Raw genomic sequence first — 57,265 nt, 5'->3', positions numbered from 1 at the left:
TCGCCGCGAAGTCGACCGGCACGGTCTGCTTGTAGTCGCGGTTGCCGACCACGACCGCGATCGAGTCCGTGTTGTCGGTGAGGCCCTGGGGCGCCGCATGGGCCCATGCCGGGATCAGCGCCGCCCAGACGAGCAGGATGGATCGGAACAGGCGGCTCGCCGTCATGTCGCGTCTTCCCCAAGGCCCGAGGCGGCTCTGCGGCGGCCCCGGGCGAAGTCATCCACCGATCATTTGTCGTGATCAAGCGTCATCGAGGCGACGACGCGCCGCGCGGTCACCGGAAGTAGAGGCCGCGGCCGCAGCGGCGGGCGCGGCGGCGCTCGTAATAGCCGGTGACGCGGTTGAACACGCGGACGGTCTGGTAGAGGCAGTATCGACCTGAGTTGCGGCCGTTGTAATAGATCGAGCCGTTGTCGAGATCGATGCCGATGAACTGGGCGTCGGCGCGGCCCGTCTCGGCCGAGGCGGGAGACGCAAGACCGATGGCGCAGGCTGCGAGTCCGGCGGCGAGGACGAGGGTTTTCATGGCGTTCGGCTCCTGATCGGCGTCGCCCGGCGGGGAGCCGCCGGGTCCATGAAAGCCCCATGGAGACGCCAGAGCCGGTTTCGCGCGCTTCTGGACGAAAGGGCCGCCCGGCTTGGGGCGGCGAGGCAAGGAGAAGAGGCCGAGATGGCGAAGGACGTCACCCACTTCATCGACGGCGCGCTGACGCCCGGCTCTGGCCAGCGCTCCGCGCCGGTGTTCGATCCCGCGACCGGCGAGCAGACCGGCACGGTGCGGCTCGCCGACGTCGCGACGGTCGACGCCGCGGTCGCGGCGGCCAAAAGGGTCGCGGTCGAATGGGGCGACACGCCGCCGTTGCGCCGCGCCCGCATCCTCAACAGGTTCCTCGGCATCGCCGAAGCCCGCGCGGACGAACTCGCGGCGCTCATCACCTCCGAGCACGGCAAGGTGCTCTCCGACGCCAAGGGCGAGATCCAGCGCGGCCTCGAGGTGGTGGAGTTCGCGACCGGAATCCCCGAGCTTCTCAAGGGGGAGTTCACCGAGAACGTCGGCAGCCGCGTCGACAGCCACTCGCTGCGCCAGCCGCTCGGGGTCGTGGCCGGCATCACGCCGTTCAACTTCCCCGCCATGGTGCCGATGTGGATGTTCCCGGTGGCGCTCGCCTGCGGCAACTGCTTCATCCTGAAGCCGTCGGAGCGCGACCCCTCCCCCGCCCTCCTCGTCGCCGCGTGGCTGAAGGAGGCGGGCCTGCCGGACGGCGTGTTCAACGTCGTCAACGGCGACAAGGAGGCGGTCGACGCGCTCCTGCATCACCCCGACGTCGACGCCGTGAGCTTCGTCGGCTCCACCCCGATCGCGCGCTACGTCTATGAGACCGCGACAAAGACCGGCAAACGCGCCCAGGCGCTCGGCGGCGCCAAGAACCACATGATCATCATGCCGGACGCCGACATGGACCAGGCGGTCGACGCGCTGATGGGCGCGGCCTACGGCTCGGCCGGCGAGCGCTGCATGGCGATCTCGGTCGCGGTGCCGGTCGGCGAGAAGACCGCCGACGTGCTGATCGAGAAGCTCGCGCCCAAGGTTCGCGCGCTCAAGATCGGACCGGGCGCCGACCCGGAAGCCGAGATGGGTCCGCTCGTCACCGAGCAGCACCGCGGCAAGGTGAACGACTATGTGTGCTCTGGCGTCGACGACGGCGCGGATCTCGTGGTCGACGGCCGCGGGATCTCGCTGCAGGGCTATGAGGGCGGCTTCTTCGTCGGCGGCACCCTTTTCGACCACGTGACGCCGGACATGAGGATCTACAAGGAGGAGATCTTCGGCCCCGTCCTGTCGGTCGTGCGCGCGCCGGACTACGCCGAGGCCGCGCGGCTCGTGAACGAGCACGAGTTCGGCAACGGGACCGCGATCTTCACCCGCGACGGCGACGCGGCGCGCGAATTCGCGCACCAGATCAAGGTCGGGATGGTGGGCGTCAACGTTCCGATTCCGGTGCCGATGGCGTTCCATTCCTTCGGCGGCTGGAAGGCCTCGCTCTTCGGCGACCACCACATGCACGGCCCCGAGGGCGTGCGCTTCTACACGCGGCTGAAGACCATCACGACCCGCTGGCCGACCGGAATCCGGGCCGGCGCGGAGTTCGTGATGCCGACGCTCGGCTGACCGCCCAAACGAAGCGCGGCCGCCTCCCCAAGGAAAGCGGCCGCGCCTGATCTTTCTAAGCCAACTTACTTCTGCATCGACTTCGGGACGTTGACGTAGTCCTTCGGCTTGTCGCGGGAGTCGCGGGCGTAGATGTCGTCGGAGCGGACGATGTCGTCCTCGCCCACGTAAGATCCGATCTGCACCTCGATCAGCTCCAGCGTCTGCTTCGGGTTCTCGAGGCGGTGCCACTGGGTCGCGGAGATGTAGACGGACTCGTTTTCCCGCAGGAACTGCTCGGTCTGGTCGACCGTCACGCGCGCGGTGCCGCGCACCACCACCCAGTGCTCCGACCGGTGGTAGTGCATCTGGAGCGACAGCTTGCCGCCCGGCTTCACGGTGAGGCGCTTCACCTGGAAGCGGTCGCCGATCGCGAGGCGCTCGAACGAGCCCCAGGGCCGGTGCTGCTTCAAATGGACATGGGCCTCGGGCCGGCCCGCGGATTTGAGCGCCGAGACGAGCGCCGCCACCCCTTGCGCCTGCGCGCGGTCGGCCACCAGCACCGCGTCGCCGGTCGACACCACCATGACGTTGTCGAGGCCGAGCGTCGCGACCAACCGGTCGGGCGCGTGGACGAGCGTGTTGGTGGTGCGCTCCATCAGCGCGTCGCCGGTCGCGACGTTGCCGTCGGCGTCCGCCTCGCCGATGTCGGCGAGCGCCGACCACGAGCCGATGTCCGACCAGCCGACGTCGATCGCCACCACGGCCGCCGCGTCGGTGCGCTCCATCACCGCATAGTCGATCGAGATCGACGGGCAGGTCGAAAGCGCCCTCGGCGCCGAGCGCGGTCGCGCCGCCGCCGGACTTCGCCGAGGCGAGCGCGGCGTCGACCGCCGAGGCGATCTCGGGCTCGAGCCGCCGCACCTCGTCGAGCAGCGTCGAGGCCTTCATGATGAAGAAGCCGCCGTTCCACAGATAGTCGCCCGAAGCCAGGAAGCCCTCGGCGATCTCACGCTGCGGCTTCTCATGGAACGAGACGACGTTCCGCACCGCCCCGCCGGGCGTGATCGGCTCTCCGACGCGGATGTAGCCGTAGCCGACGTTCGGCGCGTCGGGCTTGACGCCGAGCAGCACGATCCGGCCTTCCGCCGCGGCCTCGGCGGCGGTCCGGACCGCCGCCACGAACTCCTCGACGCGGGTCACCACATGGTCCGACGGCATCACCGCCATGATGGCTTCCGGATCGGTCGCCGCGAGCGCCGCCGCGGCGGCCGCCACCGCCGGCGCGGTGTTGCGCGCGACCGGCTCCAGCAGCACCGCCTCGGGCGTCACGCCGGCCTTTTCGAGACCCTCGGCGATCTGGAAGCGGTAGGCCTCGTTCGACACCACCACCGGGCGTCCGAACCCGTCCGCCGCGGAGAGCCGCGTCAGCGTCCGCTCGAACAGCGTTCCCCCGCCCTCGCCGAAACAGCTCGATGAACTGCTTCGGAGCCTCGCCTCGCGACAGCGGCCACAGCCGCGTGCCCGAGCCGCCCGCACAAAATCACCGGATAGACCGTCATCTGAACTCCCCAAGCGCGGACCGGCGTCCAAGCCCCCAGAGCCGCCGTCGCGAGCACGCCGCTTTTTTAGACTGCTGGCGGGGCGAAACGCCAGCGTGCGCTCGAAACAGGGTTTCCGGCCGAAAGGCCGCGCCGCCCCCTCGCCCTCACGGGCCCGCGCGCTTGACGAACTCGGCGTCGATCCGCCCGGCGAGCGCCTCGTAGTTCTCGTCATAGTGATGGCCGCCCGGCAGCTCGAAACGGGCCTGCGGGGCGATGGCGTCGCGCAGGCGACGTCGTTGTCCTTCTCGTCGAGCTCGTCCTTGCCGTAGACGCACATCACCTTGTCCATCGGCAACTGCGCGGCGGGCTTGAGCACGTCATGGTCGCCGGAGCCGACGCCGAGCCAGCCGGAGACCGACACCTCGAAGTCGGCCGTCTTGGAAAGCCCGAGCAGCGCCATCAGCTTGACCTGGTCGCGCACCTGCCGGGAGAGCCGCGGCCAGGCGAACGTCGGCGCCGAACGAATAGCCGCCGAGCAGCACCTTCTTGATCTTCCAGTCGGTCCCGTAGCGCTGGACGATCGCCTCGAGATCGTCGCCCATTTCGCGCGGGGATTTCTCGTTCCAGAAGTAGCGGAGCGTGTCGACGCCGACGACGCCGTAGCCTTCCTTGTTGAGGAAGTCGGCCACGCGCTTGTCGAGGTCGCGCCAGCCGCCGTCGCCGGCGTAGATCACCGCGAGCCCCTTGGGGTTCGGGTTCGTCGGCGGATAGATCACCAGCGGCAGGTTCTTGACCGCGTCGGGCGATCCGCCCCCGATGTCGAAGGCCGCGTCGCGCGCTTCCGCGGCCATGTCGGCGGAGGCGTCCTCCTCGACGAAGTCGCCGGTCGGCAGGTCCTTGACGAAGTCCTTCACAAAGTCCGGGGCCGGCCCTCGGGTCAGCACCCGCCACTCGCCCTGGATGGGCTCGGGCGTATCGTGGCCGAGCACGAGGTCGGGGCCCTCGCGGGTCTCGGTCTTTGGGCCGTCGCAGAGCGGCTTGGCGAGCGGCACGCGGCCGGTGAAGCCGAGGGACACCGCGCCCGAGAACATGTTGGCGGGCGCCTGGGCGAGCATCGCGTAGACGATGTCGGCGCCCTTGCCGACGCCGACGAGCACCGGGAGCCGGTAGCTCTTCAGCCCCATCTCCTTGCCGGCGAGTCGTCCGTATTCCTCGATGTCGCCGGAGAGGAAGATGCAGTCCTCGGTGTTCTTGGCGACGCCCTGGAGATAGCGCGGCAGGTCGACGCCGATGACGAGGGCGCCGCCCTTGGCGTATTCGTCGGCCTCCGCGGCCCGCGCCGGCGTCCAGCCGTCGAGATCGGAGACGAGCGCGACGATCGCGGTCGGCTCCCCGGCCGGCGCGACGATGGGCGCGCCCTTCATGGTGTCGTTGTCGACGGTTCCGCGCCGCAGCTCCTGGGCGGCCGCGGGGGCCGCGAAGAGCGCGGCGGACAGCAGGCAGGCGCTCGCGCCCGCGATCAAAGACTTCATCACGCGACGGACTCCTCCGCGCTCGGGGGCGGCAGCGCCGATCCCGTCGGGGCTGACAGCGCGCGCTTCGGCGCCTCGCCGATCAGCGCCGTGATGTCGAGCAGGATCTGGGGCAGCACCCAACCGCCCGGACAGGCGAGATAGCGCGGCTCCCAGGTCGGATTGAACTTGGACTTGTAGGTCCGAAGCCCCTCGAAATTGTAGAAGTTGTCGCCGTAGCGGAACACGAAGGCCCCGACCCGGTTCCAGGTCGGACCGAGCGGATGCTCGGTGAGGCCCGAGAGCGGCGCCATGCCGAGGTTGAACCAGCGGTAGCCCTCGGCCTTGGCGCGCAGCATCAGGCGCACGAACAGCGCGTCCATGACGCCCTTGGGCGCGTCGGGCGCGTAGCGCATGAGGTCGACGGTCGCCTCCTCGCGGTCGGCCCCGCTCCAGACGTTGGCGAAGCCCACGACCCGGCCCTGGTAGCGCACCACCGCCATGTCGAAATGGCGCAGATACTCCTCGTTCCAGAAGCCGAGCGAGAAGCCCTTCTCGCCCGCCTTGCGCGACCCCATCCAGGCGTCGGAGACGCGCTTCAGCTCCGGATAGAGCGCGACGGCGTCGGCCGCGGAGACGACCGAGATGTCGAGCCCGTCCTTCTGGGCCTTGCGGTCGACGTAGCGCCACTCGTAGCCGGCCTTGCCCTCCAGCGTGAAGGTGCGCAGGTCGACGCGCGCCTCCTCGCCGAGCTTGAGCAGCGATAGGCCGAGATCGAGATACATCGGCAGACGACCGACGCTCGCCTGGTAGAACACCGGCCAGCCGCCATGCTTGTCGGCGAGCTCGCGAAACGACCAGAGCAGCTCGGAGGCGCGCTGCGGCGGGCCCACGGGATCGCCCATCGCTACCCAGCTGCGGCCCTGCACCTGGTACATGATGAAGGCGTCGCCGGCCTCGCAGAACAGGAAGCGCTTGTCGCCGAGAAAGGCGAGGTTCGAGTCTGCGCGCGGCGAGGTCGCGACGATCGAGGCGAGCCGGGAAGCCGATTCCGGCGGCGTCGCGGCCGGCCGCGCGTGCCGGTGGAGCAGCGCGTGGAGCCCGATCGCGAGCGCCGCGACGCCCGCCGCGAGGCTTGCGCGCAGGAAGCGCGGCGCGTCGCCGCGATAGGCGAAGTCCCACCAGAGCTCGTTGGAATAGTCGACGTTGCGATAGGCGAAGAAGCCGAGCCAGACCGAGCCCGCGAGCACGATGACGACCGCCGCGAGCCAGGCGGGCGCAAGGTCCTGGTCCCAGAGCGAAGCGCGCCGGTAGAAGGCGCGGCGGTTGACCGTGAGCAGCGCCAGCACGACGCCGAGCACGATCGCCTCCTCGAAGTCGCCGCCCTTGGTGATCGAGAAGACGAGGCCGGCGAGCAGCAGGATCTGGGCGACCCGATAGGCGCCGTCGAGGCGCCGCAGCAGGCCGCGCGCCACCACCAGCAGCACCACGCCGACGACGCTTGCGAGCAGATGGCTCGCCTCGACGAAGGGCAGCGGCACGACGTGGCGCAGCACCCGCAGGCGGTCGGTCTCGGCCGGCAGCGCGCCGGAGATCAGCAGCACGATGCCGCCGAGGAACACCGCGGCGCCCAGCACGATCGGCGCGACCGGCCGCATCACGGCGGCGAGCAGCGAACCGGCGCGCGCGAAATAGCCCTTGCGGCGCGCGAGCTCCGAGCCGCCGAGCAGGCCGAGCGCGAGCGTGAAGGGGATGAGATAGTAGACGACGCGCCAGAGCAGCAGGCTCGCCAGCACCTTGTCGGGCGGCAGGCCCGGCAGCGCCAGCAGCACCGTCGCCTCGATGACGCCGGCGCCGCCCGGCGCATGGCTCAGCATGCCGAGCGTCATGGCGACGACGAAGAGCGCCGCGAAGGTCGGGAAGGCGATGACGGCGTCCGGCGGCAGCAGGATCCAGAGCGCGAAGGCGGCGCCCAGCAGGTCGACGAGACCGATCAGGATCTGCGCGCCGGTCGACTTCACGCCGGGCAGCGCCAACGTGTAGCCCTCGACCGTGACGGACCGCTCCTTGCGCGAGATCCAGAACACATAGGCGGCGATCGCCGCGAGGATCGCGATCCCGAGCGCCATGTTGACGGCCGGCGAGAGCCCGTCGAGCTTCGAGACGTCCGGCGCTTCGGTGACGAGGCCGAGCGCGAGCGTGAAGAAGATGCCGAGCCAGAGCGTCAGCGCCGAGATCGCCGTGATGGCCGCGACCTCGGCCGCTCCGAGCCCGCCCCGGCGTAGATCCGGTAGCGCACGGCGCCCGCCACCACGAGCTGGAAGCCGATCGTGTAGGAGAGCGCGTAGCCGGTGAAGGAGGCGAGCGCCGCGACCGGATAGCCGACCTCGCGCCGCTTGATGTGGATGATGCCGAACCAGTCGTAGCCGGTGAGCGCCACATAGCTCGCCGCCGTCGCCAGAAGCGCGATCGCGAGCGTGCGCCAGGGCGTCGCCGAGATCGCGGTCTTGACGTCCTCGAGCTTCACCTCCTCGACGAGGTTGTGGAGCACGACGAGGACGATCGCGAACAGCAGCAGCGAGCCGATGGCCCCGACGGCGCGCCACGGCACCGTGGCGGCCCAGGCCCTCAGCTTGGGAAAGCCGAGCGGCGGCGCGGTTTCGCCCGCGGAGCCTTCGCGCGGCTCCGTTTCGCTCGGTTGCGCCGCCGGATCAGCGGCGGGTTTCGACGTTTCGGACATGCCGGTCGTGACGAGACACTGCGTGGAAGAACCCGCGCCCTGCGAGTTCGAGAGGATGAGAACGGCTGCGCGCGGGCGGGACCAAGCCCCGCGAACCGGGCGGACTTAGGGCGGTTCTTAACCCGATGCCATTACATCGGGCAAAGGCCCCTGCCCTTGGCAGCGGCGAAACGCCGCCGATGACGGGCCGAACAGGGACGCGAACCGCCGATGCTCTCCGCCGCGATCGCGCTGATGCCGCCGATGGTCCGGGCCAGAATGACCGAAACCGAGCTGCGCCGCATCGGCCGCTTCCTGCTCGCCGGCGGCTTCGGGGCGCTGGTCAACTGGGGCTCGCGCTTTCCTCTGGCCGAGTTCATGCCCTTCGGCGCCTCGGTCATCGTCGCCTACGCCATCGCCATGGCGGTCGGCTTCTTCCTCTACCGCGCCTTCGTGTTCGAGGCGAAAGACGGCTCCGCCCGCGGCCAGCTCTGGCGCTACGTCGTGGTCAACCTCGTCGGCGCCGCCGAGGTCTGGCTCATCGCCGTCGGCCTCGCGCGCTGGCTCGCGCCCGCGGTCGGCTGGACGCTCTACGTCGAGCCGATCTCGCATGCGGTCGCGATCGCGATCGGGGCCGCGACCAGCTATCTCGGCCACCGGCTGCTGACGTTCAAAGGCGCGTAATTCGCGCCGGGGACACGCTCTTATCGGTTGATCATGACGAGGGGCGTCGCTACCGTGCGGCGCATTCAGTGCTCGTTCGCGTTTGTCTCGTGTCTTCAATCACTTGATAGGTGCGCCATGGCGACGATCATCATCGACAGCAGCTTCAAGTTCTCGCTCGACGCGCTCGACCTCAACGAGCTGACGAAGGGCGAGAGCTATCTCGCGGATTCGAGCGTCTTCCGCGTGGCCTATGGCGGCGGCGCGGGCGACGAATTCCGCGGCTCCGGCTTCGAATACGGCCGCGACGGCTTCCCGATCGACGGCACGATCACCTCCTACACCAAGATCGACAACGGCTATCAGCTCCAGATCACCGGCCTGTCGCTCGACGCCAAGCTCGTGGGCGACGCGGCCAAGACGGTCTCCCAGGCCGACGACCGGCAAGTCTTCATCACCGCGCTTCGCGGCGACGACCGCTTCACGGGCGGCGCGCTCAGCGACCACATCGAGAGCTTCGCCGGCAACGACTCGGTCGCGGGCGGCGGCGGCAAGGACACGCTCGAGGGCGGGCTCGGCAACGACACGCTTTCCGGCGGGATCGGCGCGGACCTGCTGGTCGGCGGCAAGGGCGCGGACGTGTTCGTCTTCGACGCGGCGCTCGGAAAATCCAACATCGACCGCATCTCCGACTTCGGAAACGGCAAGGACTCGATCGCGCTCGACGGAGATATCTTCGACGAGCTCGGCGGGATCGGCGCCCTCGACAAGTCGCAGTTCCATGTCGGCTCGAAGGCCGCCGACGCGAACGACCGCATCATCTACGACAAGGACGCCGGCCTGCTGCTCTACGATCCGGACGGCAAGGGCGGCGAGAAGGCGCAGGTCTTCGCCCGTCTCGACGACGACCTGAAGCTCACCTTCAAGGACTTCGACGTCATCTGAGGCCGGGCGGCCTCAGGCCGCAGCCGCCCCCAAAGGCCGGAGCTGGCCTCAGGCCGGGAACGCCAGCACGATCCGCGTGCCGCGCGTCGAGGCGTCGCGTTCGACGCGCGACTGGATCGAGGCCGCCATGGCGCCGACGATCTTCTGGCCAAGCCCTGTGCCGACGGGCTTGGCGGCTTCCGACATGCCGACGCCGTCGTCCTCGACCGAGAGCGCCAGCAGCGCCCCGTCGCGGGCGAGCCGCACCCGGACCTCGCCCTCGGCGCCGGACGGGTAGGCGTATTTGAACGCGTTGGTGACGAGCTCGGTCACGATCACGCCGAGCGAGACCGCGCGATCCGTCGCCATCTTCACGGGCTCGACCTTGACCGCGATGCGGTGCGGTCGGTCGGGCGTCCGGAGCGAGCTCTCGAGCTCCTCGGCGAGGCCGGAGAGATACTCGTCCATGTCGACCGCGCGCACGTCCGCCGAGGTGTAGAGCCGGCGGTGGATCTGGGGCGATCGCGAGGATGCGCGCCTCGGTCTCGCGCATCATGTCGCGCGCCGGGCCGTCGGGCAGCGTCGAGGACTGCAGATGCATGAAGGCTGAGACGAGCTGCAGCGAGTTGCCGACGCGGTGGTTCACCTCGCGCAGCAGCGTCTCGGCGCGGTCTCGCGCCTCCACGACCGCGCGCTCGGCCGCCTCCTTGAGGCGGCGCATCTCGACCTGCTCGAGCGCATGCGCGACCGAGGCCCGCAGCAGCAGCATGGAACTCGCCGGCCACGTCCTTGATGACGTAGTCGGAGGCGCCGGCTTTGAGCGCCGCGATCGCGACGCGCCCGTCCTCGGTGCCGGTCACGTAGATCACGGGCGGGGCCTCGGGCAGCGAGCGGATCGCCGGCAGAATGTCGAGCCCGGTCTCGCCGCCGAGGAAATGGTCGAGCGCGACCACGTCGAAGCGCTGGGAGGCGAGCTTCTCCAGCCCCTCGGCGCAGCTTTCCGCGCCCGCCGCCTCGTAGCCCGCGCGCTCGAGGTCGCGGGTCACGAGCCGGCGCAGGCCCGCGTCGTCCTCGATGACGAGGACGCGCTTCTTCGGCGGCGACTGGTCGGGCTCGCCTTCGCTCATGCGTCGGGAACCTGCATGACCGACAGGAACAGGCCGAGCTGGCGGATCGCGGTCGCGAAGGTTTCGTAGTCGACGGGCTTGGTGATGTAGACGTTGCAGCCGAGGTCGTAGCAGCGCTGGATCTCGACCTTGTCGTCGGTGGTGGTCAGCACGATCACGGGCGCGCGCTTCAGCCGTTCATGGCTCTTCAGCACGCCGAGAATGTCGATGCCGGTCATGTCCGGCAGGTTGAGGTCGAGCAGGATCAGCATCGGGCCGTTGGCCTGGACCTCGTCGGACTGCAAGAAGGCGAGCGCCGAGGTGCCGTCCGCGAAGTGGCGGATCTCATTGTTGACGCCCGCGCGGCGCACGTTCTTCTCGATGAGCCGGGCGTGGCCCTGATCGTCCTCGATCATGACGATCACGACGGAACGCTGGTTGGTCTGGCTCATGCTCGGGCCTCGGATGGCGGCTGATAGACGGCCGGAAAGGTCAGGTGGAAGGTCGAGCCGCGGCCGGGCTCGGAGGTCAGGCGGATGGCGCCGCCGAGGCGGCGCACGCTCGCGCGCACGAAGGCGAGGCCCAGCCCCTCGCCCGGCTGGTCCTGCGCGCCGGCGCGGCGGAACAGCTCGAACACGCGCTCGTGGTCCTTGGCGTCGATGCCGCGGCCGTTGTCCTCGATGGCGTATTCGACCTGGGAACCGACGCGCCGGCCGGTGACCTTCACGCGGCCGGCGCGCGAGCGGTCGAGATACTTCACGGCGTTCTCGATCAGGTTCTGGAAGATCTGCTCGATCGAAAGCCGGTCTGTGACGATCGCAGGAAGGCCGGCCTGCACCTCGATCTCGGCGTCGGCCGCCTGCAGCTGTTGATACATGGTGTCGGCGATGCCCACGACCAGCGTCTCGATCTGGACGCTCTCGGGCCGGATGAGCCTGCTGCCCTCGCGCGAGAGCTTCAGGATCGCGTTGATCAGCCGGTCCATCTTGGCCGTCGAGGTGCGGATGAAGCCGATCGCCTCGGGAAGATCCTCCTCGATGGCGAGCCGCGCGTCGGGACTGACTTTCGCGGCCCCGACCTCGTCGAGGCCGTCGATCTGCTCTTTCAGCACCTTCCGCGCCGCGTCGAGCTCGCTCGTGAAGCCCATGACGTTGACGAGCGGCGCGCGCAGGTCGTGGCTCACGATGTAGGCGAAGCGCTGGATCTCCTCATTGGCCTGGATCAGGTCGGAGGTGCGCTCGGCGACCGCCGCCTCGAGGCCCTCATTGGCCTCGGCGATCGCGGCCCGGGCCTCCTCCGCCTGTCGCGCGCCCGGCGCACCATGATCTGGGCGAGAACCGCGAGGCCCGCCGCGAGAAACAGGCCGGCGGTCATGAAGGCGACGAGCTGCGAGCCCGAGCGCGACGTTTCGCCGGACAGCTCGGCGAACGCCTTGTCCTCGCGCGCCGTCATCAGCGCCACCACGCGGCGGACCGAGAGCATCGCGTTGCGGCCGCGCTCGGTGTCGACGACGGCGAGCGCCTCCTCGCGCTGTCCGGAGCGCTGCAGCGCGACGGTCTGGGCGAGCTCCGCCAGCTTGTCGCCGACCGCGCTCCTGAGCTTCGCCAGATCCGACATCTGGTCGCCTTCGTCGGCGAGCAGCTTGCCGAGATGCTCGAGCCGCTCGCCGATCTGCGCGGCGGCCGTCTCGTAGGGCCTTAGATATCGCTCGTCATTGGTGAGCAGATAGCCGCGCTGGCCGGTCTCGGCGTCCTGCACCAGGCTCAGCACGCGCACGATCTCGGCCTTGGCCTCGAGCACGCCGGACACCTGCTCGTTGAAGGCGGCGTTGCGCGCGACGAGCCAGACCGAGGCCCCGCCGACCGCGACGAGCGCCGCAAAGCCGAGCAGCAGAGCCAGCGTCTCCTTGCGCCCTGCCCTGCGGGCGCGCGGTTCGGCGCTCATGATGTCGTGAGACGCAAGGCCTTGGCCACGTCGGTCGTACCCATCCCCGAGGTCGGCCGCGTCCGCCCCCAGGCGCCGCCGTCCGTCCCGCGCTCGCATGGCGCGGTCTCGAACCACAAAGCCACGGTTTTCGCCGTCTCGCCAAGTGAAAAGACGCGGAGCCTCACTCGCGATCCGCAGCGACCGCGCCGGCCCGGTCGAGCGACTTGCGCTTGAGATCGACGTTCGCCCAGTTGAAGCGCATGCGCACCCGCCCGTTCGCGAGCCTGCGCGCGCCGCGCGCGCCGGCCCGAGCCGTCCGGCCGGGCCCCCGAAGGTCGCGACCGGCACTTCGCCCGTCACCTTGAAGCCCGAGGCCGCGAGCAGCTCGCGGACCCGCACGCAATAGGCGACGGATTTGTGCGAATAGCGCGTCTCGCCATGGCCGGCGCGATACTTCATCACCGAGGCGCAGATGTTTCTCGTTCGTCATGCGCCACGCGCCGGCGAGATAGCGCACGCCGTAGCGGACGTTGGTGGCCGGCTCGAACGCTTCGGCAGCGGCTCGGAGAAGCCCAGCATGCGGGCGGTCGAGGGCAGGACCTGCATCAGCCCGATCTCGCCGACGCCGCCGACAGCGCGCGGATCGAAGCCGCTCTCGACGGTCGCAACCGCCTCGGCGAGTTCGGGCGGCAGTCCCTGCGCCTCCGCCTCCCGACGCACAGCGCGCGAAGCTCGGCCTCGCCGGCGGGCGGCGTCGCAGCCGCCGGGGCACCGCCCTCGGGGGCGGTGATCGGCGCGGTCGGAGCCGGGGCCTCGGGCGACAGCGCCGCCGCGGGCGCGGCCTGCGGGTCAGGAGCGCTCGGGAGGGTCTGGGCTGGCGGCGGGGCCTCGGCGCGCGCAGGCGCCTCGAGGAACGCGATCGTCATCGCCGTCGCGAGCGCCGCCAGCGCGATCTTCGGCGTGACGCCGCCCGACAGCCCCAAAACGTCGCTCTCCGCATCGTCGTTCGCCCGCCGGCGGGGCGCGATCCTCGCCGGCGGACTGTATCACGAGCGCTCAGGCGATGACGAAGTCGTCCTTCGAGAGGTTGTTCACGTCGTCGAGCAGGGCGACGTAGACCGCGTCCTGCCCGCCCTTGCCGTCGGCGTCCCAATAGAGACGGTGGGTGTCGGTGTCGAACAGGAACGTGCCCTCGCCGGCCTTCCCCGCCACGGGGTCGGCGCCCACCACCAGCGCGAAGTCGTCTGTCATGTTCGCATAGCCGTCGGCGTCGAACACGAGCGAATCCTCGCCGCGGTGGAAGTCGAGCACCTGGTCCGGGCCATCCGTCGACTTTTCGAAGTGGAACTGGTCGCGCCCGAGCCCGCCGAACAGCGAATCCTGGCCGGAGCCGCCATAGAGCTTGTCGTCGCCCGCGCCGCCGTCGAGCGAGTCTCGGCCGCTTCCGCCCTTCAGCACGTCGTTTCCGGAGTCGCCGTAGAGCTCGTCGTCGCCAGAGCCTCCGTTGAGCTTGTCGGCCTTGGAGCCGCCGCCCAGCACGTCGTCGCCGGCGTCGCCCGAGAGCTTGTCCTTGCCGGCGCGCCCTCGAGGTCGTCATGCCCGGCGCCGCCCGAGATCACGTCGTTTCCGGCCTCGCCCGCGAGCGAGTCGTTCCCGGCGTCGCCCGACAGCGTGTCGTTCCCGTCGAACCCGTAGATGAGGTCGTCGCCGTCGCCGCCCGAGATCACGTCGTCGCCGGCGCCGCCGTCGATGTCGTCGAAGCCCGAGCCGCCGAGGATCGAGTCGGCGCCGTCGCCGCCCTTGATTAGGTCGTCGCCGCCGCCGCCAGAGATCGTGTCGTTTCCGGCGTAGCCCTCGAGATGGTCATTGGCGTTTCCGCCCGTGATCACGTCGTCGCCGGACATCAGCTCGGCGGTGAAGGCGCCGGACTTACCGTCGACCGCGACCTTGTCGTAATAGTCCTCGAGCGAGTAGTTCGCGTCCTTGATCTCGCCGACGAGGTTTCCGTTCGGGTCGTAGAGCAGGATCGTGTCGATCGTGCCGTCGGTCGGCCGGTCGCGGCCGTCGAAGGCGAAGTCGTCTCCCTTGAACACGAGCTCGTAGCCGTCGCGGCTGACGAGCGAGACTTCGGTCTTCGTGCCGTAGTTGAACGCGGCGTTCGGATCGAAGAATTCGACGATGCGCAGATTGTTGACCGCGCGATCCGTGATCCGTGTGTCCGTCATGGCGTTGTTCCGTCCCGTCGCTTGTCGCCCGCCGCGCATGCCCGCATCGGCTGGCCGGTGAGCCCCTGGCGAACGGGAGCGTGCTACCGCTTCCCGCCCACAACGGGGCGAGATTGCGGCCAAATGCGCCGCCGTTCGACCGCGGGCTTGGCGTCGCCCGCATGTCTTGAAACGGCGCCCGGGCCGCAACCCTGCGGAGGGATGTGACGACGGGTTCTACTGACGATCGATCCGCGCCGTCAGGCCGGCGCGAGCTCGGCCGCCCGGGCGCCGGCGAGCATCCGGCGGATCTCCGGCAGGCAGGAGCCGCAATTGGTGCCCGCCTTGGTGGCCGCGCCGACCGCCGCGGCGTCGGCGCAGCCGCCCGAGATCGCCGTCTCGATCTCGCCCTTCGGCACGCCGTGGCAGGCGCAGACGAGCGGTCCCTGCGCCGCGCCCTCGCTCGCCCGGCCCGCGAGCAGCAGGCTACGGATCCGCCCTTCCGAGATCGGCTCGCCAAGCTTGCCGCGGAGATAGGTCCAGGGGCTCTCCGACCGGCGCGCGCCGACGAAGAGGCAGGCCTCCAGCACGCCGTCGCGAAACACCGCCGCGCGGAACGCTCCGCGGGAGGGGTCGGCGAAGGAGACGATCTCGTCCTCGGGCTCGAGAGCGGGCAGCAGCGTCTCGAGGTCCGGCGCGGCGTCGCAGGCGAACAGCAGCCCGGCGCCGTTCGGAACGGCGGCCTTCGCCCACCACGCGTCGCCCTGGAGCGGACCGAATCCGCTGCGCGACAAGGCGAAGCCCTGGACCGCGAAGGCGACCGGCGCGACGGCGGCGGGCGTGGCCTTGGCGTCCGGCTGGCCGGAAATCGGGTCGTAGAGCGCGTGGACCAGCGCGCCGACGCGGGCGTCGGACGCTGTCTCGCCGGTCCAGTGGATCGGCGCGAACAGCGCGCCGGACGGCGCGCCTTCGGCGACGCGCACGCGCAAGGTCGCCGCGCCATGCGCGCTCGTCACCCGCGCGAAGCCGCCGTCGAGCAGTCCCTCGCGGGCTGCGTCCCCGACCGAGATTTCGAGGAACGGCTCGGGCAGATGGCTCGCGAGCCGCGGGCTCTTTCCGGTGCGCGTCATCGTGTGCCACTGGTCGCGGATGCGCCCGGTGTTGAGGCGGTAGGGATAGGCCGTCTCGGCCGGCGGCGCAGGCTGCGGCTCCACCGCGACGAGCCGCGCGCGGCCGTCGGCCGTGAAGAAGCCGCCCTTGGCGAAGAACCGCGTCTCGCGCCGCACCCCGCCGCGCGGCGCCGGCCATTGCACGGGCTGCAGGCGATCGTAGTCGCGGGTGTCGAGATCAGCGAGCGCGCCGATGTCGAAGTCGCGCGCGCCATCGTTCTCGAAGGCCGAGAGCGCGGCGTGCTCGCGGAACACTTCGCCGACCGTGCGCCAGGCGAAGGCTTCTCCATGGCCGAGGCGCCTCGCCACCTGCGCGATCGCCCACCAGTCGGGGCGCGCCTGCCCGGGCGGGGCCAGGAACGGACGCTGGCGGGAGATCCGGCGCTCGGAATTGGTGACGGTGCCGTCCTTCTCGCCCCATGCGGCCGCCGGCAAGCGGATGTGGGCGCCGGCCGTCACCGTGTCGGTCGAGGCCATGTTCTCCGACACCACGAAGCAGTCGAGCTTGGCGAGCGCGGCCCTCGCCTCGTCGGCGCGCGGCAGCGAGGCCGCGGGGTTGGTGCCCATGACCCAGAGCGCCTTGATCTCGCCGCGCCCGATCGCCTCGAACATGTCGACGGCCTTGAGCCCCTCGGCTTTCGCCATGCGCGGCGCGGACCAGAACCGGCGGACCCGATCGACCGACTCCGCGTCGAAGCCCATATGGGCCGCGAGCTGGTTGGCGAGCCCGCCGACCTCGCGCCCGCCCATGGCGTTGGGCTGGCCGGTGAGCGAGAACGGCCCCATGCCTTCGCGCCCGATGCGTCCCGTGGCGAGGTGGCAGTTGAGGATGGCGTTGACCTTGTCGACGCCGGCCAAGGACTGGTTGACCCCCTGGCTGTAGAGCGTGACGACGCGCTCTGTCTTCGCGAACAGGTCGAAGAAGGCGGCGACGTCGGCCTTCGCCAGCCCGCAGGCCTCCGCGGTGGCGCCGGCGTCGGGCGCGGCCTCCCGCGCCTTGCCGAGAGCCGCGTCGAAGCCGTTGGTGTGAGCGGCGACATAAGCCTCGTCGATCCGCCCCGCGGCGGCGAGATAAGCGAGGAGCCCGGCGAACAGGGCGGCGTCGGTTCCGCCCGCGAGCGGCAGGTGAAGGTCGGCCTCCTCCGCGGTCGCGGTGCGGCGCGGATCGATCACGACGATCTTCGTTCCGCGGCCGGCTTTCGCGGCCAGCATGCGCTGGTAGAGCACCGGGTGGCACCAGGCTGCGTTGGAGCCGACCAGCACCAGAAGGTCCGCGGTCTCCAGGTCGCGATAGGTTCCCGGAACGGTGTCGGCCCCGAAGGCGCGCTTGTGGCCCGCGACCGAGGACGACATGCAGAGGCGGCTGTTGGTGTCGACGTTGGCCGAGCCGAGGAAGCCCTTGAACAGCTTGTTGGCCGCGTAATAGTCTTCCGTCAGGAGCTGGCCGGAGAGATAGATCGCGATCGAGCGGGGCCCGTGGGTCTCGAGCGCTTTGCGGAAGCCCTTGGCCGCGGCGTCGAGCGCCGCTTCCCAGGCGACGCGCCGGCCGGCCACTTCCGGATGGAGCAGGCGCCCCTCGAGCGCCAGCGTTTCGCCGAGCGCCGAGCCCTTGGAGCAGAGCCGCCCGAAGTTCGACGGGTGGTCGGGATCGCCCGCGACCGTCGCGCCGCCCAGCCGGTCCGGCGTCGCCAGCACCCCGCAGCCGACCCCGCAATAGGGGCAGGTGGTGGCGGTCGGCGCGGGCGTCTGGTTCGGCGCGTGGACGTTCATCTGGGGCTCGTCGGCGAAGAGAAGCGGAGACGAACTGCGTGCTTCGAGAAGCCGGCCTTCGTCCGGCTCCTCAGCATGAGGACCGTTGTCGCTGCTCCGCCCTCCCTCATGCCGAGGAGGGCCGTAGGCCCGTCTCGACGCGCGCAGACGGTCTCCGCGGCGCCATCAGTAGACGTCCGCCTGGTAGCGGCCGGCCTTTTTGAGTTCGCCGATATAGGCCTTCGCGCCCTCGCCCTTCGCGCCGTGCTCGGCCGCGATGTCGATCAGCGCCTTCTCGACGTCGGCCGCCATGCGCTTGGCGTCGCCGCAGACGTAGAAATGCGCGCCCCGCTCCAGCCAGCTCCAGAGCTCGGCGCCGGACTCGCGCATGCGGTCCTGGACGTAGACCTTCCTGTCCCCGTCGCGCGACCAGGCGAGCGAGAGCTTGGTCAACGCGCCTGCGGCCTCCAGCTCGGCGAGCTCCTCGCGATAGAAGAAGTCGGTCGCCTCGCGCTGGTGGCCGAAGAACAGCCACGCGCCGCCGTCGCTTCAGTCGCGCGGCGCGCCCGCAGGAACGAGCGGAACGGCGCGACGCCGGTGCCCGGCCCCACCATGATGATCGGGACCTCGCCCGAGGCCGGCAGGCCGAAGCCATGGGCCTTCTGGACATAGACCTTGAGCTTCGAGCCCGGCTCGACGCGGTCGGCGAGATAGGTGGAGGCGAGGCCTTTGCGCATGCGCTCGGCGATGCGGTAGCGCACGCTGTCGACCGTCAGGCTCACCTTGCCGGGATCGGCGGAAAGCGCGGACGAGATCGAATATAGCCGCGGCTGCAGCGGGATCGAGCGCGCCGAGGAACTCAGCCGCCGCCGGCGTCACGGCCGGAAATTTTTCGAGCGCCGCCAGAACGTCGAGGCTCATCAGATCGCCGTCCGGATCTTCGCCCTCGGCGAGCCGCGCGAGCCTCGTCTTGTCGTCCGGATCGCTCGCGAGCGCCCCCATCAGCTCGAACAGCGCGTCGGGCGCGGCCCCGAGGCTCACCTTGTCGGAGAGCCACACGCCGAAAGGCATGGTCTCGCCGTCATGGGTCACGGGCTCATCGGTCGACACTTCGAGGCGCTTGGCGACGAGGCCTGCGAGCTCCGAGCAGTTGGTGGCGAAAAGCCCGAAGCTGTCGCCCGGCTCATAGGTCAGGCCGCAGGCCGAAAGGTCGATCTCGACGTGGTTGGTCTCCTTGTCCGAGCCGTCGCCGTTGAGGCGCAGGCGCGACAGGAACGTCGCCTCGACCGGATGCTCGCGCGACCGGCCGAGCTCGATCGCCGGAACCGCGGGCGTAGGCGCCACGGCAGCGGGAGCCGCTGCGCCGCCCTCGAGATCCGCCGCGAGCTTCTTCAGCATGCGCTGCGTTTCCTTGCCGCCCGGAACGCAGAGGTTGAGCTTCTTCTCCTCGCCCGCGGCGATCGCGGCCGAATAGGTCTCGCACTGGTAGCCGCACTGGCCGCAGTCCTGCTGCGCCATCGCCGCGAACATCTTTCGCGAGACCGGCCGGTCTTTGGCGAGCTCCATCCGCTCGTCGATCGGCATCGAGGCGTCATGCCAGGGGGCGCCGTCGTCCTCCTCGGCCGGCGCGCTTTGCGCTTCGCCGGGGAGCGGGCTTCCGAGCAGCGCCGTCGCGGCGTCGCGCGAGAGCGCCTGCGGGCCGCCGTCCATCGACAGGATGCCGGCGAAGAAGCCGTTGAGCCAGGCGCGCTGCTCGGGGCTGAACGGCGCGTTCTCGGGAATGAGCGGAGGCAGGATCGGGGTCTGGGCGGTCATGGACGTGCTCCGACGATCGGAGAGGACACTGCTGGCTTCGAGACGCGCCTGCGACGCTCCTCAGCATGAGAACCGTTTGTGCGGCTGAGATCCTCCTCATGCTGAGGAGCCGGCCGGAGGCCGGCGTCTCGAAGCAAGCAGTCGGTTTCCGCGCCCGCCATCACGCGTCCTCCAGCTCGAAGATCGACTTCAGCTCGACGATCTCGTGGCGCCGCGTGAAGGCCGCGAAGGTCTCCTCGCCGTCGCGCTTGGCGAGGTAGCCGCGCAGCATCTTCTCGACGAGCGCCGGGCAGTCCTCGCCCTTCACCTTGGCGACGAGCTCGCGCGCGATGGTGGCGTCGGTCCCGAAACCGCCGCCGACCAGCACGTCGAAGCCGTCGACCGTGTCCTCCTCGCCGACCGGCACCCGCGCGCCGATCAGCCCGATGTCGCCGATGTAGTGCTGGGCGCAGGAGTGGTGGCAGCCGGTGGCGTGGATGTTGATCGGGGTGTCGACGGTGAGCCCGATCGCGTCGACATGGGTCGCGATCTGGTCCGCGAACCCCTTGGTGTCGGCGGCCGAGAACTTGCAGCCGCGGTTGCCGGTGCAGGCGACCAGCCCCGCACGGACGTTCGAAACCTCGGTCGCGAGCCCGATCTCGGCGATCTTCGCGCGCGCCTCGTCGACGAACTCGTCGCGGACGCCGGAGATCAGCAGGTTCTGCCAGACGGTGAGGCGAATATCGCGATCGCCATACTGCTCGGAGATGTCGGCGATCGCCCGCATCTGCTCGCAGGTCATCTTGCCGAGCGTGAGGCCGACGCCGATCCAGTTGTGGCCGGACTGCTTCTGGGGATGGACGCCGATATGGGCGAGCCGGTCGCTTTCGGGCCGCGGCGCAAGCGCGCCCGCCGGAGCCCGCACGAGCTTGGAGCCCAGAAGCTTCTCGACCTCCTCGAGGAATTTCTCGAAGCCCCACGCGTCGAGCACGTATTTGAGCCGCGCCTTGGCGCGGTCCGAACGGTCGCCGCTCGCGATGAAGACGCGCACGATCGCGTCCGCGACCTTGATGGCCTGCCCAAGCGGCACGATCACGCCGGTGTCGCGCGCGAAGTCCTTGTGGCCGGTGATGCCGCCGAGCGCGAGACGCCACCAGACGCCGGGCTCGATCCCGTGGCCGTCGAGCGCCTCGACCGCCTGGAAGCCAATGTCGTTGGTGTCCTCGAGCGCCGCGATGAGGCCGGCGCCGTCGAACGCCACGTTGAACTTGCGCGGCAGGCCGTAGAGCGAGCGGTCGTTCAGGATGTGGTGGTGCCACTCCTTGGCGTAGGGCCGCGTGTCGACAAGCTCCTGCGGGTCGATCCCCGCCGTCGGCGTGCCGGTGACGTTGCGGATGTTGTCGGCGCCCGAGCCCTTCGAGGTGAGGCCGAGGTCCACCAGCCCCTCGATGAACGGAATGCCGTTCGCGGCGTCGATCTCCCGCACCTGCAGGTTCGCGCGGGTGGTGACGTGGGAATACGGCCCGCCATGGCGCTCGGCGAGATCGGCCACGCCGCGGAACTGCCAGGCCTTCAGGATGCCGTTATGGATCCTGAGCCGGCACATATACGCGTCCTGCGTCGGGCCGACATAGAATAGGCCGTGGAAGCGGATGCGGAAGTCGTCGAGCGACTTCGCGAACTTGTTCTCCGCCGCGAGACCTTTCAGCCGCGCATAGGCGTCGAACGGGTGCTCCTCGCGCTTGGCCTTCTCCTGCGGCACGAGCTTCTTGCCCGCCGCCTCCTGCCTGGCCATGGCCTCGAGATGGACCGCGTCGGGGCCTGAAGGCGCCTGCTGCTGCGGCGCGGGCAGGCCCTTGTCGCCGGCGCCCTGGAACGGCACGGCCCCGCCGAAGCCCGGCGCGCCGCGCGAGCCGCGCACGGCCTGCACGCCCGAGACGAAGCCTTCGAGATAGCGCTTCTGGTCCGCCGAAAAATCGCCGCTCATCTCACACCCAAGAGTTCGAACTCGAACGGAACTGCGCGCTTCGGGACGCCCCGGCTGTCGCCGAGGCTCCTCGAGCCATGAGGACCGTTGGGAGCCTCAAACCTCCCTCATGCTGAGGATCGGCCGGCAGGCCGCGTCTCGAAGCACGCGGTCCCATCCCCCGCCTCCTCACGCCGCCATCGCGAAGCTGCGCCCGAAGGCGAGGTCGTCGCGCATGGCGCCGAGCGCCTCCCCCTTGGCGATCAGGTCGAGGTACCAGAGCGCGTCCGAGGCCTCGCCGACGAGGATCGCGCCGACGAGCCGGTCCTCGCGCACAAGGAACTTGCGGTAGTGGCCGTGGCCGGGATCGGCGAGCAGCACGGTCTCGCACCCCTCCTCGGCCTCGACGAGCCCGGCCGAAAACACCGAGACGCCCGAGACCTTGAGATTGGTGGAGAGCAGGCTCCCCTCATAGATCTCGGCCTCGCCCGCGAGATGGGCGGCGAGCGTCCTGGCGTGCTCGTAGGCCGGCGCCACGAGGCCGTAGACGACGCCGCGGTGCTCGGCGCATTCGCCGATCGCGAAGACGTCCGGATCGGAGGCGCGCATCGCGTCGTCGACCAGGATCCCGCGCTTGGCCTCGAGCTCCGCGGCGCGGCCGAGAACCGCATTCGGGCGCACGCCGCACGCCATGATGATCATGTCGGCGGGCAGCACCTCGCCGGTCGCGAGCCTCAGGCCCTCGACGCGGGTTTCGCCCAGAATGGTCTCGCTCTGCGCGCCGAGCGCGAAGGCGATCCCCTTGGCTTCGAGCGCGCGCTTGAGCGTCGCGGCGCCGGCGGCGTCGAGCTGGCGCTCCATCAACTTGTCGGCGAGATGCACGACGGTCACCGCGCAGCCGAGCTTCACGAGGCCATAGGCCGCCTCGAGGCCCAGAAGGCCGCCGCCGATCACCACCGCGCGGGCGCCGGGCGTCGCGAGCGCCGTCATCTTCATGGCGTCGCAGCGGTCGCGGAAGGTCAGCACCTGCGGCAGGTGGCCGCCCGGCAGCGGCAGCCGGATCGGCTCCGAGCCGGTCGCGAGCACGAGCTTGTCATAGGCCAGCACCCGGCCGTCGCGCAGCGTCACGCGTTTGCCCGCCCGGTCGATCGCCCGCGCCTCGGCCCCGGTGAAGAGGCGATAGCCGTTCGCGCCGTACCAGGCGCGCTCTTTCAGCGCGAGATCCTCGTCGCTCGCTTCGCCGGCGAGCAGCGAGGAGAGCAGCACGCGGTTGTAGGCCGGCTCCGGCTCGGCGCCGACGACGGTGACGTTGTAGCGGCCGGGGCAGCGGCTCTTCAGCTCCTCGAGGAGCTTCAGGCCCGCCATTCCGGCCCCCACCACGACGAGGCGTTCGCGCTCCATGGGTCAGGCTCCTCGCAAGGTGAGGCGCGACGCGGGGGACCCCTTCTCCCGCACGCGGGAGAGGGGGCGGAACCGATCCGCCTCATCGCCTGTGAAGCGTGCCGCCCCGCCCATCGCTCAGGCCGCCTCGACGAATTTGTGGCGCTCGTAGAGGAACTTGAGCACAGCCGCGCGGGCCGCGATGTAGGTGCGGTCCGAGACGAGCTCGAGGCGCTTCCTCGGCCGGGGCAGGTCGACGTCGAGAATCTCGCCGATCCGCGCCGAGGGGCCGTTGGTCATCATCACGATGCGATCCGACAGCAGCACGGCCTCGTCGACGTCATGCGTGATCATCAAGACCGTGTTGTTGAGCTCGGCCTGGATCTGCATGACCTGGTCCTGCAGATGGGTGCGGGTCAGCGCGTCGAGCGCGCCGAAGGGCTCGTCGAGCAGCAGCACCTTCGGCTGCATGGCGAGCGCGCGGGCGATGCCGATGCGCTGCTTCATGCCGCCCGAGATCTCGGAGGGACGCCGGTCCTTGGCGTGCTCCATGTTCACGAGCTTGAGCTTGTGCATCACCCAGTCGTGGCGCTCGGCCTTCGACTTCGTGCGGCCGAACACCTTGTCGACGGCGAGCGACACGTTCTCGTAGCAGGTGAGCCAGGGCAGCAGGCTGTGGTTCTGGAACACGACGGCGCGCTCCGGCCCCGGCTCGTCCACCACCTTGCCCTCGAGGAAGACGACGCCCTTGGTCGCCTGGGTGAGGCCGGCGACGATGTTGAGGAGGGTCGACTTCCCGCAGCCCGAATGGCCGATGATCGAGATGAACTCGCCCTGGTTCACGCTGAGCGAGATGTCCGTCAGCACCTCGTTGGTCATCGCCCCGCGGGTGAAGGACTTGTCGACGTGCTCGATGGTGAGAAAGGCCTTGCTCATGGATCTGGTCCTCAGGCGTTGGCCGTGCCGCGGGTGACCGCGACGGCGATGAGAGCGACGATCCGGTCGAGCACGAAGCCGACCGCGCCGACATAGATGAGCGCAAGAATGATGTCGCTGATGCGCGACGAGTTCCACGCGTCCCAGATGAAGAAGCCGATTCCGACGCCGCCGATCAGCATCTCGGCCGCGACGATGGCCAGCCACGACAGGCCGATACCGATACGAAGACCGGTGAAGATGTACGGAGCCGCCGCCGGAAGCATGATCTTATGGAAATATTCGATCGGGTTGAGCCGAAGAACCTGCGCGACGTTCTTGTAGTCCTGCGGGATGTTTCGGATGCCGACCGCCGTGTTGATGATCACGGGCCAGATCGCGGTGATGAAGATCACGAAGATCGCCGAGGGCTCGCCGTCGCGGAACGCCGCGAGCGAGAGCGGAAGCCAGGCGAGCGGCGGGATGGTGCGCAGCACCTGGAACACGGGATCGAGCCCGCGCATCGCCCAGGTGGAGGCGCCGACCAGCGCGCCGAGGCCGATGCCGACGATCGCCGCGAGCGCATAGCCGAGCGCCACGCGCTTCAGCGAGGCGTAGAGCTGCCAGCCGAGGCCCTTGTCGTTGCCGCCGTTGTCGTAGAACGGGTTGGCGATCAGCTCCCAGGTGTCGGAGACGACCTTGGAGGGCGCCGGCAGCGACGAGGTCGGCGACGAGCAGAGCACCTCCCACAGGATCAGCAGCACCGCGGTGGTGAGCAGCGGCGGGATCACGGTCGCGCCCCACTCCATCATGCGGGTCTTGGCCCGCGGGCTGAAGAACGGCTTCTTGGCCGCAGGCGCCGGCAGCGGCACGACCGTCGCGGTCGGCGCGGCCGCCTGTGGCTTCAGTTGCGTCACGTTGGACGTCGCGGCTGCTGTCGGGGTCATGGATGTCTCCGGAGAACGGGGAGGCCGGCGTCAGGCGGGCAGCCGCGAGGGACCGCCCCGCCCGGGACGCTCAGACCATGCGCTTGATGCTGAGGCTCTCGAGGTATTCGGCGGGCTTTTCGGGGTCGAACACCTTGCCGTCGAAGAACTTCTCGACGCCGCGCGACGTGGAGGCGGGCACGTCCGAAACGCCGAGCGTCTTGGCGGCCTCGCGCCACAGATCCTCGCGGTTGACCTTGTCGATCAGCGCCTTGGTGTCGGTCGTGCCCGGCAGATAGCCCCAGCGGATGTCCTCAGTCAGGAACCAGAGGTCATGGCTTTTGAAGGGATAGGAAGCGTGGTCCTTCCAGAAGTGCATGATGTAAGGCGAGTTCTCGACCACAGGTTTGCCCGCGCCGTAGTCGAACTTGCCCTTCATGCGGTCGGCGATGTCGGCGACCGGCGCGCCGATCCAGTTGCGCTTGGCGCAGATGGTCGCGAGCTCTTCCTTGTTCTCCATCTTCTCGCACCACTGCTGGGCCTCCATCACGGCCAGCAGCAAGGCCATCGCGGCCTTCGGGTTCTGCTCGACATAGTCGGTGCGCAGGGCGAAGGACTTCTCGGGGTGCTTGTCCCAGAGTTCGCCCGTGGGTCAGCGCCGTCCGATCTTCTGGTTCTTTAGTTGCTCGTTCCACGGCTCGCAGACGCAAAAGGTGTCCATCGTGCCGACCTTCATGTTCGCCACCATCTGCGGGGGCGGAACCACGATGGTCTGGATGTCCTTGTTCGGGTCGATCCCGCCGGCGGCGAGCCAGTAGCGGATCCAGAGGTCGTGGGTGCCGCCCGGGAACGTCATGGCGGCCTTCACGTCCTTGCCCGAGGCCTTCTTCTTCTCCAGCGCTGTCTTGAAGGGCGCTGCGTCGGTCCCGAGCTTGAGATCGGCGTATTCCTGGCCGACCGAGATGCACTGGCCCGCCACGTTGAGGCGCGCCAGGATCGTCATCGGGGTGCCGGCCTTGTTCTGGGTCACGGCGCCTGACGTGATGAGGTACGGCATGGGGGTGAGGATGTGCGCGCCGTCGATGCCGCCGCCGCCCGAGCCCAGCACGATGTTGTCGCGCGTCGTCCCCCAGGACGACTGCTTGGCGACCTCGACCTCGGTCATCCCGTACTTGTCGAAGAAGCCCTTCTCCTTGGCGACGAAAAGCGGGCCTGCGTCGGTCAACGCGATGTAGCCGAGCTTGGCCTTCGTGGTCTCGGGACCGCTCCCTTGCGCAAACACGCCTGAAGGCGACAGCACGCGCGCGGCGGCGAGCGTCGCGGCCGTATAGGCGCCGGCGCGGAGCACGTCACGGCGGCCGAGGCCGGTGGTCAGCAAGGTCGACAGGTCTTTCTTGCTCATCGGGTCCGTCAAAGCTCCGTTGGCCCCTCGGGGCGGACATCGGTTACGCGGTAAAATCCGACCCTTCGCTGGGGTCCGGACATGAAAAAGCCGCTGACACGGCGCGCCTCATCGGCGTGTCGGTTCAGCGGCGGTGCTGGCGGCCCTTCATTGGGCTTCGGGGTTCGAACGTCAGCGCCGACGCGGAACCTTTCGCCAAGAGCTATTCAAGGCGCGTGCCAGTTCTGGCGCGGGCGAAGCGATCGCTCGATTTTCAAGGAATTCTAAATATCACAGGGCTGTGATCGCCCGGCTGCGGGCGATGAAGCGCGGGCCACGGCGCGCCCGATAGGCGCCGCGTCAGGTTGCACTGCACAAAACAAAGGCATCGGAGGCGCGCGCAATATGATGGCGCGCAACAGGCCCGTCAGCCGGCGCGGTCGACGAAACAGTCGACCGGACGCGGCCGCGCAGGCGCGGCGATGAGCCCCAGAGCGGCGTCGTAGACGTCGGGGCGGTAGACCGCCGCCGCCTCCTCGGCGGTCGCGGCGCTCGCCTGTCCCCAGCGCGCCATCTGGGCGTGCAGCCAGAGCGCATGTTCGGGATCGGGCCGGGTCTCGCCGTCCCGGTCGAACAGCAGATAGTCGGCGTCGAAGCGGGTTTCGGCGCCGCGGCCCGTCGGCATCCGGCCTTCGAGGCTCCGGCTGATGGCCTCGGCGCGCACGTCGAGGCGGTCGCGCGCGGCGAGACGCTCGGCGGCCTCCCACCGGTTCGTAGGATCGGACAGCCAGCGGGCCGCCGCATGGCAGGCGCGCAGCAGCCGCGCCGCGACGTCGGGGCGCTCGCCGAGCCAGCGCTCGCGCACCGCCAGCACCTTTTCCGGGCAGGAGCGGACGAGGTCGACGCCGAGATGGACGATGCGCCCGATGCCGAGCTGCACCGCCACCGCGTTCCAGGGCGCGCCGACGCAGAACCCCTCGACATGCCCCTGCTCGATCGCGTCGACCATGAAGGGCGGCGGCACCACTGCGAGCCGGACGTCGACGTCGGGCTCGAGACCCGCCGAGGCGAGCCACAGCCGAAGCAGGTAATTGTGCGTCGAGAACGGGAACGTCATGCCCAGGGTCGGCGCGAACTCGCCGTTCGCGCGCCGCGTCCGCACGAGCGCCGCGAAGGCGCGGGCCGTCGCGCGCGGGTCGGCGAGGTCGGCGTCGAGATGGCGCACGAGCTCGTCATAGAGCGGAAGCGACAGCGTGATCGCGTTGCCGTTGAGGTTGAGCGCCATCGGCGCGGAGAGCCGCTCGCGGATCGGCCCGAGACCGAGAGAGGTCGCGATCGCGAGCGGGGCGAGGAGATGGGCGGCGTCGAAATGGCCGAGCACCAGCCGGTCGCGGATGTTGGACCAGGAGACCTCGCGCGTCAGTTCGATGCGCACGCCCTCGGCCGCCGCGAAGCCGACGTCCGCGGCCATGATCGGGATCGCGGCGTCGACCAGCGGGATGAAGCCGACCTTGACCGTGTCTAGGCTCATTTCAGCAGCTCCGCGGCGGTGACGACCGCCTGCGCGATCTCGGAGATCTTCTTCTTTTCGTTCATGGCGACGGTGCGAAGCAACGCGTAGGCCTGTTCCTCGCCGATGTTCTTCTGGCGCATCAGGACGCCCTTGGCGCGGTCGACGACCTTGCGCTCCTCGAGCTGGCTCTTGGCCTGGTCGAGTTCGGCCCTGAGCTTGGCGAAGGCCTGGTGGCGGCTCACCATCGTGTCGAGGATCGGCTTCACCCGCTCCTTCTTCAGCCCGTCCACCACATAGGCCGAAACGCCGGCGTCGATCGCGGCCTCGATCGAGGAATGGTCGGTCTGGTCGACGAACATCCCGACTGGCCGCTTCACGGCGCGGCTCACCTGGAACATCTGCTCGAGCACGTCGCGGCTCGGGTTCTCGAGGTCGATCAGGATGACGTCCGGGTCGATCGCGTAGATGCGCTCGAGCAGGTTGGCGCGGTCGGGGATGCGCATCACCAGCGAATGCCCCGCCTCGCGCAGCCCGTCCTCGAGGATCGCGGCCCGGACGGGACTCTCCTCGATCACGACGATCTTGAGCGGGCGATCGGGCATTCCGCGGGGCGGACCTTTCTCAAAAGTGGGCTCAAGTCACCGTAGGAGCGAACGAACGCCGGCCGCGAGCGCGCGGATCGCCGCAGCGGCCTCCGGAGACCGCGCGCGCGCCAGCAGCACGACGGGCGAAGAGCCGAGCGCCGGCAGGCCGAGCGCCGGCCCGCGGTCGGGCGCGCCGTCGCTGCCCGCAAGCCCCATGGGCGCGACCCCGAAACCCGCCGCCGCGCCCGCAAGCAGCGCCGAACAGCTTCCGGCCACATAGGACTCGCGCCAGGAAAGACCCGCCGCCTCCAGCGCGCGGATCGCGGCGGCGCGCACGCCGCAAGGGCTCCCGAGGCTCGCGAGCGGCACGGGCCGGCCGGGATCGAGCCGGAAGCCCGGCGCCGCGCGCCAGCCGAGCGGGTCCTCGCCGAGCAGCTCCCCCTCCCCGCCGCCCGCCTCGCGGCGCACAACCGCGGCGTCGAGCGCGCCGTCGTCGAACATCGCCCGGATCGGTTGCGACAGGCCGACCCGCGCCTCGATCGTGGCGTCCGGCGGGAGCGCCGCCTTAACAGGCGCGAGCAGCCGCGCGATCGCGGCCCCGAGCGCATGATCGCTCGCCCCGAGCGCGAAATGGACCGCGGGCTGGCTTCCAAGCCCGAGCGCCGCGTCATGCGCGGCGAGGAGATCGCGGGCGCGGGCGAGAAACACGGCGCCGTCGGCGGTCGTGCGCACGAAGCGCGGACTGCGGTCCAGCAGCCTGCGGCCGAGCCGGGTCTCCAGCGCCTTGATGCGCTGGCTCACCACGGGCTGCGCGGTGTTGGCCGCTTCGGCGGCGCGCGTGAGGCTGCCGAAATCGGCGGCGAGCACGAACAGGCGGACGGAGTCGAGATCGAGCATCATTCAATTTTGCTATGATGAAACTCATTCTTTATGCGCTTCAGATAATGATGGCGCAAGCGCATGTTCGGGCCACCCCAAACCAAGGAGGCTCCCATGCCCATGATCGTCGTCCGCTACGTCACGCCCTCGCCCCGCCCCGGACTCGACGCCGAGATCGCCGCGCTCGCGTCGCGGCTCTCGGCCGAAAAGCTCGGAAAGGATCCCGGCGTCACCGCCGTTCTGGTGGAGCCCGCCGATCCGGGCCGGTGGTTCATCGCCGGCGAGCGTCCGGCCGAAGCCGGGCTGTCGGCCTTCTGGCTCGACATCAAGGTCACGGCCGGAACCAATGTGAAGGCCGAGACCACCGCCTTCGTGCGCGCCGTCTTCGACGGGATGTCGGGGCTGCTCGGGCCCGTGCACGACGAAAGCTACGTGCTGGTCCATGCCGTCGACGGCGACGCCTACGGCTATGGCGGGCGGAGCCAGAACGGCCGCTGGGCCGTGGCCAATCCGGGCTGAGCGACATGCGGCGGCGTAAGGGTTCTCCCTAATGGACGCCGCCGCGGCTCTCTCCAGAATTCAGGCCCCGCCCTCGAACGGTGACGGCAGGCATGACGATCGGACGGAGCCTCGCAGCCGTCGCGCTGGCGGCCCTCGCCTGCGGACCGGCGCTCGCCGCCGAGACGACGCGGATCAGCGTCTCGTCGGGCGGCGGGCAGGCCGACGGCGACAGCCAGAAATCCTCGATCAGCTTCGACGGCCGCTATGTCGCGTTCTCGTCGCGCGCGACCAATCTCGTTTCCGGCGACGGCAACGGCGCCTTCGACGTCTTCGTCCACGACAACGACACGGACGAGACGGCGCGGGTGAGCCGGGGCCGCGGCGGGGCGGAGGCCAACGGCGCGAGCTACCGGCCCGCGATCAGCGGCGACGGGCGGTTCGTGGCCTTCACGTCGACCGCCAGCAACCTCGTCGAGGGCGACACGAACGGCAAGGCCGACGTCTTCGTGTTCGACCGCCGGACCGAGACGACCGAGCGCGTCAGCGTCGCCGACGGCGGCGGCGAGGGGGACGGGCCGAGCGACTTCGCCGCGATCTCGGCCGACGGCCGGCGCGTCGCGTTCCAGACCGACGCGACCAATCTCTTCCCGGAGGACGAGAACAAGCTCTCCGACATCCTGATGCGCGACCGCGCCGCCGGAACCACGACGCTCATCAGCAAGAGCTCGAACGGCGTGCCGAACGAAGGCCAGAACATGACGCCGGCCATCAGCGCCGACGGCCGATATGTCGTGTTCTGGGGCGATTCTCAGGGCGACTTCAGGGTCTACGCGGTCCTTCGGCACGACACCGTCACCGGCCGGACGGAGTGCGTGGAGGTCATGGGGCCCCGGCGTTGCATGGAGAGCCTGCCGCAATTCTCCCCCACGGCGGTCAGCGCCGACGGGCGCTTCGTGGCCGTCCAGCGGTTCATCGACGGCGACACCGGCACGGACGAAACCTATGTGAGCGGCGTCGTCGCCGTCGACATGAAGACGGGCGAGGAAAGGATCGTCAGCCGCCCGGCCTCCGGCGATCTCGCGAACTACGACAGCTACCGGCCGACGATCAGCGCGGACGGGCGCTACGTCGCCTTCACCTCCGGGGCCTCGAACCTCGTTCCGGGCGACACCAACAAGAAATGGGACGTCTTCGTCACCGACCGCCTGTCCGGCGCGGTGACGCGCGTCAACGTCGGCGGGAAATCGCGGCAGGCCTCGCTCTACAGCGACCTCGCCTCGATCACGGCGGACGGGCGCATCGTCACCTTCTCCTCGCAGGCCCCGCAACTGGTCGACGGCGACACCAACGGCGCCTTCGACGTCTTCATGCGCGACCTCGACGCCGAGCCGGGAAAGAAGGCCGACATGCGGGTCGAGGCGCGGAGCGCGCCGCGCAAGGTCAGGCGCGGCGAACGCACGACGTTCTCCTTCGTCGCGACCAATTTCGGCCCGGACGCTGCGACCGCGGCCTCGTTCTCGCTTCGGGTGGAGAACGGGCGCCTGAAATCGGCCTCGAGCAAGCTCGGCGACTGCCGGACCCTGGGCGGCTTCGTCAGCTGCGACCTCGGCAAGCTCGCGCCGCGCAAGAGCGTGCTGATCAAGGCGGAGGTGGTCGCCGAGGACCAGCCGCTGCGCCAGTCCGCGCGGGTTCAGGCGGGGCCAGTCGATCCGGAGAAGGCCGACAACTCGCTCACCGTCACGTCCAAGGTCGCGAACTGACGTCCCGGTCCGGGCCGTCGTTCAGGCCGCGTAGCGGTCGGCGTCGGCGCCGTAATAGTCGATGTAGCGCGGGTTGATCGCGGCCTTCGGCAGCACGATCAGCACGTCGGTGGTGCCGAAGGCCTCGTCCACCACCGCGCCGTCGCCCACATAGGCGCCGAGCCTCAAGTAGGCCTTGATCAGCGGCGGCAGCGTGCGGAGCGCCGAGCGCATGTCGATCGCCTCCTTCGGGAGAAGGTCGAAGCGCGCGCGCTTGCCCGGCAGCGCCTCGGCGCGCCATTCGGCGGGCGCGGCGTGGAAATGGTGCAGGTAGGAAAGCGGCAGCCGCAGCTTCTCCGGGTCCACGCCCTCAAGGCTCGCGCAGCCGATCATCACGTCGCTCTTGTGCGCCAGCACATAGGCCCAGATGCCGTGCCAGAGCAGCTCCACCGTGCGCTTGTCGCGATAGGGCTTGAGCACGCAGGAGCGGCCGAGCTCGAGGAAGTTGAGGCCGCGATGGCGCGCGGATCAGCGGCTCGATGTCGAATTCTCCGGCCGTGTAGAAGCCGAGCGTCTGGTCGGCGACCTCCTGGCGGAGCAGCCGGTAGGTGCCGACGACCGGCGGGCGCTTTTTCGCCTCGTCGGCCGACGCGCCCACCTCGAAAGCCCTGCAGCCCCGGGATCAGCGTGGCGGCGAGCGAACGGACGGGCTTGGCGGCGTAGTCGGAGACGATGAGGTGGTCGCAGACGGGATCGTAGAGGTCCATGTCGCGCCGGGCGAGCTTGGCGATCGGATCGGCGACCGCCGACATCTCCTCGAAGAACACGCGGTAGCGCAGCTGCTGGGCGCGCTTGACGTCCTTGGGGCGCTCGGCGAGGCGAAGCTCGAGGCCGCCGATCCGCCCGAGCGGCTTGGGCAGCAGCGCGGCCGAGGCCTCCAGCCGCTCGCGGCTCGGCTTGGTCCCGGGCTGCGTCATGAAGCCGTCGAACCACTTCGGCGCAGCGAGGGCCTTGGCGGGGCGATGGGAGCGGAAACGGCTCACGATCGCGCCGGGACCGGCCTGCGGGAGACGGACGATCGCCATGATCGAGCCTTCTAGCGAGAGAACGCTGGCGTTCCATACCGGCAGGCGAAAGTTTCGATAGCCGCCGGTTTCTCGGAAGACGACACCACACTCGCCCGACGCCCTCATGACAACGTAAGGGCCTGAGGCAAAGAGACTTTCAGCCGCCTAAGCAGCGGCTCTCACTTTTAGGCGACCGCGGTCCGTCGAGATCCCGCGAGCGGCGCCAGCGCCTCCTCGAGCGCGCGGCGGTCGAGCGGCTTCTGCATCAGCCCGTCCATGCCGGCCGCCCGCGCCGCCGCGTCGTCGCCGACATTGGCGGTGAGCGCGAAGATGAGCGCGGGCGCGCGGCCCGCCGCGAGCTCGACGGCGCGCATGCGACGCGCGGCCGCGCAGCCGTTGAGCCGCGGCATGCGGATATCGATCAGCGCCGCGTCGAAAGCCTCGCGCTCGAAGGCCTCGCAGGCCGCCTCGCCGTCGGCGACGTGCACCGAGGCGTGGCCGAGCCGCGCGAGATGGGCGAGCGCGATCAGCGCGCTCACCGGGTCGTCCTCGGCGACGAGCACCTTCAGCCCGTCCCCGGCCGGGAACGGCACGGCGGGCGCGGCGGGCTCGGCCGGGCGGTCCTCGACGCCGAGCGGATCGAGAAGCCGGCTCGCGAGCGAGGAGGCGCGCACCGGCTTGACCAGATAGCCGTCGAACCCCTGGGCGTGGAGGCGGTCGAGCTCGCCGCGATCGGCCGGCGACAGCAGCAGCAGCGCGCGCTCGGCGCCGGCGAAGCGCGCCGCCGCGGCGAGCGCCGAAGGCGACGGGCCGGCCTCGCGGTCGACGAGCGCCGCGAAGGTTCCGTCGAGCCGCGCCTGCGGCGACGCGGCCGCGTCGAGCTCGGCCGGATCGACGACGCGCGCGGCCGCGCCCATGGCTTCGAGGCTTTCGGCGAGCCAGGGTCCGGTGAAGGGCGCGCTTGAGACGATCGCGATCCGCAGCCCCGCGAGCGGACGATCGCCCGAGGCCTCGACGGTCTGCGACATGGGAAGCTCGAACGTGAACGTCGCGCCCTGCCCCGGGGCCGCGAAGCCGGAGAGCGACCCGCCCATCGCGGCGGCGAGCCGGCGGCTGATGGCGAGGCCAAGCCCCGCGCCGGACGACTGGCCCGCGCCCTCGCCGCGCTCGAACTCCTCGAACAGGCGCTCGGTGTCGGCCGGATCAAAGCCCGGCCCGGTGTCCTCCACGGCGAAGCGCAACTTCCCCCCGGCCGCCTCGACCTTGAGGCCGACGCCGCCCTGCTCGGTGAATTTCACGGCGTTGCCCGCGAGGTTGAGCAGCACTTGCCGCACCCGGGCGGCGTCGCCGCCGACCTCCTCGGGAACCCCGGGACCGACCTTCACGGCGAAATCGAGCGCCTTGTCCCGCGCGCGGGGGGCGAGAAGCTCGGCCACCTCCTCGATGAGGGCGGCCGGCGAGAACGGCTCTTCGGAAGGCGCCTGCCGATCCGCCTCGACGCGCGACAGGTCGAGGATCTCGTCCACGAGCCCGAGCATCGCCTCGGCCGAGCTCTTGATCGCGCGGGCGTAGGTGCGCTGGTCGGGCGCAAGCCGGGCGTCGAGCAGGAGGCCGGCGGTGCCGATCACGCCGGTGAGCGGCGTCCGCATCTCATGGGTGACGGTCGCGAGAAAGCGCGACTTCGCCTGCGATCCGGCCTCGGCGCGGGCCTGGGCCTGCTCCAGCGCGCGCTCCCCCTCTAGGCGGATGCTCTCGGCGCGGTCCTCGGACTCCCACAGCCGGTCGCGCACGGCCTCGAGCTCGTCCTCGACGCGTTCGGCGCGCCCGAGCGCCATCAGCGCGGCGCGCAGGATCCAGATGCAGGCGAGCGCCAGAACGCCGCTCAAGGCCGCAAAGAACGCCACGGCTTCGCTCCAAGGAGGCTGCGCGCGCGTCACGCGTCGCGCAGCTGAACTCGGCCGAGCCTGCGGCATTAGGGTTTACGAAGGTTTGACGCGATCGCGGACGCCCGCGATTGCGTCCGCGACCGTGGCGCCCCAGATACGTGTGGATGAGCGTCGCCTTCACCAAAGAACAGGACTACGAGGCCGCGGCCGCCGATCTGCCGGACCGGCCGGTCTCGTCGCACCCGAACCTTGTCACCCGCGAGGGCCTCGCGGCGCTCGACGCCGCGCTCGCCGAGGCGCGCAAGGCGTTCGCCGCCGCCCAGGCCGCCGGGGCATCGACGTCGACCGTTCGGCGATGGCGCGCGCGGCCCGCGACGTGCGCTATTACGCGGCGCGGCGCGCGAGCGCCGAGCTCACCGAGCCGAAGCCGACCGGCGCCGTGACCTTCGGCGCGCGCGTGACCTTCGAGCGCGAGGACGGACGGCGCCAGACCTACCGCATTGTCGGCGAGGACGAGGCCGAGCCCTCGCGGGGCACCGTGTCCTACGTCTCGCCGCTCGCCCGCGCGCTCATGGGCAAGGGCGTCGGGGGCGAGGCCACGGTCGCGGGCGGCGCTGTCGAGATCCTGTCGATCGACTGACCCGCGTCAGTTCTCGCCGGCCTCGCCGTCGCGATAGTAGGGCTCGACCGGGCCCTTCAGGAGGATCGTCAGCGGATTGCCGGCGCGGTCCCGCGCGGCGCCCGCCGCGACCCGGATCCAGCCCTCCGAGACCGAATACTCCTCGACATTGGTCTTTTCCTGCCCCTTGAAGCGGATGCCGACGCCGCGCGAGAGCGCCGCCTCGTCATAATGCGGGCTGTCGGGATTGACGGACAGGCGATCGGGCGGCGCGTCGGCCATGGCGGCTCTCCATTGGGCCCCGGGGGCCATGAACAAGGGCGGCGCCGGAGCCCTTGGCCCCCACGCGCGAGCGCGGGTCATAGACCGCTGTTTGCGCCGGCGCCAAACGCCGATGCGCGACCGCGCGCCGCAGCCCGCTCATTGTGGCGCCGCAATAGGCTTATATGCGTTGCAACATGGACGAGCCTCAGGGTCCGTCCCGGTGAGTGACATTTTCACGGAGAAGCCTCATGGCGTCGATCTTCGACACCGTCTGGGGAACCGGACCGCAGCGCGCCAGACGTCAGGCCAACGGACCGTCGGCGCGCGTCGCGCCGGGCGGAGACGCCAAGCGGCGCAAGCGCTTGACCGAGATCGAGAGCTTCGGCGCCGACCCCGGCGCGCTGCGCATGCTGGCCTATGCGCCCGCCAACCTCGCGCCGGGCGCAGCGCTGGTTGTGGTGCTGCACGGCTGCACCCAGTCGGCGGAAGACTACGACGCGCAATCCGGCTGGAGCGCGCTCGCCGACGAGCTCGGCTTCGCGCTGCTCTATCCCGAGCAGCGCCGCGCCAACAATCCGGCCGGCTGCTTCAACTGGTTCCTGGCGGCCGACAGCGCCCGCGGGCTCGGCGAAGCGCGCTCGATCCGCGAGATGGTCGAGACCATGATCGCGCTGCGCGGGCTCGACCGGGGACGGATCTACGTCACGGGCCTGTCGGCCGGCGGCGCGATGGCCGCCAACCTGCTCGCCGGCTATCCGGACGTGTTCTCCGCCGGCGCCCTGATCGCGGGCCTGCCCTGCGGCGCCGCCGCCAACGTCACGGAGGCGTTCGGCGCCATGTCGCAGCCGGCCGCGCGCACCGACGCCGAGCTCGGCGACGCGGTGCGGCCGGCGCGCCCTATGAGGGGCCGTGGCCGCGCGTGTCGATCTGGCAGGGGCTCGCCGACCGCACCGTCGCGCCCGGCAACGCCGACCAGCTCGCCCGCCAGTGGCTCGACGTGCACGGGGCGCCCGCCGCGCCGACCACGGAGGCCCGCCGCGGCGGGCGGCTGCGCCGCGCCTGGAAGCTCGACGGGCGCGAGGTGGTCGAGGTCAACACCATCGAGGATCTCGGCCACGGCGCGCCGCTGGACGGCCGCCGCGGCGAACGCCCGGGTCCGTTCATGATCGACGTCGGCGTGTCCTCGACGCGCGCGATCGCGCGGTTCTTCGGTCTGGTGCGGCGCGCGCCTCCGGTGGCCGACGCCGCTCATCGGAGCGCGGAGCCGGACGCCGGAGACGACGCCCACGCGACGCCCGCCCAGACATCTGCGGGCGCGAAGACGCGCTCGGGCGCCGAGGCGCTTTCCGACGCGAAGACCCGGTCCGACGTCGCGCCTGCGGCCGCCGGGGCCGGCGCGCCAGCCGACGACGGGACGCCGCCGCCGCGAGATCTCAAGCCGCGCGCGCTGCGCGAGCCAACGACCGCCGCGCGCTCCGAGCAGGCCGATCCGGCCGCCTCGCACGCCGCCCCCGGGCGGATCGACGTCGCCGCGATCATTACGAAGGCGCTCCGCACCGCCGGACTGATGCGCTGAGCCGACGTCCCGGACCGCCTCACGCCGCGCGCGCCGCGTCGGGCGGGCTCTCCGCGCGATAGGCGAGCGCCTCGGCGAGATGGATGCGGCCGACCGCGGCCGCGCCGTCGAGATCGGCGAGAGTGCGGGCGACCCGGAGCACCCGGTGATAGCCGCGCGCGGAGAGCTTCAGCGCGTCGGCGGCGTCGGACAGCAGCCGCCGGCCGCCCGCGTCGGGCCGCGCGACCTCCTCGAGCGCGCTCACCGGCAGGCGGGCGTTGAGCCAGGCGCCGGACTCCGACGCGGCGACGCCGAGCGCCGCGGCGCGTTCGCTCTGGAGCCGGCGCGCGGCCGCGACCCGGGCGGCGACCGCGGCGGAGTCTTCCTTGGGCGGCGGCGCCATCAGGTCGGCGGCCGAGACCGCGGGCACGTCGAGGCGGATGTCGATCCGGTCGAGCAGCGGGCCGGAGACGCGCGACTGGTAGTCGACCGCGCAGCGGGGCCCGCGCCGGCAGGCGTGGCCGCCCTCGCCGCCGCCGCAGCGGCAGGGGTTCATGGCGGCGACGAGCTGGAAGCGCGCCGGATAGGCGATGCGGTGGTTGGCGCGCGCGATCGCCGCCACGCCGGTCTCGAGCGGCTGGCGCAGCGCGTCGAGCGCCTGCGGGTTGAACTCCGGAAGCTCGTCGAGGAACAGCACGCCGTTGTGCGCGAGCGCGATCTCGCCCGGCCGCGGCCGCGCCCCGCCGCCGACGAGCGCCGCCATCGAGGCCGAGTGATGCGGGCTGCGGAACGGCCGGGTTGGTGAGGCGCCCGCCCGCGAGCTCGCCCGCGACCGAGCGGATCATCGCGACCTCGAGCAGCTCGGCGGCTCGAGCGGCGGCAGGAGCGAGGACAGACGGCTCGCGAGCATCGACTTGCCGGCCCCCGGCGGCCCGCGGAACAGCAGATTGTGCCCGCCCGCCGCCGCGATCTCGAGCGCGCGCTTGGCGGTCTCCTGGCCGCGCACGTCCTTCAGATCCGCGGCCGGCGCGGCGGCGTCGGGCAGGCCCGGCCGCGGGCGGGCGAGAACCTGCGCGCCTTTGAGATGATTGGCGATCTGGATGAGCGAGCGCGGGGCGACGAGGTCGAGGTCGTGGCTCGCCCAGGCGGCCTCCGCGCCGCAGGCCTCCGGGCAGATCAGCCCGTGGCCGCGCGCATGCGCCGCGACCGCGGCCGGCAGCGCGCCCGCCACAGGGGCGATCGAGCCGTCGAGCCCGAGCTCGCCCAGCACCGTGACGCCGGCGAGCGCCTCGGGCGGCACCGCGCCGATCGCCGCCATCAGCCCGAGCGCGATCGGCAGGTCGAAATGGCTGCCTTCCTTGGGCAGGTCCGCGGGCGCGAGATTGACGGTGATGCGCCGCGGCGGCAGCGCGAGGCCCGAGGCGATCAGCGCCGCGCGCACCCGCTCGCGCGCTTCCGACACCGCCTTGTCGGGCAGGCCCACGATCGAAAAGGCCGGCAGGCCGGCCGCGACCTGCACCTGGACGTCGACCGCGCGGGCCTCGACGCCTTCGAACGCAACCGTGGACACCCAAACGACCATCGCGCCGCCCCCTTGACGGGAAACGATAGCGGCGGGCCGGCGGCCGTCAAGAACATTCTGAGAACATCGACGTGAGATCGACGCTCGGCCTTCAGGCCGAGGCGAGGTTTCCGCTCCGCACGACCTCGAGCCGACCCGGGCGCGCCGCGGCGACGACGCAGCGCGACTTGCCGAGCCCCTTGGCGGCGTAGAGCGCGCCGTCGGCCACGTCGAGCAGGTCGGCGAGCGCGTCGCCGTGGTCGGGCGTCAGCGCGACGCCGACGCTGACGCCGACCGCGAGCTCGAGGTCGGGCGCGAGCTCGTAGGGCTGCGCGAGCTCACGGATCAGCCGCTCGCCGAAGGCCTGGGCCTGTCCGCGCGCGACGCCCCGCGCCACCACGACGAACTCGTCGCCGCCGATGCGCGCCGCGACGTCGCCGGAGCGCAGCAGCCGCCGCAGCCGCCCCGCGGCCTGTTGCAGCAGGCGGTCGCCGGTGGCGTGGCCGTGGATGTCGTTGACCGCCTTGAAGCCGTCGAGGTCGAGATAGAGCAGCGCGAGGTCGCCGTCCCGCCCGCCGTCCATCGCGCGCGAAAGGCCCGAGCGGTTCGAAAGCCCCGTGAGCGGGTCCTCGGTGGCGCGCCGGTCACTCTCACGCTCGGCCATCATGGTCTTGATCAGCAGCGCGTTCAGCCGGTAGGCGGCGAGCCGCATGCTGTAGAGATACATCGGGATCTGGGCGAACACGACGAGCATCACGGGCTCGCCCGAAAACGGCGCGGCGAGGCAGGCGGGCCCCAGGCTCAGAGCCGTCATGACGGCGGACAGCCGCGGCGCGCCGAAATTGCGGAAGCAGGTGCCGCCCACCATGGCGGCGGCCGACATGCAGGCGAGCGTCGCCGCGACGAAGTCGCCGCTCACGATCGAGACGAAGGCGCCGTAGCCCACGCTTGCGGCCCAGCCGACGCCGAGCACGAGATAGAGATCCGTCGGCGTCTCGCGCCCCTGGCGGGCGCGGCGGAACGAGATCAGCAGCACCGCGAGCCGCCAGACGCAGACCACGATCTCGATGGCGAGCCACAGCAGGATCGGCGTCGTCGGCATGCGCCAGGCGATGAGGGCTGCGATCGCGATCGTGTTCAGCACGCCGCCGATGTAGATCGGCAGGGTGCCGTAGAGGCTCCCCACCAGCGCGCGGCGGATGTCCTCGGGCGCGTCGACGCCGGGATCGGCGAGCCACCTTGTGAGGCGCCACCGCGGCAGGCTGAAGCTAAGACCACGATGCGGCATGTCGTCTGCTGATTCGAATCGCGTCGAGAACCGGTATCATGGCCTGCGACAGCTGAACGGGTGATTAGCGCGTCTGCGCGACGTTTGTTCGACTTGCGCCTTCCCGCCGCAGCCAGGCCGCGTCGCAGTCGTCCGCCGACGGCGCGCCTCGAGGCGCAGGGGCCCGCGACGTCCGGCCGTAGGGCTCGCGATGTCGGCGCAACGCCTACAGTTCGCGGCGCCGACGCCGGCGCCTGCCTTAAATCGTTGGGGCGCAATCATCTTGTGGATTCTAAAGTCACGCATGAACAGATCACGACGCGGGATGGTTCCGAACAAGATATCGGAAAATAATCTTCATCGCTTTGCTTGACTTGGCAAAACGTCTCCCGAACTCTCGTCGCAAGAGGAAGGGTGACAGAACATGGAACGGGCTCACGACGGATCGGGACCTGACGGCGCCGGCGGCTCGCGCGTGGCGGTCGCCGCGCATATCGCGAGCCAAAGCGAAGATCTGAAGCGACTCGCGCGCAAGCATCAGCTGGCGACGCTCGCCTATCTCCTCGACATGGCGCGGCTCGAGGCCGAAACGGCCTGCCGGACGCAGGCGCCGGCCGAGACCTGAGAGCGCGGGCCGAAACGGCTTCGCCGGCGGCGGACTTAAAGCCGCGCACGCCGCAGTCCGACGGCGGCCTGCGCCAGCCCCTCGCCCGCCGCGATCGCGATCCTGTCGCGGATGGCAGGCCGGAAACTGCCGCGGGCTCATGGCGCCGAGCCCGTCACGACGGCGGTCGCGGCCGCGTTTGAAACCACATGATCGCCGCCGCTTGATAAGAACAAATATCGAACATATGGTCATGCCCTCACTAAGGACGTGATCTCTTGGATGTCACCCGTAAGCTCGCAATTCTGGCCGACGCCGCGAAATACGACGCCTCCTGCGCGTCGAGCGGCACGACGAAACGGAACTCGCTCGGCGGGGCCGGCGGCGGCCTCGGCTCGACCGAGGGAGCCGGCATCTGCCACTCCTACGCGCCGGACGGCCGCTGCATCTCGCTCCTGAAGGTACTGATGACGAACGCCTGCGCGTTCGACTGCCTCTATTGCGTCAATCGCGCGTCGAGCAACACGCCGCGGGCCCGGTTCTCGATCGCCGAGATCGTCAACCTGACGCTCGACTTCTACCGGCGGAACTACATCGAGGGCCTGTTCCTGTCTTCGGGCGTCATCCGCAGTCCGGACTACACGATGGAGCAGGTGGTGCGGGTCGCGCGTTCGCTGCGGATCGACCACGGCTTCAAGGGCTACATCCACCTCAAGACCATTCCGGACGCCTCGCCCGAGCTCATCGCGGAAGCCGGACTCTTCGCCGATCGCCTGTCGATCAATGTCGAGCTGCCGAGCGAGGCGAGTCTCAAGACGCTCGCGCCCGAGAAGGACGTGCGGGCGGTGCGGCGCGCGATGGCGGGCCTTCGCACCCGCATCGAGGCCTCCAAGGCCGACGGCAAGACGCGCGCGAAACCGCCGCGCTTCGCGCCCGCGGGCCAGAGCACGCAGATGATCGTGGGCGCGGACGCCGCCGACGACCGGCTGATCCTCGACGCCTCCGCCAATCTTTACGCCGGCTACCGGCTGAAGCGGGTCTATTATTCCGCCTTCAGCCCGATTCCAGACGCAAGCGCGCGCCTGCCGCTCAAGCCCGCGCCGCTGATGCGCGAGCATCGGCTCTACCAGGCCGACTGGCTGATGCGGTTTCTACGGCTTTTCGGTCTCCGAGATCACCGAGGCCGGCGGCATGCTCGACCTCGAGCTCGACCCCAAGCTCGCCTGGGCGCTGCGCCATCGCGGCCGCTTCCCGCTCGACTGCCAGACGGCCTCGCGCGAGGAGCTGCTGCGGGTGCCGGGCCTCGGCAAGACCACGGTGGACCGGATCCTTTCGGCGCGCCGCTTCCGCGCCATCCGCAGCGAGGACCTCGCGCGGCTGAAGGTGTCGCTCGCCAAGGTCTCGCCCTTCCTCAAGCTCGCCGACCACCGCCCCTCGATCGCGGCGCTGGAGAGCGAGCGCCTGATCGAGCGGTTCCGGCCGAAGCCCCGCCAGATGGCGCTCGCGCTGTGAGCGGGCGGCGGATCGTGCTCGCCGAGCCCGACGACGTCGCCGGCTGGCGGCGCGCGGCGCGCGGGCTGCTCGCCGAGGGCGCGCCGCCGTTCACGGTCGACTGGCGCGTCGGCGAGGACGACCGCGACCTGTTCGGGACCGACGACGCGCCCTCCCCGCAGGTCGCGGGCGCGCCGGCGCCGAGCGTGCCGCGCAGCTTCCTCGAGCTCGCCGAAACCGGTCTGCTTCATTCCGATCCCGGCCGTTTCGACCTGTTCTACCGCCTGCTGACGCGGGTCGCGGCCGACCGCCGGCTGATGGAGGACGCCGCCGACCCGGACCTGACGCGCGCCCGCGCGCTCGTGAAGGCGGTGCGGCGCGACAAGCACAAGATGACCGCCTTCGTGCGCTTCCGCGAGATATCGGGCGAGGACGGCGCGCCGCAGTTCGTCGCCTGGTTCGAGCCCGAGCATCACATCGTGGCGGCGACCGCGCCCTTCTTCATGCGGCGCTTTTCGGCGATGCGCTGGTCGATCCTCACACCGCGGCGCTCGGCGCATTGGAACGGGACGCGGCTCGAGATCGCCGAGGGCGCGAACCGCGCCGACGCGCCCGAAGGCGACGCGCTCGAGGCGCTGTGGCGGACCTATTACGCCTCGATCTTCAACCCGGCGCGCCTCAAGGTCTCGGCGATGCGGGCCGAGATGCCGAAGAAGTACTGGCGCAACCTTCCCGAGGCCCCGCTCATCGGTCCTCTGATCGCGCAGGCCCAGCGGCGCTCCGACGAGATGGTCGCGGCGCCCGCGGCCGAGCCGAAGAAGGGCCAGAGATTGATGTCGCCCCCGCCCGCCGCCCCGGAGCGCGATCCGACGCCGCTTTCGGCGCTGCGCGAGATGGTCGAGGGCTGCCGCGCCTGCCCGCTATGGGGGCCGGCGACGCAATCCGTGTTCGGAGAGGGGCCGGAGGGCGCGCAGGTGGTGGTCGTCGGCGAGCAGCCCGGCGACAAGGAGGACATCGCCGGCCGCCCCTTCGTCGGGCCCGCGGGCGCGCTGTTCGACCGGGCCGCGGAGGCCGCGGGCGTGGAGCGCGAGAAGCTCTACGTCACCAATGCGGTGAAGCACTTCAAGTTCGAGCCGCGCGGAAAGTTTCGGCTGCACAAGTCGCCCGCGCCCGGCGAGATCGCCGCCTGCCGCGGCTGGCTCGAGCGCGAGCTCGGCGCCATCCGCCCGCGCCTCGTGGTGGCGATGGGCGCGAGCGCGGCGCGCGCGGTCATCGGGCGCGCCGTGAAGGTCGGCGACGCCCGGGGCGCGATCATGGAGCGCGAGGGCGCGCCCGACGTGCTGGTGACGGTCCACCCGTCCTACCTGCTGCGCCTGCCGGACGAAGCGCGCAAACAGGAGGAGTTCGACCGCTTCGTCGCCGATCTTCGTCTCGCCCTCCCGTTCCTGCAGGCCGCGTGAGGCGCCGCCTCGATCCGGCGAGGCAACCATTTCCCGCCCTCGCGCGTTTGCCCGACGCCGGGTCGGCCGACGTCGCGCGTGGATGCGATCGAGGCCCCGCCCGGCAGGCGTAGGGGCGCCGTGTGAAAGGATCGAGCCATGACCGTCCGGTCGGCTTCGCAGTCGCGTGACGCGTTCAAGTCCACGTCGGAAATGAGCTCCATCTCGGGAAAAACCGCCTCCTCATCCTCCTGGCGCGACGATGCGCGGCGCTCGTTCGACGCGCGCCTCGGAAGCTTGCGCGACGTCGTGCGCGAGCGCCGTTGGCCGGTCGTGGCCGCCGTCGTGATCGTGGCGCTGTCGGGCGCGGGCGTCGTCGCCAATGTCGGCGGCGCGGCCTCGGATCGCGCCGACGCGCTCGAAAAGTCCGTGGCCGAGCGTGAGAAGCGCGTCGAAGCGCTCGACGCCGAGCGCAAGCGTCACGAGGACCGGCTCGCCGAGTTGCAGCGCAAGCTCAACGCCAAGGAAAGCGAGATCGCGGCGGGCGAGGAGCGCGTCGCCGCGCTAGAGACGCGCCGCGCCGGGCTCGAGCGGCAGGTCGCCGAGCTCGTCGGACCAGTCGCGCCCGGCGCGACGGAACGCGTGTCCAACGCGGAGCCGGCGGAGATCAAGGCCGCGTTCGCCGACGCGGCCGACATGCCGCCGGACGAGACCGTCGAACCCTCGACCGCGCGCGTCGACCCGCCTTTGCCCCCGCGGCGAAGCGAGCGCCTGCGGGCCTCGTCCCGCGCCACGGCGGATGAGTTCGCCCCAGCCGACGAGACCGCCGCGGTCGACGACGCCGCGCCGGACGAGCGCATGGCGGCAGGGCCGGTGCGCGTCTTCATCCATGTGCGCTCGGCCGACCCGGCGGCGCGCGAGCGGGCCGCGGCGGTGGCCGCCGAACTCCGCCGGCGCGGCGTCTCGGTCGCTGAGATCCGCGGCGTGAGGCTGCCCGTGCGGCGCGACGCCGTGCGCTTCTTCTATGATCAGGACCGCGCCGCGATCCGCGCGCTGCAGGACGCGGTCCGCCGCGCCTCGCCGAGCGATTTCGCCCCGGAGGTGCGCGACTTCCGCTCCTACGGCTCGCCGCCGCGGCGCGGCACGATCGAGCTCTGGCTCTCCTGAGCCAGGCCCGGGCCGGAACCACGGGCGAAGCCAGAGACACGGGGAGAGGTCCGCTAAACTGTGCGGACCTCCTTCACGCTTCGTTCGCCCTTATCACGGTCCGTTGATGAATCGCGAAGAAGTTGAGGGCAAGGTTGCGGCCTAAGGCGCCGGCTGATTCGCGGCCGGGCCAGGGAGCCCCGCGTCCATGTCTCTCAGCGCCGGCCAAGCGAACCGGGCCCGGATCGCGCTGCAGCGATTCGGCCTCGGCCCGACCCCCGGCCTCATGGAAAAGATCGGCGACGACCCGCTCGCCGCCCTGAAAGCCGAGCTCGACGAGCCCGACGTCGCGCTGATCTCCAACAAGGCTCTGCCGAGCCGCGCCAAGGCCGCGCGCCTGTCGCAGACCGATTTCTCGACCAGCGAGCAGATCCGCCAGCTCGAGCTCGACGCGCGCATCGACAAGCACCTGTCGGCCCGCATCGGCTTCGTGGAGCGGCTCGTCCTGTTCTGGTCGAACCACTTCTCGATGTCAGTCAACAAGGATCAGGTGATCCGCGCCACCATCGGGCAGCTCGAGCGCGACGTCATCCGCAAGAACGTGCTCGGCAAGTTCGCCGCCATGCATCGCGGCGTCATGCGGCACCCGGCGATGCTGCGCTATCTCGACAACCAGGACTCCAAGGGCCCGAACTCCTATCGCGGCCAGTGGAGCGGCGGCTTCAACGAGAACCTCGCGCGCGAGCTCATGGAGCTGCACACGCTCGGCAGCGGCGCCTATAGCGAGCGCGACGTCACCAACATGGCGCTGGTCCTCACCGGCTGGTCCTACATCCGGTCCTGGGAGGTCGGGCAGGAATGGGCGGACGCGCCCGGCGGCAAGGCCGGCGAGTTCTATTTCCGCGAGAAGTGGCACGAGCCCGGCGCGATCCAGCTGCGCGGCAAGTCCTATCCGGCCGGCGGGATCGAGCAGGGCGAGGCGGTGCTGACCGATCTCGCCCGCGCGCCCGAGACCGCCCAGCACATCGCCTTCAAGCTCGTGCGCCACTTCATCACCGACGAGCCGACGCCCGAAATGGTGAACCCGGTGGCCAAGGCCTTCCGCCAAAGCCGCGGCGACCTCAAGCAGACGGCGCTCGCGCTGATCTCGCTGCCGGCCGCCTGGAGCCTCGAGCACAAGAAGATCCGCACGCCCTACGAACTCACCATCGCCCAGTACCGGGCGCTCGGCACGCGCTACGCGCCCGACCGCCGCTGGGTGTTCACCGAGCCGCTGCGCGCGATGAACCACCTGCCCTGGGAGCGCCCGGCGCCGGACGGCTATTCGGACGAGAACTATTCCTGGCTCGACCCGGACGGCATGACCATCCGCCTCGACACCGCGCAGCTCGCCGTCTGGGAATACGGCGCCGCCTCGACGGCCGCGCCGCTCGCGCTCGCCCGTTCGCTCTACGGCGAGTCGCTGTCGGGCCAGACCAAGAGCGCGCTGACCTGGATCACCGAAAAGACGCCCGGCTACACGGTGTTCTTCATGTCGCCCGAGTTCCAGAGGAGATGAGCGTGACCGATCCCGTCTCCCAGCGCCTCGCCGCGGCCGCCGCCGAAGGCTGCGCGGAATCCCGCCTGCTGCTGTCGCGCCGCGCGGTGTTCGGCATCACCGCGGGCCTGTTCTCCGCCGCCTATCTGCCGCAGACCGCAAGCGCCGCCTCCGATGATCCGCGGCTCCTCATCGTGGTGCTGCGCGGCGGCATGGACGGGATCAACGTCGTCGTGCCGCATGGCGACGCCGCCTATGCGGGCATGCGCGGCCGCATCGCCATCCCGCGCGACGCGACGCTGTCGCTCAACACCAGCTATTTCGGCCTCAACTCCGCGTTGCCCTCCTTCGGCCAGATGTATCTCTCCGGCCAGGCGGCGGCGGTGCACGCGGTCTGCACGCCGTTGCAGAACCGCTCGCATTTCGACTGCCAGGACAATCTCGAGAGCGGCCTGCCGGGCCTCTCATCCAACCCGACCGGCTGGCTGAACCGCCTGCTCTCGTCGATGCCGAGCGGCTCTCCGATCGACGCCTACGGCGCGATCCAGGTCGGCGAGGCGCCGCTGCTGCTGCGCGGCCCGGCGCCCGTTCTCGGCTGGTCGCCCACCTGGTTCTCGCACCCGCCCGCGCCCACCTCGGACGCCGTCGTGACGCTGCTGCGCAAGCGCGACACCGAGCTCTACGACGCGCTGAGGGCCGGGATGAAGGCCGACGCGCTCGCCGAGAAGACATCGTCGGACGAAGACCAGAACGTCTCGCAGTTCCGCCGCGCGTTCCGCGGCGCCGGGCGGCTGCTCGCCTCGAGCAACGGGCCGCGCATCGCGGTGCTCTCGGTCGGCAATTTCGACACCCACGCCAACCAGGGCGCGACGGACGGCTTCCTGTGGGGCTCGCTGAACGAGCTCGACGTCGGCCTGAAGGAGTTCGCCGACTACGCCGCGCCGGTCTGGTCCAAGACCGTGGTGGTGATGGCGACCGAGTTCGGCCGCACGGTGCGGGTCAACAGCGGGAACGGCACCGACCACGGCGTCGGCACGGTGGCGCTGCTCGCCGGCGGCGCGGTGCAGGGCGGCAAAGTCTATGGCGACTGGCCGGGCCTCGCCGCCTCCCAGCTCGTCGACGACAGCGACCTCAAGGCCACCACCGACCTTCGCGCCGTGTTCAAAGGCGTGCTCGCCGATCATGTCGGCGTGCCGCGCAACGTGCTCGACACCACGGTGTTCCCGGACTCCGCCGACGTCGCGCCGATGCAGGGGCTGATCCGCGGCTCGGCGCCGTCGAGCGCGAAGGTCGCGGGCGTGCGCGGCCCGTCGAAGGCTGCGCTGCGGCCGACGACCGGCATCGCCAAGTATCGCGCGGCCTACGGGGTTTGAGGGCCGCGCGCTTTCGGCTCATCTGACAGACGATCGCCAAAACCTCGGCCGTCATGCCCGCGCGAAGCGCGGGTATCCACGACTTGGGAAGCGGCGCCCTCGTCAAACACAGTCGTGGATACCCGGCCTGACGGCCGGGCATGACGGCGGTGGTTCGGACGCGCTGATGCGAACCCAACTCACCCCTTCGCGGCTCCCTGCGGCAGCGACATCAGGATCTGCCGGTCGGCGATGCTCGCGACCCGGCTGTTGTGCGTGACCACGATGCGCGTCATCGGCAGCCGTTTCAGCGCGTCGAGCACGACGTCGATCGCCCGCTCGTCGAGATGGTTGGTCGGCTCGTCCAGCAGGAAGAGGCTCGGCTTCCGGTAGAGCGCGCGGGCGATGAAGATGCGCTGCTTCTGCCCGCCCGAGAGCGTCGAGCCCATGTCGCCGACGAGCGTCTCGTAGCCCATCGCCATCCGCATCACGTCGTGGTCGATGCCGGCCGCGGCCGCGCAGGCGCGCGCCCACTGCATGTCGAGCGCGGGATCGAAACACGCGATGTTCTCCGCGATCGAGCCCGCGAACAGCCGGTCGTCCTGCAGCACGCAGCCGATGCGCTCGCGATAGGAGGCCATGGAGCGCTCGTTCAGCGGCGTCCCGTCGATCTCGATCGCGCCGGAGGTCGGGGGCAGCAGGCCGGCGAGCATCTTGAGCAGAGTGGTCTTGCCGCAGCCCGAGGGCCCGAGCAGCGCGACGCATTCGCCGGGTCGGATGTCGAGGTCGAAGCCGCGCACGATCGGCTGCTCGCCGCCGCCATAGGCGAAGCCCACGTTCTTCATCGAGATCGCGGTGGCGGGCCGCAACTGGCCCGGGGCGGCGGGCGCAAAACCTTCGCCCGAGACCTCGCGGGGCGTAAGCGCGATGTCGGCGAGGCGCTCGGCCTGCAGGTTCAGCATCCGCATCTTGAAGGCCGCCTGCACGAGGCTCTCGATGCGGGTCGCGAACTGGTCCTTGTAGGCCAGGAACGCGACCAGCGCCCCGAGCGTGACGCTCTGGTCGATGACGGCGTTCGCCCCGAGATAGAGGATCAGCACCCGGTCGAGCCCGAACAGCAGCTTGGTGGCCGAGTTGAACAGCACGTCGAGCTTCTGGGTGTGGAGCCGGGCGTTGAAGCGGTCGACCAGCAGGTTGAGCCACGTGGCCGTGCGCCGCTCCTCCAGCCCGAACAGCTTTACGGTGGTGGCGCCGCGCAGGGTCTCGAGGAAATGCGTGTTCTCGCGCGCCGACTGGACGATGCTCTCCTCCGACGCCGCGCGGTAGGGCGCATAGGCCCCGACCCGGATCGCGACGTAGATCAGCGTCGTGCCGACCGCGACGAGCGCGAGCCAGCCGCCGAACAGCGCCATCATGGCGATGAGCCCGACCGCCATCACGCCGTCGACCACGGAGAGAACCGAGGTCGTCGAGAGCGTGTCCTGCACCGTCTCGAGCGAGCGGAACCGCGAGGTGACGTCGCCGACGTGGCGCTTTTCAAAGTAGTCGAGCGGCAGGCGGATGAGGTGCGAGAACAGGCCGCTCGCCCACTGCACGTTCAGCCCGTTCGACAGCGCCATGATGGCCCAGGAGCGGGCGGCGAACATCGCGGTCTGCAGCACCACCAGCAGCGCGAGGCCGAGCGCCACCAGCGTCACGAGATCGGCGTCGGCGGCCACGATCGCCTGGTCGATGATGATCTGCGTGCCGAACGGCACCGCCAGCGTGAACACCTCGAAGGCGACCGAGAGCGCGAGAAGCTGGAGGATCGCGGCCGGCAGGCCGACGACGTTGCGGAACAGCGCGGTGAGCCGGATCGTCTGCCGCTCGTCGGCGGGCGAGAAGTCCTGCGTCGGCGTCAGCTCCAGCGCGACGCCGGTGAAGGACTTCGAGAGCTCCTCATGGCTCATCGTCCGCCGGCCGATCGCGGGATCGAGGATCGTGGCGGTCCGCGGGCCGACGCTTTCGAGCACCACGAAATGGTTGAAGCCCCAATGCAGCACGCAAGGGACGGCGAGCTCGGGCAGCGCCTCCATCTCGACGCGCAGCGCACGCGCGGCGAGCTCCAACCGCCCCGCGATGCAGACGAGCTGCTTGAGCGTCAGCCCGCCGAGCGAGGTCGAAAAGCGTCGGCGCAGCGTGGCGAGATCGACCAGGCGCCCGTGGAAGCCCGAGACCATCGCGAGGCAGGCGAGCCCGCATTCGGCGGCCTCGGTCTGGAGCACCGTCGGCGTCTTGGGCCGCGACCAGCCGAGCGAAAGCCGCTCGACCAGCGAGCGCGTCTCCGGCGCAGGCCCTGCGGCGTCGGTCGCGCTCACCAGCCGCCTCCCGCGCCCGTCTGCCCCGGCCCGCCATGGAGCGGGCGCAGGCTGAAGAGCGGATTGAGGATCCATTGCCAGATCGGCCGCGTGTCGAGGAAGATGTCGGCCTCCACCTGCATGCCGGCCTGCAGCTGCTCGCGCTTGCCATAGGCCTCGATGTCCGACGATCCGGGCTTGACGGTCAGCCGATAGAGCGCGCCGCGCCCCTGCAATTCGGCCGGCATCGGCACGCCGGTGTCGATCTCGTCGGAACGCAGCGCCGCGCGCGAGATCGCGGTGACCACCCCGGGATGCTGCCCGAACTTCTGGTAGGGGAACGTCGCGTAGCGCAGCATCACAGGGTCGCCCTCGCGCACGAAGCCGATGGCGCTCGATTCGGCGTAGAGATTGGCCTGCAGCGTGCCGCTGTCGGGCACGATGGTGAGCAGCGGCGCGCCGTTCGGCACCGCCTGGCCGGCATGGGCCACGACGCCGGTGACGCGCCCGGCCTCCGGCGCCACGATCTCGATCCGCCGCTGCGCCTCGGCCTCGGCGATGGCGCGGTCGGCCTCGGCGACCTGCCGGCGGATCTCCGAGAGCTTCGAGCCGCCCTCATGGTCGATCTGGGCGATCTCGGCGCGAGTGGCGTTGGCGTCGCTTTCGAGCCGCACGCGGTCGCGGCGCAGCTGCTCGAGCTTGGTCTTCTCCGTCATCAACCGCGAGCGGCGGTCGTCGACGTCGCGCTGCACGGTGATGCCGCGCTTGAGATAGTCCTGATAGGAGCCGAGCTGCTCGTCGAGCAGCTTCATGTACTCTTCGCCGGTCGTGATCTGGCGGTCGACCTGCGCGGTCTCGCGGTCGAGATCGCCGATCTTCACGTTGAGAGCGTCCTTGCGCTCCGTGTCCGAGACGGTGCGCCGGAACACCTCCTTGCGAAGCTCCTCGCGCTGGACTTTCAGCGCGGCCAGCACCGTCTCGCTCGCGGCGCCGAGCTCGGTCTGACGGTCGAGGTCGAGCGCGTAGAGCGCCTGGCCCTTCTCCACCCGGTCGCCGTCCGTCACCTTCAGCGACAGGATTCTGGCCTGCTGCGGAGCCGCGAGCTTGATGAGGCCCTGGCTCGGCGCGAGCACGCCCTGCACGCGGGCGCGCTGGGTGTACTGGCCGAAGATCAGGAAGGCGACGACCGCGACCGCGAGCCCCGCGCCGACCGAGGCGACCACCCGGATCGGCCAGGGCTGCACCGCGCGCGTCGTCCCGAGCCACTGATCGGCGCGCGCCGAGATCGCGGCGGCGCGGAACAGCGGCAGCGCGCGCTTCGGCTCGACGGACGCAGGCGGCGCGGCCGCCGAAGCGTTCGCGACGAGCGCGCGGGCTTCAGGCGCGGCCTCCGGAGCCGCCGACTTCGGCTTCGGTTTGGGGCTCGGCTGGGGCTCGGGCCTGGAGCCCGGCTCGGACAGCGCCTCGGCGCCCATCATCTTTGACAAGAGTCTCGCATGCTCCCTGCGGCCGTCGCGGCGACCGTCAAACCCCCTTCAATGCCGGAAAAGGCGGCGAGAATGAGCAGCTGCGCCCGCCGCGTCCACCCCGCGGCCGCATAAATTCATCATTCGATCATTTCGCTGGAAATTTCCGCTGATGCGACGCCCGGCCGCACAAGTCCTGAAAATCGGTTGAGGCTCAGAGGCCTGCGCGGACGCGGACTCGAACGGCGGCTTTCGCCGGCTCCCGGCGATCTTTCGGGCGGCGGGGCCGTGACGCCGTGTCCCAGATCGGGACCAACTCCCTGAGCGACCGCCGGATTTTGTGATCATACGATCAACATAATTGCCAAACCCTTCTGATTCGAAAGGTTTTTCCCGTCGGTCGGCTGTCACGGGGCCGGACTTGATGCTCCGGGCGACCGATGCTCAGGTCGTGGGCGAAGCGCCGCTCCGGCGTTTCTTCAAACATTGGCGGGGCGTTTATGCGCGTCCCTTCCAGGGGAGAAGGATTGCATGACCAAGTTCGAAATTATCCGTGAGCTCAACGCCGCCGAGCTCGACGACGTCGCCGGCGGTCTGACGCTCGGTCTCGGCCTCGACCTGAGCAGCGAGCTCGCTGCGGTGTCCGGCACGATCGACCAGGTCGGCGGGCTCGTGGGCGACACGCTCGGCACCGTTCTCGGCGCCCTGCCGCACGCGACGGTCTCTTAAGGCCCCGCACAAGGCCGGTCCGCCCGACGGGTCGGCCGCTCAAGCGGTTTTGGGGACCGCCGCGCCGACGGGCGCGGCGGTCCCTTTTTCGTCCGACGCTCGGCGCCGGCGGCCCCGGTCAGGGCATGCGCTTGAAAACCCGCCCGTCATCCGGCCGAAGAGCCGGGATCCAGAGTCGATCCGGCCGTTCCAGACCTCGCCGCGGCGTCGGTTCTGGATCCCGGGTCAGGCCCGGGATGACCGTTGCGGTTCCTGCGCGAGCCTTCGGCAGTCACTGTCCGCTCTTCAGAGGCGCCCGCCCCTCCGCCCGTCATCCCGGCCGAAGAGCCCGGACAAGAACTGCGGTCAAACCAGCCGCACGCTCTGCGGCAGCAGGAACGGGCCGGGCGGCGCGACGCCGATGCGGGCCTCGACGTCATAGACCTCGCGCATCACCGCGTCGGTCAGCACCTCGGCGGGCGCGCCCCGCGCGATGATCCGTCCGGCCTTCAGCGCCACGATCTCGTCCGCGGCCATCGCCGCGAGATTGACGTCGTGCAGCACCGCCAGAACGCCGCCGCCCGCCTCCGCATGCCGCCGCGCGAGCGACAGAGTCGCGAGCTGATGCGACAGGTCGAGCCCGGCGGTCGGCTCGTCCAGCATCAGATGGCGCGGACGACCGTCGGGCGCCGAGGCGAGCTGAGCGAGCACGCGGGCGAGATGGACGCGCTGGCGCTCGCCGCCGGAGAGCTCCGAGCAGATCCGCCGGCTTTTGCCCGCCATGTCGACGGCCAAAAGCGCCTGAGAGACGACCGCGTCGGCTTCGGCTCGCGACAGGCCGGCGGGCAGGCCGAGCCGCGCCACCTCGTCGACCGTGAAGGCGAAGGCGAGTTCGGTGGCCTGCGCCAGCACCGCGCGGCGCCGGGCGAGCTCGGCCGGGCGAAACGCCGACAGCGCCTCGCCGTCGAGGCTGACGCGCCCCGAAGCTGGCGCAAGCTCGCCCGACAGCGCGCCGAGCAGCGAGGATTTGCCGGCTCCGTTCGGGCCGATCAGCACCACGACGCGGCCCGGCCGGACCTCGAGGCTCGCGCCGGAGACGACCTCGCGGCCGCCGAGCCTCACCGTCACGTCCTCGGCGACGAGCCCGCTCATCCGAACAGCTTTCCGCGCCGTCGCATCAGCAGCCAGAGAAAGAAGGGCGCGCCGAAGGCCGCGGTGACGACGCCGATCGGCATCTCGGCGGGCTGCGCGACGATGCGCGCCGCGACGTCCGAGGCGAGCAGCAGCCCGGCGCCCGCAAGCGCCGCCGCCGGCAGCAGCGCGTGATGCGACGGGCCGATGGCGAGCCGCACCAGATGGGGCGCGGCGAGGCCGATGAAGCCGATCGCGCCCGCGCCCGCGACCGCCGCCGCGCTCGACGCCGCGACGCCCAGCAGCGCGAGCCGCTTCAGCCGCTCGACGTCGACGCCGGAATGAAACGCCGCCCGCTCGCCGAGCGCGACCGCGTCGAGCCCGCGGGCGAGCGCGGGGATCGCGACCACAAGCGCCAGCACGAAGGGCGTGGCGAGCGCGGCCTTGACCCATGTCGCGCCGCCGAGGCTTCCAAGCGTCCAGAACAGGAAGGTGCGCAGCTGGTCATCGCGCGCGAGAAACACCAGGAGCCCGGTGACCGCCGCGACGAACGCCCCGAGCGCGACGCCCGCGAGCAGCGTCACCGCGATCTCGGTGCGCCCGTCCCGGGTCGCGATGCGGGCGAGCAGCGCGGTCGCCGCGAGACCTCCGAAGAACGCCGCGACCGGCAGCGCGAGCGCGTTGAGCGCCGGCGGGAGCGTGGCGGAGAGCCCCTCCCCCAGCACGATCCAGGCGACCGCCGCGAGCGCCGCCCCGCCCGAGACGCCCACGAGGCCGGGATCGGCCAGCGGGTTGCGGAACACGCCCTGCATCACCGCGCCGCCGAGCGCGAGCGCGGCGCCCGCGAGCGCGCCGAGCGCGGTCCGCGGCCCGCGGACGTCGATCAGGATCGCGGCGTCGCGCGCCATGTCGGGCGGCAGCCCCGCGCGGCCGAGGCGCGCGACCGCGCCGAGCACCTCCAGGGCGCGGGCAGGCGAAATCGCCACCGGGCCGACGCCGAGCGAGGCCGCCGCCGCAAGGACGAAGAACGCCGCCGCGAGGGCGACGCCGGCGGTTTTGGTCATCGCGCCGCGACGTCGCGGTCGACGGTCCAGTCCCGTTCGGGCAGGTCGGGAATGGCGGCTTCGGGATAGATCCCCGCCGCGACCGCCCGCGCCGCATGGGCGACCCGCGGGCCAAAGCCGATGAAGCCGAGCGCGTCGGCCGACACGACCCGGTTCTCCTTCACGGCGGGCGATCCCGCGAAGGCCGGATGACGCGCGATCTCGTCCGGCGAGACCGGGGCGCTCGTCGCCAGCACCACGATGGCGTCGGGCTCCATGGCGTAGGCCGCTTCGTCGGTGAGCGGCTTCCAGCCCGACAGCGCCGCCGCGGCGTTGTCGGCGCCTGAGAGCGCGAGCGCATGGGCGCCGCTCGAGCCGGCGCCGGCCGCCATCAGCGCGCCCCCGCGCGGCGGGCCGAGCAGCACGATCGCCCTCCGCCGCCTGGCGACCTTAGAGAGCGAGGCCTCCAGCGCGGCGGCGTCCTCCTCGATCCGCCGCGCCGCCGCCTCGCCGCGCGCCGCCTCGCCCACCGCCCCGGCGACCCGCCGCATCCGCGCCGCGACGTCCGCGCCGGACGTGGCCTCGTCGAGCTGGAGCAGGCCGACGGAGGCGCCTTTCAGCACGTCGATCGCCTCTTTCGGGCCGGCGCCGTCGGTCGCGACCACGAGGTCCGGCCCAAGAGCCAGAACGCCTTCGGCCGACAGCGAGCGGTAGTAGCCGACATTGGGCTTGGCGCGCGCCGCGGACGGAAACCGCGACGAGACGTCGACCGCCGCGATCCGGTCGCCGGCGCCGAGCGCGTAGAGGATCTCGGTCGCAGCCCCTCCGAGCGACACGATCCGCCGGGCCTCCGCCCAAGCAGCGACAGGGTATCCAAATACACCCATCGCCCTGCTGCGGCGAGCGAGGCGGTGACGAACAGGCGGCGGTCGAGGCTCGGCGACTTCATAATTATTCCAATGAAAACATTGGTTTAGACATCGAAGCCTATCGACGCCCAAGCGCGGCCGCTGTCAATCGACAAGGCCGTGGAGCCGATCGTGCAATTGCGCAGCAGGGGAAGCGCGCCCTCAGTCCCGCGAGAGCAGGAACACGGCCTGGACGCCGAACAGGTTCCAGAACCACCACGGCGCGTTGACCCGCACCGGCCGGCCGAGCGCGTCGAGCGCGACCGCCCGCTCCATCCGCGCCCCAAGAAGCTCTACGAGATCGACGAAGTCGCGGATCGTGCAGAGATGGATGTTGGGGGTTTCGTACCAGGGGTCGGGCAGGTTCGCGTTGGTCGGCATGCGGCCTTCCGCGAAGAACTGCAGGCGCGTGCGCCAGTGGCCGAAATTCGGGAACGAGACGATGGCCCGATGGCCGATCCTCAGCAGGTCCTCGACCACCTGCTTGGGCCGCCGCGTCGCCTGGAGCGTCTGGGACAGGATGACATAGTCGAAGGCGTCGTCCGGATAATGCATGAGGTCGGTGTCGGCGTCGCCCTGGACGACGGAAAGGCCGTGCGCCACCGAGGCGTTGACGCCCGACTGCGACAGTTCGATGCCGCGTCCGTCGACGCCGCGACGCTCGGCCAACAGCCGCAGCAGCGCGCCGTCGCCGCAGCCGACGTCGAGCACCCGCGAGGACGGCCGGACCATTTCGGCGACCAGCAGATGGTCGGGCCGCGGAGCGGCTGCGAGCGCCTCGGGCTCTGCGATAGGATCAGTCAAAGCGAGGGTCATCGGCTCACAATCACGCAAGGCGGACAGGAAACGGCTGGACGGCGCGCGCCTCTGTCCTAAACCCACCTTTCGATAATCCATCCCGAACCGGCCGCAAAGGCCGCGGCGCTTGTGTTCGCCGCGGCCTTTGCGGCGCGCGACTGTAAGGAACCTGCAGCAAATGACCGCCGCGGCCGTCGACGCCCCCGCCAAGGCCGACACCAAAACGCCAGAACCGAAGATTTGCGATCCCAAGACGCCGTTCATGGCGTGGGCGCCGCCCCTGGCGGGCCTCGCCTTCGTCGGCGCGCTCAAAGCCTTCGGGCTCGACGGCGGCTATGACGGCTCCATGGCGAGCCTCGTCGTATCGATCGCGCTTCTGCCCGTTCTGTTCGGCGCGGTGTTCGCGGCCGTCTATCACGCCGAGCTCATCGCCCACCGCACGGGCGAGCCCTACGGCACGCTTGTGCTCGCGATGGCGGTCACGGTGATGGAGGTGGCGCTGCTCGCCTCGGCCATGCTCGGCGCCGACGCCAACCCGGCGCTCGCCCGCGACACCATTTTTGCGGTGGTCATGATCGTGGGCAACGGGCTCGTCGGGCTCTGCATCCTGCTCGGCGGCCTGCGGCACCGCGAGCAGAGCTTCCGCATCACCGGCGCGAACGCCTATCTCGCGGTGCTGATGCCGCTTGCGACGCTCTCGCTCGTGCTGCCGAACTTCACGGTCGCCGCGCCTGGCGGCGCCTATTCGCCGAGCCAGCTCGCCTTCGCGGGCTTCGCCACGCTCGCGATCTACCTCGCCTTTCTCTACACGCAGACGGTGCGCAACCGCGAGTATTTCGCGGTGGTGATCGAGGGCGACGACGTCGCCGACAAGGCCCATGTGCCGAGCAATCGCGCGACCGCGATCTCGTTCGGCTTCCTGGTCGCCTCGCTCGGCGTCGTGATCCTGCTTTCGAAGACCTTCACGGCCACGGTCGCGGTCGGGCTCGACGCGGCGGGCGCGCCCGCCACTGTCGCGGGCGTCATCGTGGCGTTCCTGATCCTGCTGCCGGAGTTCAGCGCGGCGGTGCGGGCGGCGCGCGCCAACAAGCTGCAGAAGAGCGTGAACCTCGCGCTCGGCTCGGCCTGCGCGACCATCGGACTGACGATCCCGGCGATCGCAATCGTGTCGCTGGTCTACGGCGCGCCGCTCGAGCTTGGGCTCACGCCCAAGGACACGGTGCTCCTGTTCATCACCTTCGCGGTGGCGTTGCTCACCTTCGGCACCGGGCGGACCAACATCCTCTACGGGATGATCCACCTGGTGCTGTTCGCGACCTACATCTTCATGGTTTTTTCGCCGTAAGCGCGAGGCCGGGGCCGGCCACGGGCGCGGCGATCCCCGGCCCGCGCCGCAGGAGCTTCCACAGGCGTCGCTTGGCGCTCATGGCCGCGACCACGGGCGTCGGGAAAGGCTTGCGGCAGAACGCGACCTTCTTGACGTGGTCCGCGATCTCCCAGGTGGCCCAGCTTCCGGCCGCGAAATAGGCGACGTCGCCGGCCGAGATCGTCGAGGTCGCGCCGGTCTCGTCGGTGACGACCACCGAGCCGGACACGATGTAGACCGTCTCGTCCCACACGAAGTTCCAGCGAAACTTTCCGGCGCTGCAGGCCCACACCGTGGTCGATGAGCAGGCGTCGGCGCTCTGCGAATGCAGCGCGCCTTCGGCGCGCGGATCGCCAGCCAGGATCCAGCTCGGCTCGATCGGCGAGCTCTGGAGCTCGAGGCCGGCGAGCGCCGCGGAGACGAAGGCCGGATGCGAGCCGCCGGCGAGCTTGGGGTCGTCGAGGGCGATTTCGACGAG

Annotated in this window: 45 protein-coding genes and 10 pseudogenes (2 of these 55 running past the window's edge); 16 read left to right on the top strand and 39 right to left on the bottom strand. The window is 70.6% G+C overall.

Features of this window, described 5'->3' with window-relative positions; all coding sequences use genetic code 11:
* Positions 1-166, bottom strand: partial view of a caspase family protein gene (locus tag K6K41_RS18010; protein ID WP_261401651.1) — the start only. It extends 926 nt beyond the left edge of the window; only the first 166 of its 1,092 coding nucleotides appear in the window; its start codon is at positions 164-166; its stop codon lies beyond the left edge, outside the window.
* Positions 167-275: 109 nt separating this feature from the next.
* The gene (locus K6K41_RS18005; RefSeq protein WP_261405893.1) at positions 276-527 is read right to left on the bottom strand and encodes a hypothetical protein; all 252 of its coding nucleotides are present in this window, start codon (positions 525-527) and stop codon (positions 276-278) included.
* Between the two features lie 144 nt (positions 528-671).
* Between K6K41_RS18005 and K6K41_RS18000 the strand changes: the two genes are divergently transcribed.
* Positions 672-2,171 carry a CoA-acylating methylmalonate-semialdehyde dehydrogenase gene (locus K6K41_RS18000; RefSeq protein WP_261401650.1) on the top strand — a complete coding sequence of 500 codons (1,500 nt, stop codon included), beginning with the start codon at positions 672-674 and terminating at the stop codon, positions 2,169-2,171.
* 65 nt (positions 2,172-2,236) lie between these two features.
* On the opposite strand, the gene K6K41_RS17995 is transcribed toward K6K41_RS18000, so the two are convergent.
* The 6 genes and pseudogenes from K6K41_RS17995 to K6K41_RS17970 form a co-directional block, all read right to left on the bottom strand.
* Positions 2,237-2,938 (bottom strand): cupin domain-containing protein, encoded by a 702-nt coding sequence (locus tag K6K41_RS17995; RefSeq protein WP_261401649.1) that lies wholly within the window; start codon positions 2,936-2,938, stop codon positions 2,237-2,239.
* Positions 2,939-3,074: 136 nt separating this feature from the next.
* A pseudogene (locus tag K6K41_RS17990) lies at positions 3,075-3,542 on the bottom strand (sugar phosphate nucleotidyltransferase); the annotation flags it as partial.
* A 316-nt stretch (positions 3,543-3,858) separates the two neighbouring features.
* Entirely contained in the window at positions 3,859-4,029 is a 171-nt protein-coding gene (locus K6K41_RS17985) for a hypothetical protein (RefSeq protein WP_261401648.1), read from the bottom strand.
* Between the two features lie 26 nt (positions 4,030-4,055).
* Positions 4,056-4,545: pseudogene (locus K6K41_RS17980) on the bottom strand (AcvB/VirJ family lysyl-phosphatidylglycerol hydrolase); the annotation flags it as partial.
* Positions 4,546-5,225: 680 nt separating this feature from the next.
* Positions 5,226-7,433, bottom strand: coding sequence for a bifunctional lysylphosphatidylglycerol flippase/synthetase MprF (gene mprF, locus K6K41_RS17975; RefSeq protein WP_261405776.1), 2,208 nt, complete (start codon positions 7,431-7,433; stop codon positions 5,226-5,228).
* A complete protein-coding gene (locus K6K41_RS17970) occupies positions 7,430-7,945 on the bottom strand; it encodes a hypothetical protein (protein ID WP_261401647.1) in 516 nt (171 codons plus the stop codon). The genes mprF and K6K41_RS17970 overlap by 4 nt, the downstream gene beginning before the upstream one ends.
* Positions 7,946-8,155: 210 nt before the next feature.
* Between K6K41_RS17970 and K6K41_RS17965 the strand changes: the two genes are divergently transcribed.
* Together K6K41_RS17965 and K6K41_RS17960 are read left to right on the top strand one after the other, a co-directional pair.
* Positions 8,156-8,608, top strand: coding sequence for a GtrA family protein (locus K6K41_RS17965; protein WP_261401646.1), 453 nt, complete (start codon positions 8,156-8,158; stop codon positions 8,606-8,608).
* 117 nt (positions 8,609-8,725) lie between these two features.
* A complete protein-coding gene (locus K6K41_RS17960; RefSeq protein WP_261401645.1) occupies positions 8,726-9,532 on the top strand; it encodes a calcium-binding protein in 807 nt (268 codons plus the stop codon).
* Positions 9,533-9,580: 48 nt separating this feature from the next.
* Here K6K41_RS17960 and K6K41_RS17955 read toward each other — a convergent pair.
* The 18 genes and pseudogenes from K6K41_RS17955 to K6K41_RS17870 form a co-directional block, all read right to left on the bottom strand.
* Positions 9,581-10,638, bottom strand: a pseudogene (locus tag K6K41_RS17955) (sensor histidine kinase).
* A complete protein-coding gene (locus tag K6K41_RS17950; RefSeq protein ID WP_261401644.1) occupies positions 10,635-11,069 on the bottom strand; it encodes a response regulator in 435 nt (144 codons plus the stop codon). The pseudogene K6K41_RS17955 and the gene K6K41_RS17950 overlap by 4 nt, the downstream one beginning before the upstream one ends.
* A complete protein-coding gene (locus K6K41_RS17945; protein WP_261401643.1) occupies positions 11,066-11,800 on the bottom strand; it encodes a sensor histidine kinase in 735 nt (244 codons plus the stop codon). Before K6K41_RS17945 ends, K6K41_RS17950 begins: the two co-directional genes overlap by 4 nt.
* A gap of 38 nt (positions 11,801-11,838) precedes the next feature.
* A complete protein-coding gene (locus K6K41_RS17940; protein ID WP_261401642.1) occupies positions 11,839-12,561 on the bottom strand; it encodes a CHASE3 domain-containing protein in 723 nt (240 codons plus the stop codon).
* Between the two features lie 468 nt (positions 12,562-13,029).
* Positions 13,030-13,236: a lytic transglycosylase domain-containing protein gene (locus K6K41_RS17935; protein ID WP_261405775.1), complete on the bottom strand. Its 207-nt coding sequence runs from the start codon at positions 13,234-13,236 to the stop codon at positions 13,030-13,032.
* Positions 13,149-13,526, bottom strand: coding sequence for a hypothetical protein (locus K6K41_RS17930; RefSeq protein ID WP_261405892.1), 378 nt, complete (start codon positions 13,524-13,526; stop codon positions 13,149-13,151). Before K6K41_RS17930 ends, K6K41_RS17935 begins: the two co-directional genes overlap by 88 nt.
* A gap of 73 nt (positions 13,527-13,599) precedes the next feature.
* Complete coding sequence (locus K6K41_RS29625; protein WP_315855055.1) at positions 13,600-14,082, bottom strand: calcium-binding protein; 483 nt, start codon at positions 14,080-14,082, stop codon at positions 13,600-13,602.
* 98 nt (positions 14,083-14,180) lie between these two features.
* Positions 14,181-14,447, bottom strand: a pseudogene (locus K6K41_RS30590) (calcium-binding protein); the annotation flags it as partial.
* A gap of 560 nt (positions 14,448-15,007) precedes the next feature.
* Positions 15,008-17,686 carry a nitrate reductase gene (locus K6K41_RS17915; RefSeq protein WP_261401641.1) on the bottom strand — a complete coding sequence of 893 codons (2,679 nt, stop codon included), beginning with the start codon at positions 17,684-17,686 and terminating at the stop codon, positions 15,008-15,010.
* Between the two features lie 165 nt (positions 17,687-17,851).
* A pseudogene (locus K6K41_RS17910) lies at positions 17,852-19,480 on the bottom strand (sulfite reductase subunit alpha).
* 160 nt (positions 19,481-19,640) lie between these two features.
* Positions 19,641-21,446: a NirA family protein gene (locus K6K41_RS17905; protein WP_261401640.1), complete on the bottom strand. Its 1,806-nt coding sequence runs from the start codon at positions 21,444-21,446 to the stop codon at positions 19,641-19,643.
* Positions 21,447-21,614: 168 nt separating this feature from the next.
* On the bottom strand, positions 21,615-22,826 hold the full coding sequence (locus tag K6K41_RS17900) for an NAD(P)/FAD-dependent oxidoreductase (RefSeq protein ID WP_261401639.1): 1,212 nt from the start codon (positions 22,824-22,826) through the stop codon (positions 21,615-21,617).
* Positions 22,827-22,943: 117 nt separating this feature from the next.
* Positions 22,944-23,741, bottom strand: coding sequence for an ABC transporter ATP-binding protein (locus K6K41_RS17895; RefSeq protein ID WP_261401638.1), 798 nt, complete (start codon positions 23,739-23,741; stop codon positions 22,944-22,946).
* Positions 23,742-23,752: 11 nt separating this feature from the next.
* Entirely contained in the window at positions 23,753-24,667 is a 915-nt protein-coding gene (gene ntrB / locus K6K41_RS17890) for a nitrate ABC transporter permease (protein WP_261401637.1), read from the bottom strand.
* A 70-nt stretch (positions 24,668-24,737) separates the two neighbouring features.
* Positions 24,738-26,048, bottom strand: a pseudogene (locus tag K6K41_RS17885) (CmpA/NrtA family ABC transporter substrate-binding protein).
* 406 nt (positions 26,049-26,454) lie between these two features.
* Positions 26,455-27,558, bottom strand: a complete 1,104-nt coding sequence (locus K6K41_RS17880; RefSeq protein ID WP_261401636.1) for a CmpA/NrtA family ABC transporter substrate-binding protein — start codon at positions 27,556-27,558, stop codon at positions 26,455-26,457.
* A complete protein-coding gene (locus K6K41_RS17875) occupies positions 27,555-28,142 on the bottom strand; it encodes an ANTAR domain-containing response regulator (protein WP_261401635.1) in 588 nt (195 codons plus the stop codon). Before K6K41_RS17875 ends, K6K41_RS17880 begins: the two co-directional genes overlap by 4 nt.
* A 36-nt stretch (positions 28,143-28,178) precedes the next feature.
* Positions 28,179-29,021, bottom strand: coding sequence for a LysR family transcriptional regulator (locus K6K41_RS17870; RefSeq protein WP_261401634.1), 843 nt, complete (start codon positions 29,019-29,021; stop codon positions 28,179-28,181).
* 96 nt (positions 29,022-29,117) lie between these two features.
* On the opposite strand from K6K41_RS17870, the gene K6K41_RS17865 reads away from it, so the two are divergent.
* Both K6K41_RS17865 and K6K41_RS17860 read left to right on the top strand, forming a co-directional pair.
* Positions 29,118-29,522 (top strand): tautomerase family protein, encoded by a 405-nt coding sequence (locus tag K6K41_RS17865; protein WP_261401633.1) that lies wholly within the window; start codon positions 29,118-29,120, stop codon positions 29,520-29,522.
* Positions 29,523-29,614: 92 nt separating this feature from the next.
* On the top strand, positions 29,615-31,264 hold the full coding sequence (locus K6K41_RS17860) for a hypothetical protein (RefSeq protein WP_261401632.1): 1,650 nt from the start codon (positions 29,615-29,617) through the stop codon (positions 31,262-31,264).
* 21 nt (positions 31,265-31,285) lie between these two features.
* On the opposite strand, the pseudogene K6K41_RS17855 reads toward K6K41_RS17860, so the two are convergent.
* Both K6K41_RS17855 and K6K41_RS17850 read right to left on the bottom strand, forming a co-directional pair.
* Positions 31,286-32,220: pseudogene (locus K6K41_RS17855) on the bottom strand (GNAT family N-acetyltransferase).
* A 275-nt stretch (positions 32,221-32,495) separates the two neighbouring features.
* Positions 32,496-34,214: a hybrid sensor histidine kinase/response regulator gene (locus tag K6K41_RS17850; RefSeq protein ID WP_261401631.1), complete on the bottom strand. Its 1,719-nt coding sequence runs from the start codon at positions 34,212-34,214 to the stop codon at positions 32,496-32,498.
* Between the two features lie 146 nt (positions 34,215-34,360).
* Here K6K41_RS17850 and greA point away from each other — a divergent pair.
* A pseudogene (gene greA, locus K6K41_RS17845) lies at positions 34,361-34,836 on the top strand (transcription elongation factor GreA).
* Positions 34,837-34,842: 6 nt separating this feature from the next.
* On the opposite strand, the gene K6K41_RS17840 reads toward greA, so the two are convergent.
* Entirely contained in the window at positions 34,843-35,097 is a 255-nt protein-coding gene (locus tag K6K41_RS17840) for a DUF3297 family protein (protein ID WP_261401630.1), read from the bottom strand.
* Positions 35,098-35,327: 230 nt separating this feature from the next.
* Here K6K41_RS17840 and K6K41_RS17835 point away from each other — a divergent pair, with 230 nt between their 5' ends.
* Both K6K41_RS17835 and K6K41_RS17830 read left to right on the top strand, forming a co-directional pair.
* Complete coding sequence (locus tag K6K41_RS17835; RefSeq protein ID WP_261401629.1) at positions 35,328-36,245, top strand: extracellular catalytic domain type 1 short-chain-length polyhydroxyalkanoate depolymerase; 918 nt, start codon at positions 35,328-35,330, stop codon at positions 36,243-36,245.
* A complete protein-coding gene (locus K6K41_RS17830) occupies positions 36,242-36,655 on the top strand; it encodes a hypothetical protein (RefSeq protein ID WP_261401628.1) in 414 nt (137 codons plus the stop codon). The genes K6K41_RS17835 and K6K41_RS17830 overlap by 4 nt, the downstream gene beginning before the upstream one ends.
* 19 nt (positions 36,656-36,674) lie before the next feature.
* Here K6K41_RS17830 and K6K41_RS17825 read toward each other — a convergent pair whose 3' ends face one another.
* The 3 genes and pseudogenes from K6K41_RS17825 to K6K41_RS29615 all read right to left on the bottom strand — a co-directional run bounded on the left by K6K41_RS17825 (position 36,675) and on the right by K6K41_RS29615 (position 39,483).
* Complete coding sequence (locus K6K41_RS17825; RefSeq protein ID WP_261405773.1) at positions 36,675-37,037, bottom strand: magnesium chelatase subunit ChlI family protein; 363 nt, start codon at positions 37,035-37,037, stop codon at positions 36,675-36,677.
* Positions 37,038-37,100: 63 nt separating this feature from the next.
* Positions 37,101-38,216, bottom strand: a pseudogene (locus K6K41_RS17820) (YifB family Mg chelatase-like AAA ATPase); the annotation flags it as partial.
* A 91-nt stretch (positions 38,217-38,307) separates the two neighbouring features.
* A complete protein-coding gene (locus K6K41_RS29615; protein ID WP_315855053.1) occupies positions 38,308-39,483 on the bottom strand; it encodes a GGDEF domain-containing protein in 1,176 nt (391 codons plus the stop codon).
* A gap of 454 nt (positions 39,484-39,937) precedes the next feature.
* Between K6K41_RS29615 and K6K41_RS17810 the strand changes: the two genes are divergently transcribed.
* From K6K41_RS17810 to K6K41_RS17785, 6 genes and pseudogenes are all read left to right on the top strand, one after another.
* Positions 39,938-40,087: a hypothetical protein gene (locus K6K41_RS17810; RefSeq protein ID WP_261401627.1), complete on the top strand. Its 150-nt coding sequence runs from the start codon at positions 39,938-39,940 to the stop codon at positions 40,085-40,087.
* A 257-nt stretch (positions 40,088-40,344) separates the two neighbouring features.
* Positions 40,345-41,578 (top strand): annotated as a pseudogene (locus tag K6K41_RS30585) (putative DNA modification/repair radical SAM protein).
* Positions 41,575-43,017 (top strand): UdgX family uracil-DNA binding protein, encoded by a 1,443-nt coding sequence (locus tag K6K41_RS30580; RefSeq protein ID WP_261405771.1) that lies wholly within the window; start codon positions 41,575-41,577, stop codon positions 43,015-43,017. The pseudogene K6K41_RS30585 and the gene K6K41_RS30580 overlap by 4 nt, the downstream one beginning before the upstream one ends.
* A 192-nt stretch (positions 43,018-43,209) precedes the next feature.
* Entirely contained in the window at positions 43,210-44,163 is a 954-nt protein-coding gene (locus K6K41_RS17795; protein WP_261401626.1) for a PspC-like choline-binding domain-containing protein, read from the top strand.
* Between the two features lie 187 nt (positions 44,164-44,350).
* The gene (locus tag K6K41_RS17790; protein WP_261401625.1) at positions 44,351-45,700 is read left to right on the top strand and encodes a DUF1800 domain-containing protein; all 1,350 of its coding nucleotides are present in this window, start codon (positions 44,351-44,353) and stop codon (positions 45,698-45,700) included.
* 2 nt (positions 45,701-45,702) lie between these two features.
* Positions 45,703-47,052, top strand: a complete 1,350-nt coding sequence (locus tag K6K41_RS17785) for a DUF1501 domain-containing protein (protein ID WP_261401624.1) — start codon at positions 45,703-45,705, stop codon at positions 47,050-47,052.
* A 179-nt stretch (positions 47,053-47,231) separates the two neighbouring features.
* Here K6K41_RS17785 and K6K41_RS17780 read toward each other — a convergent pair whose 3' ends face one another.
* Together K6K41_RS17780 and K6K41_RS17775 are read right to left on the bottom strand one after the other, a co-directional pair.
* Positions 47,232-49,388, bottom strand: coding sequence for a peptidase domain-containing ABC transporter (locus K6K41_RS17780; RefSeq protein ID WP_261401623.1), 2,157 nt, complete (start codon positions 49,386-49,388; stop codon positions 47,232-47,234).
* Positions 49,385-50,845 carry an HlyD family secretion protein gene (locus tag K6K41_RS17775; RefSeq protein WP_261405770.1) on the bottom strand — a complete coding sequence of 487 codons (1,461 nt, stop codon included), beginning with the start codon at positions 50,843-50,845 and terminating at the stop codon, positions 49,385-49,387. Before K6K41_RS17775 ends, K6K41_RS17780 begins: the two co-directional genes overlap by 4 nt.
* Positions 50,846-51,364: 519 nt before the next feature.
* On the opposite strand from K6K41_RS17775, the gene K6K41_RS17770 reads away from it, so the two are divergent.
* Positions 51,365-51,562: a hypothetical protein gene (locus K6K41_RS17770; RefSeq protein ID WP_261401622.1), complete on the top strand. Its 198-nt coding sequence runs from the start codon at positions 51,365-51,367 to the stop codon at positions 51,560-51,562.
* Between the two features lie 345 nt (positions 51,563-51,907).
* Here the strand turns inward: K6K41_RS17770 and K6K41_RS17765 are convergent, their stop codons facing one another.
* The 4 genes from K6K41_RS17765 to metW all read right to left on the bottom strand — a co-directional run bounded on the left by K6K41_RS17765 (position 51,908) and on the right by metW (position 55,439).
* Positions 51,908-52,693 carry a heme ABC transporter ATP-binding protein gene (locus tag K6K41_RS17765; protein WP_261401621.1) on the bottom strand — a complete coding sequence of 262 codons (786 nt, stop codon included), beginning with the start codon at positions 52,691-52,693 and terminating at the stop codon, positions 51,908-51,910.
* Positions 52,690-53,736: a FecCD family ABC transporter permease gene (locus K6K41_RS17760; RefSeq protein WP_261401620.1), complete on the bottom strand. Its 1,047-nt coding sequence runs from the start codon at positions 53,734-53,736 to the stop codon at positions 52,690-52,692. Before K6K41_RS17760 ends, K6K41_RS17765 begins: the two co-directional genes overlap by 4 nt.
* On the bottom strand, positions 53,733-54,551 hold the full coding sequence (locus K6K41_RS17755) for a heme/hemin ABC transporter substrate-binding protein (protein ID WP_261401619.1): 819 nt from the start codon (positions 54,549-54,551) through the stop codon (positions 53,733-53,735). Before K6K41_RS17755 ends, K6K41_RS17760 begins: the two co-directional genes overlap by 4 nt.
* 234 nt (positions 54,552-54,785) lie before the next feature.
* The gene (gene metW / locus K6K41_RS17750) at positions 54,786-55,439 is read right to left on the bottom strand and encodes a methionine biosynthesis protein MetW (protein WP_261401618.1); all 654 of its coding nucleotides are present in this window, start codon (positions 55,437-55,439) and stop codon (positions 54,786-54,788) included.
* Positions 55,440-55,683: 244 nt separating this feature from the next.
* On the opposite strand from metW, the gene K6K41_RS17745 reads away from it, so the two are divergent.
* Positions 55,684-56,766, top strand: a complete 1,083-nt coding sequence (locus tag K6K41_RS17745; protein ID WP_378146063.1) for a calcium:cation antiporter — start codon at positions 55,684-55,686, stop codon at positions 56,764-56,766.
* On the opposite strand, the gene K6K41_RS17740 is transcribed toward K6K41_RS17745, so the two are convergent.
* Positions 56,747-57,265, bottom strand: the 3' portion of a protein-coding gene (locus K6K41_RS17740) for a cupin domain-containing protein (protein WP_261401616.1). The gene runs 18 nt beyond the window's last position; only the last 519 of its 537 coding nucleotides appear in the window; its start codon lies off the right edge, out of view — the gene reads right to left on this strand; the stop codon is at positions 56,747-56,749. The two genes, K6K41_RS17745 and K6K41_RS17740, sit on opposite strands and share 20 nt — an antisense overlap.

Source organism: Chenggangzhangella methanolivorans (genome assembly GCF_019797865.1).
In the GTDB taxonomy this organism is placed as follows: domain Bacteria; phylum Pseudomonadota; class Alphaproteobacteria; order Rhizobiales; family Methylopilaceae; genus Methylopila; species Methylopila methanolivorans.
This window is presented reverse-complemented; position numbering and strand designations above follow the sequence as displayed.

Coding starts and splice junctions, on each gene's coding strand:
- K6K41_RS18005 (WP_261405893.1), bottom strand. CDS start 527: ATGAAAACCCTCGTCCTCGCCGCCGGACTCGCAGCCTGCGCCATCGGT.
- K6K41_RS18000 (WP_261401650.1), top strand. CDS start 672: ATGGCGAAGGACGTCACCCACTTCATCGACGGCGCGCTGACGCCCGGC.
- K6K41_RS17995 (WP_261401649.1), bottom strand. CDS start 2,938: ATGGAGCGCACCGACGCGGCGGCCGTGGTGGCGATCGACGTCGGCTGG.
- K6K41_RS17970 (WP_261401647.1), bottom strand. CDS start 7,945: ATGTCCGAAACGTCGAAACCCGCCGCTGATCCGGCGGCGCAACCGAGC.
- K6K41_RS17965 (WP_261401646.1), top strand. CDS start 8,156: ATGCTCTCCGCCGCGATCGCGCTGATGCCGCCGATGGTCCGGGCCAGA.
- K6K41_RS17960 (WP_261401645.1), top strand. CDS start 8,726: ATGGCGACGATCATCATCGACAGCAGCTTCAAGTTCTCGCTCGACGCG.
- K6K41_RS17950 (WP_261401644.1), bottom strand. CDS start 11,069: ATGAGCCAGACCAACCAGCGTTCCGTCGTGATCGTCATGATCGAGGAC.
- K6K41_RS17940 (WP_261401642.1), bottom strand. CDS start 12,561: ATGAGCGCCGAACCGCGCGCCCGCAGGGCAGGGCGCAAGGAGACGCTG.
- K6K41_RS17915 (WP_261401641.1), bottom strand. CDS start 17,686: ATGAACGTCCACGCGCCGAACCAGACGCCCGCGCCGACCGCCACCACC.
- K6K41_RS17905 (WP_261401640.1), bottom strand. CDS start 21,446: ATGAGCGGCGATTTTTCGGCGGACCAGAAGCGCTATCTCGAAGGCTTC.
- K6K41_RS17900 (WP_261401639.1), bottom strand. CDS start 22,826: ATGGAGCGCGAACGCCTCGTCGTGGTGGGGGCCGGAATGGCGGGCCTG.
- K6K41_RS17895 (WP_261401638.1), bottom strand. CDS start 23,741: ATGAGCAAGGCCTTTCTCACCATCGAGCACGTCGACAAGTCCTTCACC.
- ntrB (WP_261401637.1), bottom strand. CDS start 24,667: ATGACCCCGACAGCAGCCGCGACGTCCAACGTGACGCAACTGAAGCCA.
- K6K41_RS17880 (WP_261401636.1), bottom strand. CDS start 27,558: ATGAGCCTAGACACGGTCAAGGTCGGCTTCATCCCGCTGGTCGACGCC.
- K6K41_RS17875 (WP_261401635.1), bottom strand. CDS start 28,142: ATGCCCGATCGCCCGCTCAAGATCGTCGTGATCGAGGAGAGTCCCGTC.
- K6K41_RS17870 (WP_261401634.1), bottom strand. CDS start 29,021: ATGCTCGATCTCGACTCCGTCCGCCTGTTCGTGCTCGCCGCCGATTTC.
- K6K41_RS17865 (WP_261401633.1), top strand. CDS start 29,118: ATGCCCATGATCGTCGTCCGCTACGTCACGCCCTCGCCCCGCCCCGGA.
- K6K41_RS17860 (WP_261401632.1), top strand. CDS start 29,615: ATGACGATCGGACGGAGCCTCGCAGCCGTCGCGCTGGCGGCCCTCGCC.
- K6K41_RS17840 (WP_261401630.1), bottom strand. CDS start 35,097: ATGGCCGACGCGCCGCCCGATCGCCTGTCCGTCAATCCCGACAGCCCG.
- K6K41_RS17835 (WP_261401629.1), top strand. CDS start 35,328: ATGGCGTCGATCTTCGACACCGTCTGGGGAACCGGACCGCAGCGCGCC.
- K6K41_RS17830 (WP_261401628.1), top strand. CDS start 36,242: ATGATCGACGTCGGCGTGTCCTCGACGCGCGCGATCGCGCGGTTCTTC.
- K6K41_RS17825 (WP_261405773.1), bottom strand. CDS start 37,037: ATGGCGCCGCCGCCCAAGGAAGACTCCGCCGCGGTCGCCGCCCGGGTC.
- K6K41_RS29615 (WP_315855053.1), bottom strand. CDS start 39,483: ATGCCGCATCGTGGTCTTAGCTTCAGCCTGCCGCGGTGGCGCCTCACA.
- K6K41_RS17795 (WP_261401626.1), top strand. CDS start 43,210: ATGAGCTCCATCTCGGGAAAAACCGCCTCCTCATCCTCCTGGCGCGAC.
- K6K41_RS17790 (WP_261401625.1), top strand. CDS start 44,351: ATGTCTCTCAGCGCCGGCCAAGCGAACCGGGCCCGGATCGCGCTGCAG.
- K6K41_RS17775 (WP_261405770.1), bottom strand. CDS start 50,845: ATGATGGGCGCCGAGGCGCTGTCCGAGCCGGGCTCCAGGCCCGAGCCC.
- K6K41_RS17770 (WP_261401622.1), top strand. CDS start 51,365: ATGACCAAGTTCGAAATTATCCGTGAGCTCAACGCCGCCGAGCTCGAC.
- K6K41_RS17765 (WP_261401621.1), bottom strand. CDS start 52,693: ATGAGCGGGCTCGTCGCCGAGGACGTGACGGTGAGGCTCGGCGGCCGC.
- K6K41_RS17760 (WP_261401620.1), bottom strand. CDS start 53,736: ATGACCAAAACCGCCGGCGTCGCCCTCGCGGCGGCGTTCTTCGTCCTT.
- metW (WP_261401618.1), bottom strand. CDS start 55,439: ATGACCCTCGCTTTGACTGATCCTATCGCAGAGCCCGAGGCGCTCGCA.
- K6K41_RS17745 (WP_378146063.1), top strand. CDS start 55,684: ATGGCGTGGGCGCCGCCCCTGGCGGGCCTCGCCTTCGTCGGCGCGCTC.